Annotated in this window: 52 protein-coding genes (1 of these 52 running past the window's edge); 17 read left to right on the forward strand and 35 right to left on the reverse strand. The window is 41.7% G+C overall.

Going from position 1 to position 57,671, the window contains the following annotated elements; all coding sequences use genetic code 11:
• The first annotated feature begins 425 nt into the window (after nucleotides 1–425).
• Nucleotides 426–1,907 (forward strand): 4-hydroxy-3-polyprenylbenzoate decarboxylase, encoded by a 1,482-nt coding sequence (ubiD, locus tag Q4591_RS08060; RefSeq protein ID WP_102440093.1) that lies wholly within the window; start codon nucleotides 426–428, stop codon nucleotides 1,905–1,907.
• An 80-nt stretch (nucleotides 1,908–1,987) separates the two neighbouring features.
• Nucleotides 1,988–2,686, forward strand: a complete 699-nt coding sequence (gene fre / locus Q4591_RS08065) for an NAD(P)H-flavin reductase (RefSeq protein WP_303460416.1) — start codon at nucleotides 1,988–1,990, stop codon at nucleotides 2,684–2,686.
• A 107-nt stretch (nucleotides 2,687–2,793) separates the two neighbouring features.
• Here fre and Q4591_RS08070 read toward each other — a convergent pair whose 3' ends face one another.
• The 11 genes from Q4591_RS08070 to Q4591_RS08120 all read right to left on the reverse strand — a co-directional run bounded on the left by Q4591_RS08070 (nucleotide 2,794) and on the right by Q4591_RS08120 (nucleotide 14,064).
• Nucleotides 2,794–4,071, reverse strand: a complete 1,278-nt coding sequence (locus Q4591_RS08070) for a winged helix-turn-helix domain-containing protein (RefSeq protein ID WP_303460419.1) — start codon at nucleotides 4,069–4,071, stop codon at nucleotides 2,794–2,796.
• A 220-nt stretch (nucleotides 4,072–4,291) separates the two neighbouring features.
• Nucleotides 4,292–5,116, reverse strand: a complete 825-nt coding sequence (locus tag Q4591_RS08075) for an ABC transporter permease (protein ID WP_102440250.1) — start codon at nucleotides 5,114–5,116, stop codon at nucleotides 4,292–4,294.
• 6 nt (nucleotides 5,117–5,122) lie between these two features.
• Entirely contained in the window at nucleotides 5,123–6,025 is a 903-nt protein-coding gene (locus tag Q4591_RS08080; protein ID WP_102440249.1) for an ABC transporter ATP-binding protein, read from the reverse strand.
• Between the two features lie 6 nt (nucleotides 6,026–6,031).
• Nucleotides 6,032–7,414: a nitrous oxide reductase family maturation protein NosD gene (gene nosD, locus Q4591_RS08085; RefSeq protein ID WP_102440248.1), complete on the reverse strand. Its 1,383-nt coding sequence runs from the start codon at nucleotides 7,412–7,414 to the stop codon at nucleotides 6,032–6,034.
• 110 nt (nucleotides 7,415–7,524) lie between these two features.
• Complete coding sequence (locus Q4591_RS08090; RefSeq protein WP_303460423.1) at nucleotides 7,525–8,025, reverse strand: nitrous oxide reductase accessory protein NosL; 501 nt, start codon at nucleotides 8,023–8,025, stop codon at nucleotides 7,525–7,527.
• 105 nt (nucleotides 8,026–8,130) lie between these two features.
• Nucleotides 8,131–9,078, reverse strand: coding sequence for an NrfD/PsrC family molybdoenzyme membrane anchor subunit (gene nrfD / locus Q4591_RS08095; protein ID WP_303460426.1), 948 nt, complete (start codon nucleotides 9,076–9,078; stop codon nucleotides 8,131–8,133).
• Between the two features lies 1 nt (nucleotide 9,079).
• A complete protein-coding gene (locus Q4591_RS08100) occupies nucleotides 9,080–9,787 on the reverse strand; it encodes a 4Fe-4S dicluster domain-containing protein (RefSeq protein WP_102475886.1) in 708 nt (235 codons plus the stop codon).
• Nucleotides 9,788–9,854: 67 nt separating this feature from the next.
• Nucleotides 9,855–10,595 (reverse strand): nitrite reductase, encoded by a 741-nt coding sequence (locus Q4591_RS08105; RefSeq protein WP_133149782.1) that lies wholly within the window; start codon nucleotides 10,593–10,595, stop codon nucleotides 9,855–9,857.
• A 76-nt stretch (nucleotides 10,596–10,671) separates the two neighbouring features.
• A complete protein-coding gene (locus Q4591_RS08110; protein ID WP_102475885.1) occupies nucleotides 10,672–11,445 on the reverse strand; it encodes an FKBP-type peptidyl-prolyl cis-trans isomerase in 774 nt (257 codons plus the stop codon).
• 74 nt (nucleotides 11,446–11,519) lie between these two features.
• Nucleotides 11,520–11,951, reverse strand: coding sequence for a rhodanese-like domain-containing protein (locus Q4591_RS08115; protein ID WP_102440243.1), 432 nt, complete (start codon nucleotides 11,949–11,951; stop codon nucleotides 11,520–11,522).
• Nucleotides 11,952–12,036: 85 nt separating this feature from the next.
• Nucleotides 12,037–14,064: a cytochrome C gene (locus Q4591_RS08120; RefSeq protein ID WP_303460435.1), complete on the reverse strand. Its 2,028-nt coding sequence runs from the start codon at nucleotides 14,062–14,064 to the stop codon at nucleotides 12,037–12,039.
• Nucleotides 14,065–14,572: 508 nt separating this feature from the next.
• Here Q4591_RS08120 and Q4591_RS08125 point away from each other — a divergent pair.
• From Q4591_RS08125 to Q4591_RS08140, 4 genes are all read left to right on the forward strand, one after another.
• Entirely contained in the window at nucleotides 14,573–16,552 is a 1,980-nt protein-coding gene (locus tag Q4591_RS08125) for a heme lyase CcmF/NrfE family subunit (RefSeq protein ID WP_303460438.1), read from the forward strand.
• On the forward strand, nucleotides 16,549–17,025 hold the full coding sequence (locus tag Q4591_RS08130) for a cytochrome c-type biogenesis protein CcmH (RefSeq protein ID WP_241903470.1): 477 nt from the start codon (nucleotides 16,549–16,551) through the stop codon (nucleotides 17,023–17,025). The genes Q4591_RS08125 and Q4591_RS08130 overlap by 4 nt, the downstream gene beginning before the upstream one ends.
• Nucleotides 17,018–17,602 (forward strand): TlpA disulfide reductase family protein, encoded by a 585-nt coding sequence (locus Q4591_RS08135; protein WP_102436891.1) that lies wholly within the window; start codon nucleotides 17,018–17,020, stop codon nucleotides 17,600–17,602. The genes Q4591_RS08130 and Q4591_RS08135 overlap by 8 nt, the downstream gene beginning before the upstream one ends.
• A gap of 190 nt (nucleotides 17,603–17,792) precedes the next feature.
• A complete protein-coding gene (locus Q4591_RS08140; RefSeq protein ID WP_303460441.1) occupies nucleotides 17,793–18,371 on the forward strand; it encodes a nucleoside triphosphate pyrophosphohydrolase family protein in 579 nt (192 codons plus the stop codon).
• An 87-nt stretch (nucleotides 18,372–18,458) separates the two neighbouring features.
• Here Q4591_RS08140 and Q4591_RS08145 read toward each other — a convergent pair whose 3' ends face one another.
• The 7 genes from Q4591_RS08145 to Q4591_RS08175 all read right to left on the reverse strand — a co-directional run bounded on the left by Q4591_RS08145 (nucleotide 18,459) and on the right by Q4591_RS08175 (nucleotide 27,367).
• Nucleotides 18,459–19,475, reverse strand: a complete 1,017-nt coding sequence (locus tag Q4591_RS08145; RefSeq protein WP_303460443.1) for a hypothetical protein — start codon at nucleotides 19,473–19,475, stop codon at nucleotides 18,459–18,461.
• Between the two features lie 153 nt (nucleotides 19,476–19,628).
• On the reverse strand, nucleotides 19,629–20,525 hold the full coding sequence (locus tag Q4591_RS08150) for an alpha/beta hydrolase (protein WP_102436897.1): 897 nt from the start codon (nucleotides 20,523–20,525) through the stop codon (nucleotides 19,629–19,631).
• A 35-nt stretch (nucleotides 20,526–20,560) separates the two neighbouring features.
• Entirely contained in the window at nucleotides 20,561–21,451 is an 891-nt protein-coding gene (gene ubiA, locus Q4591_RS08155; protein WP_102476510.1) for a 4-hydroxybenzoate octaprenyltransferase, read from the reverse strand.
• A gap of 116 nt (nucleotides 21,452–21,567) precedes the next feature.
• Complete coding sequence (gene uvrD, locus Q4591_RS08160; protein WP_102476511.1) at nucleotides 21,568–23,736, reverse strand: DNA helicase II; 2,169 nt, start codon at nucleotides 23,734–23,736, stop codon at nucleotides 21,568–21,570.
• Between the two features lie 142 nt (nucleotides 23,737–23,878).
• Nucleotides 23,879–24,232, reverse strand: coding sequence for a RidA family protein (locus Q4591_RS08165; RefSeq protein ID WP_102436903.1), 354 nt, complete (start codon nucleotides 24,230–24,232; stop codon nucleotides 23,879–23,881).
• Between the two features lie 186 nt (nucleotides 24,233–24,418).
• Nucleotides 24,419–25,093 (reverse strand): hypothetical protein, encoded by a 675-nt coding sequence (locus tag Q4591_RS08170; protein WP_241904105.1) that lies wholly within the window; start codon nucleotides 25,091–25,093, stop codon nucleotides 24,419–24,421.
• Nucleotides 25,094–25,162: 69 nt separating this feature from the next.
• Nucleotides 25,163–27,367 (reverse strand): LruC domain-containing protein, encoded by a 2,205-nt coding sequence (locus tag Q4591_RS08175; protein WP_303460445.1) that lies wholly within the window; start codon nucleotides 27,365–27,367, stop codon nucleotides 25,163–25,165.
• Between the two features lie 1,269 nt (nucleotides 27,368–28,636).
• On the opposite strand from Q4591_RS08175, the gene Q4591_RS08180 reads away from it, so the two are divergent.
• A complete protein-coding gene (locus tag Q4591_RS08180; protein WP_102531982.1) occupies nucleotides 28,637–29,059 on the forward strand; it encodes an N-acetyltransferase in 423 nt (140 codons plus the stop codon).
• Between the two features lie 31 nt (nucleotides 29,060–29,090).
• Here Q4591_RS08180 and Q4591_RS08185 read toward each other — a convergent pair whose 3' ends face one another.
• The 5 genes from Q4591_RS08185 to udp form a co-directional block, all read right to left on the reverse strand.
• A complete protein-coding gene (locus Q4591_RS08185) occupies nucleotides 29,091–30,209 on the reverse strand; it encodes a glycosyltransferase (protein ID WP_303460448.1) in 1,119 nt (372 codons plus the stop codon).
• Nucleotides 30,210–30,411: 202 nt separating this feature from the next.
• Nucleotides 30,412–31,353 carry an SPFH domain-containing protein gene (locus Q4591_RS08190; protein WP_102436912.1) on the reverse strand — a complete coding sequence of 314 codons (942 nt, stop codon included), beginning with the start codon at nucleotides 31,351–31,353 and terminating at the stop codon, nucleotides 30,412–30,414.
• Entirely contained in the window at nucleotides 31,353–32,282 is a 930-nt protein-coding gene (locus tag Q4591_RS08195; RefSeq protein ID WP_102436914.1) for a slipin family protein, read from the reverse strand. Before Q4591_RS08195 ends, Q4591_RS08190 begins: the two co-directional genes overlap by 1 nt.
• A gap of 126 nt (nucleotides 32,283–32,408) precedes the next feature.
• Nucleotides 32,409–32,903: an NfeD family protein gene (locus Q4591_RS08200; RefSeq protein ID WP_102436916.1), complete on the reverse strand. Its 495-nt coding sequence runs from the start codon at nucleotides 32,901–32,903 to the stop codon at nucleotides 32,409–32,411.
• 333 nt (nucleotides 32,904–33,236) lie between these two features.
• Nucleotides 33,237–33,995 (reverse strand): uridine phosphorylase, encoded by a 759-nt coding sequence (gene udp, locus Q4591_RS08205; RefSeq protein WP_303460450.1) that lies wholly within the window; start codon nucleotides 33,993–33,995, stop codon nucleotides 33,237–33,239.
• 304 nt (nucleotides 33,996–34,299) lie between these two features.
• Here udp and Q4591_RS08210 point away from each other — a divergent pair, with 304 nt between their 5' ends.
• The gene (locus tag Q4591_RS08210; RefSeq protein WP_076539247.1) at nucleotides 34,300–34,509 is read left to right on the forward strand and encodes a YdcH family protein; all 210 of its coding nucleotides are present in this window, start codon (nucleotides 34,300–34,302) and stop codon (nucleotides 34,507–34,509) included.
• Between the two features lie 99 nt (nucleotides 34,510–34,608).
• Here the strand turns inward: Q4591_RS08210 and Q4591_RS08215 are convergent, their stop codons facing one another.
• Nucleotides 34,609–35,076, reverse strand: a complete 468-nt coding sequence (locus tag Q4591_RS08215; protein ID WP_102436919.1) for a hypothetical protein — start codon at nucleotides 35,074–35,076, stop codon at nucleotides 34,609–34,611.
• A gap of 311 nt (nucleotides 35,077–35,387) precedes the next feature.
• Between Q4591_RS08215 and Q4591_RS08220 the strand changes: the two genes are divergently transcribed.
• The 3 genes from Q4591_RS08220 (at nucleotide 35,388) to Q4591_RS08230 (ending at nucleotide 37,098) form a co-directional block, all read left to right on the forward strand.
• The gene (locus Q4591_RS08220) at nucleotides 35,388–36,221 is read left to right on the forward strand and encodes a mechanosensitive ion channel family protein (RefSeq protein WP_102436921.1); all 834 of its coding nucleotides are present in this window, start codon (nucleotides 35,388–35,390) and stop codon (nucleotides 36,219–36,221) included.
• Between the two features lie 263 nt (nucleotides 36,222–36,484).
• Nucleotides 36,485–36,907 carry a hypothetical protein gene (locus Q4591_RS08225; protein ID WP_102436923.1) on the forward strand — a complete coding sequence of 141 codons (423 nt, stop codon included), beginning with the start codon at nucleotides 36,485–36,487 and terminating at the stop codon, nucleotides 36,905–36,907.
• On the forward strand, nucleotides 36,904–37,098 hold the full coding sequence (locus tag Q4591_RS08230; protein ID WP_102436925.1) for a helix-turn-helix transcriptional regulator: 195 nt from the start codon (nucleotides 36,904–36,906) through the stop codon (nucleotides 37,096–37,098). Before Q4591_RS08225 ends, Q4591_RS08230 begins: the two co-directional genes overlap by 4 nt.
• Nucleotides 37,099–37,125: 27 nt before the next feature.
• Here the strand turns inward: Q4591_RS08230 and Q4591_RS08235 are convergent, their stop codons facing one another.
• Nucleotides 37,126–37,599: a GNAT family N-acetyltransferase gene (locus Q4591_RS08235; protein WP_241901083.1), complete on the reverse strand. Its 474-nt coding sequence runs from the start codon at nucleotides 37,597–37,599 to the stop codon at nucleotides 37,126–37,128.
• 140 nt (nucleotides 37,600–37,739) lie between these two features.
• Between Q4591_RS08235 and Q4591_RS08240 the strand changes: the two genes are divergently transcribed.
• Nucleotides 37,740–38,447, forward strand: a complete 708-nt coding sequence (locus tag Q4591_RS08240) for a DUF3313 family protein (RefSeq protein WP_102436927.1) — start codon at nucleotides 37,740–37,742, stop codon at nucleotides 38,445–38,447.
• Nucleotides 38,448–38,523: 76 nt separating this feature from the next.
• Here the strand turns inward: Q4591_RS08240 and Q4591_RS08245 are convergent, their stop codons facing one another.
• Nucleotides 38,524–39,402: a radical SAM protein gene (locus Q4591_RS08245; protein WP_102477130.1), complete on the reverse strand. Its 879-nt coding sequence runs from the start codon at nucleotides 39,400–39,402 to the stop codon at nucleotides 38,524–38,526.
• Nucleotides 39,403–39,559: 157 nt separating this feature from the next.
• Between Q4591_RS08245 and Q4591_RS08250 the strand changes: the two genes are divergently transcribed.
• Nucleotides 39,560–39,823 (forward strand): hypothetical protein, encoded by a 264-nt coding sequence (locus tag Q4591_RS08250; RefSeq protein ID WP_102436930.1) that lies wholly within the window; start codon nucleotides 39,560–39,562, stop codon nucleotides 39,821–39,823.
• 93 nt (nucleotides 39,824–39,916) lie between these two features.
• On the opposite strand, the gene Q4591_RS08255 is transcribed toward Q4591_RS08250, so the two are convergent.
• The 3 genes from Q4591_RS08255 to Q4591_RS08265 form a co-directional block, all read right to left on the reverse strand.
• On the reverse strand, nucleotides 39,917–40,234 hold the full coding sequence (locus tag Q4591_RS08255) for a putative quinol monooxygenase (RefSeq protein WP_102436932.1): 318 nt from the start codon (nucleotides 40,232–40,234) through the stop codon (nucleotides 39,917–39,919).
• A gap of 76 nt (nucleotides 40,235–40,310) precedes the next feature.
• On the reverse strand, nucleotides 40,311–40,790 hold the full coding sequence (locus tag Q4591_RS08260; protein WP_303460457.1) for a GNAT family N-acetyltransferase: 480 nt from the start codon (nucleotides 40,788–40,790) through the stop codon (nucleotides 40,311–40,313).
• 128 nt (nucleotides 40,791–40,918) lie between these two features.
• Entirely contained in the window at nucleotides 40,919–44,146 is a 3,228-nt protein-coding gene (locus Q4591_RS08265) for a TonB-dependent receptor (RefSeq protein ID WP_303460459.1), read from the reverse strand.
• A 326-nt stretch (nucleotides 44,147–44,472) separates the two neighbouring features.
• Between Q4591_RS08265 and Q4591_RS08270 the strand changes: the two genes are divergently transcribed.
• Nucleotides 44,473–45,267: a S1/P1 nuclease gene (locus Q4591_RS08270; RefSeq protein WP_303460461.1), complete on the forward strand. Its 795-nt coding sequence runs from the start codon at nucleotides 44,473–44,475 to the stop codon at nucleotides 45,265–45,267.
• Between the two features lie 174 nt (nucleotides 45,268–45,441).
• On the opposite strand, the gene Q4591_RS08275 is transcribed toward Q4591_RS08270, so the two are convergent.
• The 3 genes from Q4591_RS08275 to zntR all read right to left on the reverse strand — a co-directional run bounded on the left by Q4591_RS08275 (nucleotide 45,442) and on the right by zntR (nucleotide 49,682).
• On the reverse strand, nucleotides 45,442–47,397 hold the full coding sequence (locus Q4591_RS08275; RefSeq protein WP_303460464.1) for a hypothetical protein: 1,956 nt from the start codon (nucleotides 47,395–47,397) through the stop codon (nucleotides 45,442–45,444).
• 323 nt (nucleotides 47,398–47,720) lie between these two features.
• Nucleotides 47,721–49,211 carry an SO_0444 family Cu/Zn efflux transporter gene (locus tag Q4591_RS08280; protein WP_303460466.1) on the reverse strand — a complete coding sequence of 497 codons (1,491 nt, stop codon included), beginning with the start codon at nucleotides 49,209–49,211 and terminating at the stop codon, nucleotides 47,721–47,723.
• A gap of 9 nt (nucleotides 49,212–49,220) precedes the next feature.
• Complete coding sequence (zntR, locus tag Q4591_RS08285) at nucleotides 49,221–49,682, reverse strand: Zn(2+)-responsive transcriptional regulator (protein ID WP_102436938.1); 462 nt, start codon at nucleotides 49,680–49,682, stop codon at nucleotides 49,221–49,223.
• Between the two features lie 333 nt (nucleotides 49,683–50,015).
• Between zntR and purH the strand changes: the two genes are divergently transcribed.
• Together purH and purD are read left to right on the forward strand one after the other, a co-directional pair.
• Nucleotides 50,016–51,605 (forward strand): bifunctional phosphoribosylaminoimidazolecarboxamide formyltransferase/IMP cyclohydrolase, encoded by a 1,590-nt coding sequence (gene purH / locus Q4591_RS08290; RefSeq protein WP_102477125.1) that lies wholly within the window; start codon nucleotides 50,016–50,018, stop codon nucleotides 51,603–51,605.
• Nucleotides 51,606–51,779: 174 nt separating this feature from the next.
• Nucleotides 51,780–53,081, forward strand: a complete 1,302-nt coding sequence (gene purD, locus Q4591_RS08295; RefSeq protein WP_102436942.1) for a phosphoribosylamine--glycine ligase — start codon at nucleotides 51,780–51,782, stop codon at nucleotides 53,079–53,081.
• Nucleotides 53,082–53,203: 122 nt separating this feature from the next.
• Here purD and Q4591_RS08300 read toward each other — a convergent pair whose 3' ends face one another.
• Both Q4591_RS08300 and Q4591_RS08305 read right to left on the reverse strand, forming a co-directional pair.
• Complete coding sequence (locus tag Q4591_RS08300) at nucleotides 53,204–54,211, reverse strand: DUF2955 domain-containing protein (protein WP_102476017.1); 1,008 nt, start codon at nucleotides 54,209–54,211, stop codon at nucleotides 53,204–53,206.
• Entirely contained in the window at nucleotides 54,201–55,265 is a 1,065-nt protein-coding gene (locus tag Q4591_RS08305) for an HlyD family secretion protein (protein ID WP_303460474.1), read from the reverse strand. Before Q4591_RS08305 ends, Q4591_RS08300 begins: the two co-directional genes overlap by 11 nt.
• 461 nt (nucleotides 55,266–55,726) lie before the next feature.
• On the opposite strand from Q4591_RS08305, the gene nhaC reads away from it, so the two are divergent.
• Nucleotides 55,727–57,208 carry a Na+/H+ antiporter NhaC gene (gene nhaC, locus Q4591_RS08310; protein WP_303460475.1) on the forward strand — a complete coding sequence of 494 codons (1,482 nt, stop codon included), beginning with the start codon at nucleotides 55,727–55,729 and terminating at the stop codon, nucleotides 57,206–57,208.
• 64 nt (nucleotides 57,209–57,272) lie between these two features.
• On the opposite strand, the gene Q4591_RS08315 is transcribed toward nhaC, so the two are convergent.
• Nucleotides 57,273–57,671, reverse strand: partial view of an FAD-binding oxidoreductase gene (locus Q4591_RS08315; protein WP_303460476.1) — the 3' portion only. 993 nt of this gene lie beyond the right edge of the window; the window shows 399 of its 1,392 coding nt (coding positions 994–1,392); its start codon lies beyond the right edge, outside the window; its stop codon occupies nucleotides 57,273–57,275.

Raw genomic sequence — 57,671 nt, forward strand, 5'->3', positions numbered from 1 at the left:
TCATCGCTTAACCCAGTTTTATAAAAATGCTGATAGATACGCGGGCAATAGCTATGAGCAGGTTAATTAAAATCAACGACCAACAAATAACCATCGCTTAACCCTATTTTAGAAAAATGCTCATAGATACCGGCGCTATCTGGTTAATTCAAATCAACATCTAACCCATAATCATCGCTTAACCCAGTTTTATAAAAATGCTGATAGATACGCGGGCAATAGCTATGAGCAGGTTAATTAAAATCAACATCTAACCCATAATCATCGCTTAACCCAGTTTGATAAAAATGCTGATAGATACGCGGGCAATAGCTATGAGCAGGTTAATTAAAATCAACGACCAACAAATAAACATCGCTTAACCCTATTTTAGAAAAATGCTATAGTGCGCCCCAAAGAGCGATTAACAATAGAGTGAATAAGCCATGAGTTTTAAGGATTTACGTAGCTTCATTGATCACCTTGAAGCTAATGGTGAACTAAAGCGGATTAGTTATGCTGTTGATCCCAATCTAGAAATGACTGAAATTGCCGATCGCGTCTTGCGCTCTGGCGGCCCTGCGTTGTTATTTGAAAACCCAACCAATAACGACATGCCAGTTTTAGTGAATTTATTTGGCACTCCAAAACGTGTTGCTATGGCGTTAGGTAAAGACGACCCACTGGCTTTGCGTGAAGTGGGTGAATTGCTAGCTTTTTTAAAAGAACCTGAGCCGCCAAGTGGCTTTAAAGACGCTATTGCCAAAATACCTAAGTTCAAACAAGCGTTAAACATGCCGCCAAAAACAGTACGTAACCCACCTTGTCAGGAAGTGGTATTAACTGGTGACGAGGTGGATTTAACCAAATTACCGGTACAACATTGCTGGCCTGGCGATGTGGCGCCTCTAGTGACTTGGGGATTAACCATTACTAAAGGTCCGCGCCAAAAAAGACAAAACTTAGGCATTTATCGCCAGCAGTTATTAGGTAAAAACAAACTGATTATGCGCTGGCTTGATCACCGCGGCGGCGCATTAGACTTTAAAGATTTCAAAGAAAAACACCCAGGTGAGCGCTACCCTGTGGTGGTGGCATTAGGCGCCGATCCGGTGACTATTTTAGGCGCGGTAACCCCTGTGCCAGACTCAATGAGCGAATATGCTTTTGCGGGTTTACTGCGTGGTGAACGCACCGAAGTGTGCAAAGCCATCAGTTGCGACTTAGAAGTCCCAGCCACCAGCGAAATCATTTTAGAAGGCTATATTGACCCTGAAGAGATGGCTGAAGAAGGCCCTTATGGCGATCACACTGGTTACTATAACGAAACAGACAAGTTTCCAGTTTTCACCGTCACCCATATGACCCAGCGTAAAGATGCGATTTATCACAGCACCTACACAGGTCGTCCACCGGATGAGCCTGCCATGTTAGGTGTGGCGTTAAACGAAGTCTTTGTGCCGATTTTACGTAAGCAATATCCTGAAATTATCGACTTTTACTTGCCGCCTGAAGGTTGCTCGTATCGCATGGCAGTAATTTCAATTCGGAAGCAATATGCCGGTCATGCCAAACGGGTAATGATGGGCGCTTGGTCGTTCTTGCGACAGTTTATGTACACCAAATTCATCATCATCGTTGATGAAGACGTCAATTGCCGCGATTGGCAAGATGTGATTTGGGCGATTACCACCCGTATGGACCCAACAAGAGATACCGTAATGGTGGATAATACGCCGATTGATTACCTTGATTTTGCCTCGCCTATTGCCGGTTTAGGTTCAAAAATGGGCTTAGATGCGACCAATAAGTGGCCAGGCGAAACTGACAGAGAATGGGGCACGCCAATTGTGATGGATCCAGCAGTAAAAGATAAAGTGGATCAAATCTGGGACGAATTAGGTATTGATGATAGCCCAACGCTATAATGCCCAGCTAAAGAGTTAACCCTCTACCCTACAAATAAAATAAAAACACCCTTCAAAGAAAGGGCTACCAAGGATGTTAGATGAACACCATTCGCTGTAAAGTTGAAAAGATCACCCCATTTAATGATGCTGTTTTTCAGGTCATACTTAAACCAGAAGTCCCTTTTGACTTCAAAGCAGGGCAATACTTATCCATCGTTATGGGAGAAAAAGACAAACGTCCTTTTTCTATCGCCTCTGCACCTAACGCTGATTTAATTGAGCTGCACATTGGCGCCGCGGTATCAGAAAGCTACCCAATGCAAGTGGTTGAGCGCCTAAAAAACAACGAGTTTATTGATATTGAAGCCCCTGCTGGTGAGGCTTTTTTTCGTCAAGACAGCCAACGCCCTCGCATCATGATTGCTGGCGGCACGGGGTTTTCATACATTAAGAGTATTATTGAGCAGCAAATTGCTAGCGGCCATACAATAAAAACACAGTTTTACTGGGGTTGTCGTAACGAGCAAGCCATGTACTACCAAGACATTGCCCGCCAATGGCATGCAAACCATGAATGGTTAGAGTTTATTCCCGTTGTTGAAGAAGCGACAGCTAACTGGAATGGTAAACAAGCCAACTTGCTTGAGCAAATAAACCAAGATCATATCAGCTTAGTGGGTTACGACATTTATATTGCTGGCCGTTTCGATATGGTTGGCGCCGCCCGTGAAGTCTTTCGTGAAATGGGCGTTGATGAAGCTCACCTTTATGGTGATGCCTTCGCATTTATCAAATAAGCCTAATTGATTTACCCATTAAAAAGCCGACTATTTTAGTCGGCTTTTTTTTACCCCCATTATTTCTTCGCACTAAAACTCAATTATTCAGTACGCTAAACTAATGGCTAGAATTGTACTTTCTCATATTTAGACCAAGCTACAAGTCCATCCATAAAAGGGAATATCCATACAGCGGTATTCTCAGTGGAATGCACTCTAAAGAAAATCAATTCGGTTTCTTGAATATCCATTCGACGAATTTCACGGTAAAAGCGCATTGCCGACGGGGTAACGAAGTCTGGCTTTATAAACTCTTTTTGAGCTATTTTGCTATAGAAAACGTCAACCTCATAATTGCCAATGGTTTGTTCATATTGATTAAACGTACCACGGGTTTTCCATTTAATTGGCGTCGTACTGCAATCTTCGTCAGTGATGCAGATCGTGGTATAGATTTGGCCACTCTTTTCACCGTCATAGACAAGTGAGAGACTAAAATCACCACGGATAAGCTTCTCACCTGCTGCGGGAAAATACACGTCAGCATGGTAATGATGCTCGATAATATTGCCAACGCTATCTTTTGGGATCAGCACTCGATTAAATCGAATACGTTCTTCCATTTTTTTAGTTAACGGTACAAATTCACGCATATTTAAGCCTGCAGGCTCTGGAGATAACGCATTAATATTGATAATCCCAACACCATCACAATCATCTAATGAATAACCAGGACAAGCAGCAAATGAATAATTGTTGCCATTGGTCAATGCAAAAGCACTAAAGCCCTTTAATCCTTGGACAAAGTTACTTTCAGGCGCAATATGTTTCTGCCACTTAGATTTATGCAGTTGATCAGTATCGTTTTTGTATAATAAAGTTGCGCTTTCTTCTAAGCCACCAATATTAATCTCAACTTGCTTGTCACTGCTCCAAAATGCGGTATTTTTAAGGACTTTATGGTACTCACATTGATACCAAGCAAGAATGATTAATCCAATAACAAATAACGCACCAGCAATTTTCACCATCACACTGACATCTAAAAAAGCAGCTCTAATCGTACCGGAGTCAGTTAAAGAAACCATTTTCACATGGCTGCGTTCATCAATATGAAGCTGGTAGCCACGTCTTGCGACAGCTTTTAAATGAATCTCAGAGAAAGGTTCTAATTTACGGCGTAATGTACTAATACACTGCGTTAATGAAGTAGGCGCAACCACCCTATCAGGCCATCCTTCCGCCAATAGGTGCTCTTTTGTCCAGATTTCTTCGCTATTATCTAATAATTTAATTAATACTGCATTTTCAGAAAAAGTCAGACTGGTTTTCTCATCATTAAGATGATTAATCAGCTGCTTGGCTGAAGTATCGAGTGTTAAATATGAAGTAATTTTTAGCACTGCCTGCACCTAAAGTTTTACTATTGAGTCAATTGAAATCACATGAATCATAATTCATATCTTATCAAAAATATGTGATTACCGACTCAGTCTTAAAATATTTTAAAATCAGATAATACAAACACTTATATAGATATACCTCAAAATATATTTTTGTTAATTACTGCTATTAACATTGTGAATGAATAACCATTTCATTCTCTAAAATTAAGCATTGCAGTTAAAATATTTTCCGATGAAATAAACTTTGTGAAATCAACATCATTACCCCAACCCATATTGTTAATGCGATATACAAGTTAGACAGAGGAAATTGAACTAACGACGATAAACTACTGCTAGTATCCTGTTGAGGGGCAGCAACTAACATCAGAGCGCGGAAAATGTCACTTGGATTAAGCAATATCATTACCTGTAAAAGTTGACTAGAAAGCTCCACAGTTTCCGCTACCATAAGTGTGAGTAAAATAAGGTCGTAAACCAATACAACCGCTACCCAAATAAACAATAAAATAGCAATGGCTTTAGCTTTTTCAGCCACCTGCAAACTCACCACATAACCCACTAATACAAAGCACATACTCAGTAAAATACTGCTAAACACTAAATGACAGAACAACGGCAACAATAATGACAATTCAGTGCCAGTAAACACATGAATAAGTGCAGCTGTTAATCCAAAAGAAAATACAATAGTGCAAGCTAACACAGTGATATGGCCAACAAACTTACCTAATAATATCTGACTGCGGCTTAAAGGGTATGACAATAGCAACAGCAAGGTACCAGACTCTTCTTCACCAATAAAACTGTCATAACTCAACAAAATAGCCGTTAATGGTAAAATAAATACTCCAATGGAACTTAGACTGGCCATTAACATTGGCAGCTCTGGAACAGCTAACTCACCCGTGACAACTGAACCTGAAAATGAAATTATTAAGGATAAACTAGTTAATATCAGACCGATAAACACAACCCAACGATTACGAAAGTTGTCTTTAATTTCTTTACTGGCGATGGTTAAAATAGGTGTAAACATCATAATTCCTCAAGCAACGTTTTGCTGACGGTTATTCATGCAGTGATGATAAATATCACTTAAACCAGGTTCTTCAATAGAGAAGTTATAAACGCCACAATGCTGCGTGAGATACTGCATGACTCTTGGCTTATCTACCTGATGAATCAATAATTGATTATTCACAGCCAATGTATTTAAAAACTCATCCTCTGCTATCGCTTGATTAATTTCCTCTCCTTTAAACAACACTTTTAAGTCTGTTAATTGGCGCAACGTCTCTACACAGCCAGAGGCTAATTCCATGCCGTTAGCCATAATAAAAGCACGATCAATATTATCTTCAACAACTGCCAACTCATGGGTACACACTACAATGGCGCAACCTTGGCGTTTGAGTTCATCAATCTTTTGATACATAAACAGTGAGGCCTGTGGATCAAGTCCAACTGTAGGTTCATCAAGTAATAAAATATCAGGAGATGACAATATTGCTTGGGCAAAACCTAGACGCTGCTTCATGCCTTTTGAATAGCTTTTAACCGGATTATCTTGCGCATGCTCAAGGCCAAACTCTTCGAGTACTTGTAGAACTTTTGATTTATCAATCCGCTTTAACGCGGCAAAATAATTCAACACCTCTTTGCCGGTGAGCTTTTCATATAAACTGATATTTTCAGGTAGGTAACCTAGATTGATCTGACGGCGATCTTTCTCATGAGTCACCGTTTTACCCATCATGGTAATTTGGCCCGATGTGGGTTTTACTATGCCTAACAGCATTTTTATCAGGCTAGATTTACCTGCACCATTATGCCCCAGCAATGCTAACGTTTCCCCCGCATGTACCTGTAAACTGATATTGCCTACGGCAGTAAATTCACCGTACTGTTTAATGAGGTTCTGAACCTGAATAACTGAATTTCTTGGCATAAAAACCTACTTATTTAACGAATGCTCAGAAGGCTGAGTTGTTGAAACTATGTTTGAATTTACATATGAATAATCTGCTAGTTCAGCGGCATAACCAATATTGGAATTTGCAGTCGGACTCATCATTGGAAAACTATCCATCACACCTGCTTCCGGCATAATTTGAAATTGCTGCTGAGTCCAGCGCAGCAAAGAAGCCACAGGACTTTTCAATAAAAAATGCGCTTCAGGATAAAGCCAATACAAACGATCTAAATGATCGCTTGGCTGATAAGCTTGCTCGCTAAACCCATCACCTGTTCGATCCCAACCGATAAAACCGCTCCAATAATTCCCTTGTTCTTTATGACTCCATTCAACAATCGTATCGCCGACATACTTCACATGAGCTTGATTATTAATAAACTGGTTACGATATATTTGATTGCCTTCGCCGCCCATCGCCATATAAATACCAATTTCGCTATTAGCAAATTCATTGTTATAAACACGGTTATCACGGGCGCCATAAATGAACATGCTTTTACCTTCATCGCCCGTTGGCATTTTAGGGTTTGCATTAACGATATTATTCACATGATTGGCTTGAACGTCTGAGTCATTGGTCATGTTTAGCAACACACCAAATATCGCAGCACCATTAACTTGATTATGATGTAGATTAATCCGCTTAGAGTTCATTAATGCGTAACCACCATCGACTTTTGTGGCTGCATTATTAAAGGCTTCGTCATCTTCGGTATACATGTAATGAATACCGTATTGCTGCTTAGAAAATTGATTATTGGTGACTAAACTGTGTTTACCTGATTCTAGATACACGCCATCTCTTACATCTTTAATTACATTGCCATTGATAACAGCATGATCCACACGTTTTAGATAAATACCATCGCCTCTATCCAATACAAAGCGTTCAGCATCGCCGCTAATCAGGTTGTGAGAAATTTCAATATGATGGCTATTATCGGCGCGAATGCCAAAGCCATCGCCAGTGAGTACATTGTCAGCGATCACAATGTTTGTCATGCCATCATTAATCAATATGCCTGCATTCAGTTCATATTGATCGTCTCCCCAATTGAGAATGTTTAATTGCTTAATATTGACGTCATTACTGGCAATCGTGATGGCGCTACCTTGACCTTGAGCATCAATAATTGACCTGGGATGACCGATTAATGTGAGGGGCTTATTAATAATCGCATTACCAAGATAGGTTTGATTACTCAAAGCAATGCGGTCATGAGCACTCGCGTCGTCAATAATCTCTTGCAATAAAACAGATTTGACTAGTGGATTAACATTTATTTCCATTGAATCAGCAAGCGTAATAGGTGCAGTAAATACACCAATAATCCACCACCAAATCAATACAAATTTACCCATGGAGTTTCTCACTTTCATCTAACCAATTATCTGAATTTGCTTAGCTAATGACTTTTAGTAAATTAAAAACATTAATACTTTACCAAGCTAACACCTTTGTTTTTATAGGCTTAATGATGGCTCATATTCTCGCCTAATAATTCAATGGTAATGTCGTCAAACTTCAATACAGCCCCACCAAACTCACGGGCAAAATCTTGCGCTGCTTGTTCAGTACTAAATGAGGCTACAGCTGGGCCCATCACCGCTTGTCGACTGGTGCCATAAACATATGTCGCTGTTTTACCGTCAATAAAGAATTCATCTTTGGGATTATCCCAGTCTGTTTTGGCCATATCATGCACCCAAACTTGGTTCACCTGACGGGTATTTTCTGGTTGTAATAAAAAGCTGAACATATCGCGTGTCGAACAAAAAGAAGGGGTTGCTTCAACGTTTTTTAAGCTCAATTGCCCCTTAGGACCAGGGTACTTTGTGATCATCATGCCGCACATATGACAACGATCATGCTCATGTATGGCATGGCTGTGACCACTCGCCTCTGCGCCAACCTTGTCTGGAGTACAGGCAAATAACAATGGCACCAATAATAAAGATAGTATTTTTTTCATATCAATTTCCAACTGAAACACTGGGTAAATCATTCATATTAAAAAGAATCACCCTCAAAAATAACTAAGGGAAGTCATGTGGCTTGAGGGTGATTCAGGCAAACGTTAAATAGCGTAGGTCTGTCCTGCATATAGGATAAACAAACGTAAGCACATCATGCCGCTAATGGCACAAAATCCTGATAAGTAAAATGCTTTAGCGGAATGGCTAAAAGTTTTACCTGTGGCAAAGTTAAGTAAAATAGGCCCTAAGAACCCAATACCTACAACACCAATCCAGAATAGATTTGCCCATAAGCCAGCTGTAAATGCTTCAAAGGCTAATTGTGCACCAGCATTACCTGTCGCTAAAGACATCGCAATCATGCAAATAAACAAAATTTCGGCAATCATGATTGGCCATTCAGCCCCATGAAGGATTTTAAGTTCACTGCTATGCATGTCTTCTTTAAACAAGAATACTGACACCATTTTTGATGCTGCCGCGCCCGCTGAAACACCCGAAGCAATAAATAAAGCAGGTAATACTGCTGTATTAATCAGTGGGAAACGGATTAACGCTGAAATCAAGAAACCAGTATAAGCACACACTGCTGCCGCTAGAATTAACACTGCAACTTCGCAAGGTTTGCGAATTGGTTTTAGCATGTTAATGATTGGCAACAAGATACTTAATGCTGGAATCGATTTGATTTCATCTTCAAAGGCATAAAGACACAACACTGCCGTAAGTGGGATGTACACACATAAAGCGATAACCCCTACTGACATCACAGATGTGAAGTTGTAGAACACCAAGATACGCCAGAAGAACAATGGGTTGGTTAAGTCTAAAACCAGACATAACATACCCAGTGCAATCGTCACAAACGAGATTAAGCTGGCAGCTTTATACAGTGGGGTAGTTTCAGTTTGGCCTTTAAAAAAGCGAATTGCTAAAGCAACCACTAAAGAACCGCCTGAAATACCGGCTAAGAAAAGGTAAACAGCAATTGGCCAAGGCCATGCAACCCCTTCAGATAGCCCCATGGTAAACTCCATTGAACCGTCCATCTTATACCCCCAACTTAACAACTGGAATGTAACGAAGGCTTGGTTCAGTACCAAATTGAGGCTTCATACGCACAGAGTCTTTCACCGCTAATAATTTATTAACGTATGAGGTTGGATCGTTAGCATCACCAAAGATCAACGCATCATATTTACACTGTTGTACACAAGCTGGTAACTCACCTTTTGATAATTTGCTGTTTAAACAGAAATCGCAATTATCAGCCACATCAGTTTCTTCATTAATAAAACGTGCATTGTATGGGCAGGCGCCAATACAGTATTTACAACCTGCACATTTACTTGCGTCCATGGTGACGATCCCTGTTTTAGGATCTTTATGTGCCGCACCTGTAGGACATACACTGACACATGGCGCGTTTTTACATTGCTGACAAGAAACACGAACAAACTTACGTTCGCAGTTACACTCTTCTTTGCCACAATGTGGACATGCTTGCCCTTCAACACCGCCAGATTGATGTTCCATCAACATTCTTGATTTGCCGTCAGGTAAGTTATTTGCGACATTACATGCCTCTTTACACTCACCACAACCGACACATTTATTTTGATCAAACACCATAACGTAATGAGGTTTGTTAGCATCTTCGTTGTCATCTTTAACTGAAGTACAGCCCATAGGGCCCAGAATTAAAGAAGCAGCTCCAATACCTTTTAGAAACCTCCGTCTTTCTATATTTTCACTCACAACATCCTCCCTAGTGCAGCTATCGCTGACTGGTATTTATTGGTTCGCTGCAAATTCAAATGACGAATCATCGACTCAATTCATCTAATTTAAATTCGGCTTTCATAATTGCGTTATTAATAGATTGTCTATTAAAAGATTGAGTTTGATTGGTCAGTAAGATGCGCCAGTGATCTATCGCGTCAACATATTCACCCTTAAGGTAAGCATCTGTTGCGAGTAGCAATCTGGTATTAAGCTCATCACGTTGAAAACTCAACGCTGTATCAATGACCATTTTGGTCTCAGGTAAAAACTGACGACTATCTCGGTAATACATTGATGTCGCTTTTATGCCTAATAACTCAGCATCAGCACCCACTAGCTCAATTAACTGATCTAGCGTCGTCACAGAGTCAGCATATAAACCGCCTTCTGCATATGATTGTGCTAACGAAATAAGCGCTAATTCATTTTGTGGTTGTTGCTGAACTTGATCTCGCCCTTTAGTAATACTGGCTGCAATCAAGTAATCCACCGATTCATCTGCCTGACCTTTATCCCAACCTTGGAAATGTCCTCCACTGGCATATATAGATAACGAAAAAATCAATACAGCGACTGACATCCATAATGGACTTTGATAAGAACCAGCAAGCTTAAATTCATCATATTTAAGGCAATGCTCGCCATTGTTACCGTCAGCCACTTTATTGGCTTGTTTCATCACAGTGCTGCTCAAATTACGGTTATATACACTGTGATGAAACCAGAAGAGTCCGATAAATATACTCAGACATACTGCTATACCTAAGGCCAGAATATTCATAAGTGTCTCTTCTTTCTTGAATTTAATTAATGAGTTATCACCAAAATTTCAATGACAACTTGTTGTTAGTAAAAGCTTAGTGAGAGCCCATCATGCCGTTCATGCCCATACCTGTTAGGCCCATACCTTTTGCGTTTTCACTCGGTGCTTCAGACTTAACTAATTCCACTTCAAAAATTAATGCGGTATCACCAGGAATATCACCAGCACCGTCTTTGCCATACGCTAGCTCAGATGGAATGGCAAAACGAAAGGTTGAGCCTTCAGGCATCAAGCGTAAACCTTCTTCCCAACCAGCAATGGCTGTCAGTAATGCAAAACGAACTGGATCTGTCGTTTCATCAAATACAGTCCCATCAACTAATGTGCCTTTGTACTTCACAGTGACCACATCTTCAGGGTTAGGTTTTCTGCCTTCACCCATTTTTATCACTTCATACTGCAAGCCAGAACCCGTCACCTTAACGCCATCTTTCGCTTTGTTTTCAACTAAGAAAGCATCACTGGCTTTTTTACTTTCAAGGGCAATTTGTTGCATTTTTTGGCTACTCAATAAATTAAGTAGTTCACTTCGATCGTTTAAGTAAGTCAGCACATCTTCATCAGACATTTTTTGTTCATTCTTAAGCGCATCAATCACACCATCAATCACCAATTGAACATTAATTTGAGCGCCAAGCTCCGTTTGGTTATAAATTTGGCTTGATAGGTAATTACCAATAGAAGCGCCCATGCTGTAAGACTGTTTTTCAACATCGCTTTCTACGTTTTGAGCAGCAAAACTGCCTGCTGATAAAACCAATGTCATACACGTTGCAATGGCTAAGGTACTTTTCTTTAATAATTTCATTTGGCACTCTCTCTTGGAAAATAGATTGACCCAGCGACAACACATCATCAGGTCTTAAATAGGTAATAAAATGGTTAAGGTAATTCTGTTACTCTTCCTGACAATCGCCAGCCGTAAATTCCATCGGCCATATGTCTAACCCCTGTGTAACCTAGTTTTACTGTTTCTCGTGCAGCCATCGCACTTGAAGTACATAAAGTGTTAGCACAGTAGAACACCATCACCGCATCCTTATTTTTTGGAAGTAACTTTTTCCAGTTCTTAACGTTGAAGTACACCGCACCAGGGATAAACCCTTCAGCCCATAACTCCAATGTGTTTACATCAAAAAAATAAACATCTTCATTGCCCACTAACGACTCAGCTTCACGCATTGAAATCGGATTAAGCTGAATGTCATTAATAGGAATTGGAATGAGATCCCCACCCGCACCAGCAAACACTTGTGCTTGCACTGCGACGAACAACGATACTGAAATCAAAATCTTGCTAAGTAGTTTTTTCATGGTTTTCTCTCAAAATATCTCGGCATCGGCTGACGCCGAGTTATTAAAAAATGGCTACTCACATACGTGAGTAGCCATTAGGGTTTTACATTTTTTTACCATTAATAATGGCTTGAGCTTGAGTCACGTAAGTGAGTGCTGCATCAATACGTTTATGGGTATAACGCGCACCATGGACACCCCAAGAACCATCTTTTTCAAGCAGCGTCACTGCATCTTGTGCTTTATCAGCCAATAGAAGAACTTGTGATTTATCTTCAACAGATAACTTAGTCACTTCTAATAATTGGTCGATAGTGTCAAGAGCGCCGACAACTTGAGCGTAAGTTTCTTTGATAGGCGTTTGGAACTTCATCACTTCGCCGTAGATCTCTTGTTGATCTTCGTAGTGTAGGCTTGGATCAAGTTCTGATTGGAACTGACTGTGACAACCTTTACCATTAACGACATTATCATCAGAGATAGCAGTACGAGCACAAGACCACATTAAATCTAAGTAGTTATTACCATTAGCATTCTTCGCAACAGTCCAACCTTTCACAGTAGATTCACGAGGTTTGCCTTCTGGTGGGTTCAATGTCTTCTGAGTTGGGTCGATTTCAATCTTCCACATGTGCGACTTACGAACCGCGTCGAAACCAGCTTGATCAGGGAACTGCATTGCGGTGAAGTTTTCACAACTGCCCATGTTAGGCATGTGACAACTTGTACAGCTTTGGTCGCTATGAGTCTTAGTGTTTGCTGCGATTTCAGCTTGCGCTGCGTGACAGTCAGAACACTCTTTCTTCATTTTCGGTTTGGTATAACCAGACTTCCAATCGTTGCTTGTAACTTCATGTGGATCATGACAAGTCGCACAACGCATGCCTTTTTCATAATGCATAGAAGCGAACATTTGCGAACCTTCAGTACCACATGATGGACATGCAGACTTCATTTTCACACCAAAAGCATACTCAAGTTTATCTTGGCCTTCTTCAGTATCAGCTAGCTCATCAACGAAGTTAAAACGTTGGTGACAACGTTCACAATTCGAAGGCATTCCGCCGCCATTACCACCATCGAGATGACCACCTGCTCCGTGACATTCTTCACAAGCAATACCTTTAGAAATGGTATGTTCTTGTAGTTTTTTAGGGTCACCTAAAGCAGCTAAGTATTCATCTTTAGTTTCGAAGTCGAACTTGAAGCTATGACACACTTCACAGTAAGAGCTTGCAGGTTGGAACAACATTTCTTTTTCATACTTCGCACCGTATGAGCTCATGCCCACTTGGTGAGAACCACTTGGACCAAATGCTTTACCATCGTTAGTTTCAGGAAATTCTGGGATAACTGCGTTAATTTTGGCAGCCATTTCAGGCGTTAACCATTCAGCCCAACCACGTGAGAATTGGTTACCACCAGCGACCATTTTACCGCTGCCATCTCTCAATAAGCCGTCACGAATATGGTAAGTACCACGGACTAACCATGCATCAATGAAGCCGTATTTAGTACGTGGTGTACCCACAGTTGCGTAGATCATGTCAGGCGTAATACCATCAGCCAAAATAGAGGTATCTTTGGTGTTGTACATGGTCTTGTTCAAATCGTTATCCACTTCTGGATGTTCACCAGGGAAACGAATTGTTTTAGAGTGACGAGAACGATTCCATGCTTCGTATTGAACAGCATGACATTCACCACATTTTTCAGGTCCAACAAACTTGTTTGGATAATCAAGAATTGATTTAGCACCTAAACGATATTGAACAGCGCTTGGACGACCCACACGTTTGCTATATTTAGGGCTATTACCTGTATCTAAATACTCTTCACCACGATCACTAATGTGGTAATCACCCACTAAGTTACCTTCTTCATGGTATTTAAATACTGGATGGTTCTGGAATAAATAATCAAAAAGTTCTTTTTCTTGAACAATATAATCTTGTAGCGTTTTAACGCCTTTTGATTCTTCATCTCCATTTGGATTTGAAATAACTTTCTGTGCTGTCTTACCCATTTCTGGCAAACTATTATACTTGCCACCAGCAGCTGTTGCATTGCCAACAATGCCAAGACAAACTAGCACACTTAGTGCTGCTATCTTGTATTTAGCCTGTTTCATTGTCCCACTCCTAATCATCATTATTTTATATGTTGCAGTCGAACCTGGCAGTTCAGCTAGCGATATAATTAATTTGAGCAAGACTAAGTTTAAAGATAAAAACCAATGATTTGTTGATCTAGATCACATCATAAAACGCCTCAGACCTAACAAAACCTAAAAACAATATTAACCAATAAAAACAACAATATAATTGTATTTTTATTTTATTTTTTATATAAAAATGCCATTTTTTTTATCTATGAAAAATCATAAATATGTTTTTTACAAAATAAAAATATCTCAATATTAAAATTAGCAAAATTATTAAGATCAACCTCACAGAAAAATATCCTCAACATAGATAACCTTCAGTTGCTTCTTATTTAATTGATGATATAAGTCGATAGAAACAAGTCGTTTAAAGACAACAAAACGTCTAATTAATATTGATATAACTTTCTCATTAACAAAATAGGTTTATTTGATATTAATTATCAACCCCTCCACACAATATATAGGTAATAATATGATTCCAGAGATTGGACATTTACTGTTAATAATAGCCGCTGCGTTATCATTATTATTAGCCGTTATTCCTATGGTGGGTTTATATAAGCGTAATGCTTATTTAATTAGCTATTATCGCCCTATCAGTAATATGATGATTAGTGCTTTTTTAGGTGCGATTATTTGTTTAGCTATTAGCTTTATTAGCAATGATTTTTCAGTAGCCTATGTCGCTGATCACTCTAATACTCAGTTAGCCACTTTCTATAAAGTCGCTGCTATCTGGGGCAGCCACGAAGGCTCAATGTTATTTTGGGTGAGTGCTATCGCGTTATGGACGGTTATTATTGCCAATACTCATAACAATGAAGCTGATCATGCTTTCTTTATCCGAACAATTTCAGTGCTAGCAGCTGTGATCTGTGGCTTTAGTTTATTCATCATTTTCACCTCAAACCCATTTGTTAGGTTATTACCCAACTTCCCTATCGAAGGTCGAGACCTCAACCCTATCTTGCAAAACATCGGCTTAATTATTCATCCACCGTTATTATTTCTAGGTTACGTTGGTCTCACGGTGTGCTTCGCTGCGGCAGTTGCTGCACTCATGGGAAAACAGTTCACACAACAGCATGCGCGCTATTTACGTCCTTGGGCTATTTGGGCGTGGGTTTTCTTAACAGGGGGTAATGCGTTTGGTTCTTGGTGGGCATATAACGAACTAGGCTGGGGTGGTTGGTGGTTTTGGGACCCGGTTGAAAATGCCTCTTTTATTCCTTGGCTAGTTGCCACTGCATTAGTCCACTCAGTGGTGATGACTGGACGCTTCGGACAATGTAAAAAGCTCACCTTGTTTCTGGCTATTTTAGCATTCTCATTAAGCTTACTGGGCACTTTTATCGTACGCTCAGGTGTGGTGCAATCCGTTCATGCATTTGCTGCGGATCCAACTCGTGGTATGTCAATACTGCTATTGTTGGTACTGTTTTCTGGTAGCGCCTTAGCACTTTTTGCCACTCGGGCTCAATATATACAATCTACCGATAAGTTTGCCTTAATTTCACGCAATAGCTTGATATTAATCGGCAACTTGTTACTGGTTATTGCAGCTTTATCGGTACTACTAGGTAGTTACTATCCGATTATTTACCGAGTTATTACTGGCGTCACCATCTCTGTAGGCGCTCCTTATTTCAACAGTATTTTTGTCCCTATCCTGGTACTACTCAGCTTATTAATGGGGCTAGCCCCTCTACTGCGTTGGCAACAAGATAGCGCTAAGAATCTGAAAGTGCCTGCGTTTTTGCTAGGTATCTCAATCGTATTAGCAGCAATCATCAACAACTCATTTGAACAAGCAAATGCTTGGTTCTTCATCGGTTTAATGTCTGTGACTTGGTTAGTGCTCACATTGATCATTGCCATGATCCAGCATCAACTTCATACCAGTTCAATAACACAGACTCGTCGATTTTATGCTATGTGTGTCGCTCATCTTGGCGTCGCAGTGGCTATTTTTGCAGGCTCTGTTGTATCAAACCTTGAGCAAGAAGAAGTGTTGAGCATGGGCCCTAATCAAGGGCGAACACTAGCAGGTTATACCTTCGTATTTGAAAACACCCAGCAAGTTTCAACCAACAGTTACGATGCGCTACAAGCCAACATTCGTATTATGGATGAGGAAGAAACGACGGTAGGTTATGCCTACCCGCAACGTCAAACCTTTAAAACTAACGGCATGCAGATGTCTGCAGCAGGAGTCTATTCAACCTTAGGTAAAGATTTATATGTCTCAATGGGCAACCAGCTCAACGACACAGAGTATTTAGTGCGTATCAGTTACAAACCTATGGTGAATTGGTTATGGATTGGCGCAATCTTGATGATGTTAGCAGGCGTATGGGTTGTCATAGCTTGCCGTGACAGCACTGCATCAAAACACTCACCATGTCGCACTAATGATCAGAAAACATCTCGACTAGAGGAGGCAACCTCATGACCCCATTCTATCGAATGCTCCACCGCATGTTCAGCCCTATTTCAGTGGCCATATTAACCGTGTTATTGATATTTAGCGTGCAAAATGTCACGGCTTCTGAGGCATTATCCCACCGAAATTATTCTGCTGATGAAAAACGTCAACTTGGTTTTGAAATTGCCCAAGAACTGCGCTGCCCAGCATCTGATAATCGCAGTTTATTTGATTCGGAAACCCAAATAGCAAACGAGCTTAAAGGGCACATATTTCAAAAACTCGATCAGGGTCAATCCAAACAAGAAATCATTGATTTTATGGTAGCCCGTTTCGGCGAACGAATCCGCTATCAACCTAGCCTGCACTCAGGCACGTTAGCTTTATGGCTCATCCCAATTGGGTTGTTTTTTTTCACAATAATCGGTGGTATCGCTTGGATTATTAAACAACCCCAAACGCCAATTAAACTCCATTTAAACGAGAATGAATATGAATAAATTAATGCCAATCACGTTACTGCTTTTAACTGGCTGCGTTACTTTTAATGCTGCTGCAAAGCCTGTGGATGTGAAAGTCTATGAAACGGGTGAACAAATAGAGAAACCTATGGTGATGTCGCGTTTTGTTGAGCTGCGAAATGCGCGCAAAATTCAAGACATTGACTTTAGCGATCAGCAACAAAACAAGGTCAACCTAGCACAACACCACGGCAAGCTAGTCATGGTGAACTTATGGGCAACTTGGTGTGCACCGTGTATCAAAGAAATCCCAGCGATGCAGGCAATTAAAGAGCGAAATCAAGATAAAGACTTTGCACTTGTGCCAATTTCTATTGATGAAAATCCAGATGATATAAAACCCTTTTTCGAACAACATGGTTTTGATAATTACGCGACTTGGATTGATCCTGACAAGAATGTTGATTACATCATGCCTGCAGATTTACTGCCTGCTAGCTTTATTTTAGACGGCAAAGGAAACCTAGTCGGCTTTGTTCGTGGATACATTGATTGGACAGATGAAGGTATCCAACCTTATTTAGATGGTCTGATTGAAAAATACGCCCATCGATAATTAATTTGAAAGTTTCATCATCACAAAAGGTTGTCTATTAACCTCCGCCTAACATCCCTGATTCATCCTAGGCGGTTTTTTTTATTCACAAACGGTGTCCCTGTGCAATTGGGCCGCCGTTTATCTTGAACAAGCCCTGTCAATTCATTACCATATTCGCCTATTTACTACTTTCTAGGCTTAATAAATAATGAAGTTATCTGTATTAGACCAACCCATTTATGACCATTTATATCGTGATATCAGAGAGTTTCGTAGCACCTTTGATTTACCTATCGAAAATGCATCAAGTCTAGATGACAAAGCCGATACCCTGCACACTTCACTTATCATTGAAGAGCTCACAGAGCTTGCTGAAGCGGATTGCCGCGTTGAACAAGCTGATGCCATCGTTGACTCTGTTTACGTATTAATGGGCCGTCTAGTCCACTTAGGTGCAGCAAAAGTCAGCGACCGTCTAGAAATTAGTTATTTAATTGATTTATTACTGTCTGTTGCTAAAAACCGTGAAGTTAACTTCATTGAATGCTGGGATGAAGTTCACTCTAGCAACATGAGTAAAGTGTGTCGCAATGAGCAAGAGCTGAATGAAACCATTGCTCACTATGCTAAACAAGGTGTTGAAATCGTGGGCAGCACTAAGGGTGAATTCATCATCGCTAAATGCGCTAAAGATGTTGAAATGGCCGGTAAAGTGGTTCGCCAAGGTAAGGTATTAAAATCCGTTTATTACCGCCCAGCTGATCTCGAAAAATTAGTAAAAAACTAAACAACCACTAAATCAGTTGTTAACCAAAAAATGCGTCCACAGTGGACGCATTTTTTTATGGGTTACGTTTAGTGTAAATATGAATTTTTAAGCCGCTTCAGACTGCTCAATATCAGTTAGTGCCGCGACCACCTTTTCAGGTTCAGCCACATTAATATGCACCACAGTCAGCTTTTCAACTAACTGCCCTAATCCACCAAAATACCATTGTGGCGTTTTAAAACGGATAGTGAGATTAGTCTGCTCACCTCGCCCTATTGATAGTTCGTCATCGACAACCTTTTTGGTTGCTTGATTCACTGCAACCGTTTCAATCTCGTTAATATCGATCGCCATAAAACCCCAAATAGCATTATTAACCACTAATCTATCGCGGATTATATAAAGTGAATAGTGGCGTGATATACGGTAATTAGCCACCAGCATTACCAAGGTTAAACTGATGATTGAAGGAACAATAATCGCCGCTAACTCACTCCAGTTAACCAAAATCATATAGCTGGCAACACAGCTAGTTAAACAACCGATAAGCATTAATAACAAATGCCAAGGCTTGGCACTCAATAACTTAATGTGGCTAATGGCAGTGGGGTGATTGCGTGAAAACCATGGGATAGCGTAATACCAGTTAGTCGGCTCTCCAGCGACGATGAAGGCGATAGACAAAGCCTTTTCATCTTCATCTGCGTACACCTCAACCGCACTCACTCGGGGGTCGCCCTTGACCTTTCTGACCTTCAACAAACCGCGAATGATAGTGAAAACCAGAAATGATTCAATGATCAACAACACCCCAATAATGGGGTACTTTAACCAAGCTACAAACTCAAAATAGTCGGCGATATCTGCCGGAAAGCTCAGCCTCGCCACCAAGCTGCTGGTACTTAAAATAATAATCAGCTTCCACCATTTCTGGCTGCCTTTTTTGATAATGCAGTACCAATATGCCAACGGTATTAAGCCAAAGTAGCCGATAGCGATAAGGCTTAGTCTTAACTCGTCATTAGCAGTCGCTAGGGATTCTGGGGTTAACTGCACGCCAATAGTAAACAGTACTATCGCAAAGGCTAAAAACAGCAGTCGGTACTTAACTATGAGTCTCATATAACAATCCTTGTTATTGTTCTATAACTTAAAATTATGTTTATAACTTATGTTTATGGCTTATGTTTATGGCTTATGTTTATGGCTTATGTTTATGACATAGGTTTATTGCTTAAATGTCTTATTTTTTGATAGAACCATTATTGCGCCTAATCAGTGACCACTAACCCCCGTTTTAGCATCAAACAGCCAGTCTAAGCCATAGATCGCCGACATCGGAAACGCCATACTGTGATTGGCTACAGGCATTAGCATTAACTTGGCATTGATACCTGAACCATTAGCTGCAGTTAAGCGATTTTTTTGTTGTAGCAGCTGATAAAATGACTTGGCATCTGCCACCATATCTTGCCCAAACTCGCTGTTTTCTGCCGTTTCTAACTCTCCGACACCAATAAATACATTGGCATTTATTGATTTAGTGATAAATTCCGGCTCGCGAAATTGCTTTAGTAACTGCTGGTTATCAAACCAAAATGGCGGACTCGCCAGTACATAGTTATTAAATAATGCGGGCTTATTACGTAAGATATAGGCGCCAAACAAGCCCCCTAACGCATGGCCAACATAGGTGTTTTGCCATGGCTGAGTGCGATAATGCTGATTCATATAAGGGATAATTTTATTGGCAAACAACTGCATGTGGCGCTGGGCCTCACCGGTGGCTTGGGTTCTGTTAGTATCAACTGACGGGGTGTAATCACGCATACGACTTGCTGCGGGACTGCGGCCTTGCTGTCCTGATACTGCCACTAAAATAGCCTGCTGCATATCAGTACGGTCCATAGACAAACGAGTCACACCCGAGACCACTTGCAAGCTGTACACAGCATCAGTCATATAAATAACCGGATAGCTTTTTAGCTTATCAATTTGGTTATAGCTATTGGGCAGTTTGATATAAAGATTATAGGTGCGATCGCTATCCTCTACCTCAACCACTGTGGTATTCGGTATGGTAAAGCTTGCAAACGCGGCGGGCACCGCGCTTAAAAAGAGGCTACAGCATACGATACTGCGAAAAAGTATCATAAAGCGAGAAATGGTCATCAGCTATCCTTGTTGATGTAATTTTTCGCCCTATTCTACGCACTTATTGAAGAAAATAAATAATCTGCGCTCAATGCCATAAATAAAGCAAATCCGGCCCAGTTATTATTTAGAAAAGCCTTAAAACATGGCGCGCGTTCGCGACCATAAATAAGCCATTGCTGATAACTGCTAAAAGCAATAAAGGTGCTAATGCCAATGCCATACAATAACCCACGTTCCGCTGACCAACCGGCCATAATAAAACACCCTAGGGCCGCTAACTGAAACGCGGCAATCCATTGGCGGTCGTATCGGCCAAATAAAATGGCTGTGGATTTAATGCCGACTTTTAAGTCATCATCTCTATCAACCATGGCATACATGGTGTCGTAAGCTACCGTCCAACACCAATTGGCAACAAATAACCACCAAGCTTCCATGGGCACATAACCTAGCTGCGCAGCGTAGGCCATAGGAATTGACCAGCTCCACACTATGCCTAAAAACATTTGCGGCATATTGGTTACCCGTTTCATAAACGGGTACATGATGGTTAAGATAATGCCGACAACCGATAGTTTTACCACTAGCGGATTTAAAAATAATACTAAGCTAAACGCGATTAATGCCATCACCACAAATAATATCAGCGCTTCCTTACTGCTGATTTCACCTGAGGCTAAAGGCCGCATCTTAGTGCGCTCAACATGGGCATCAAGTTTTCGATCTGCAAAGTCGTTAATCACGCAACCACAAGCACGCATAACGACCACCCCTAGCATAAAGATGATCAACACCTTCACATCAGGCATGCCACCCGCTGCAAGCAATAACGCCATTAAACACGGCCACATTAGCAACAAGGTACCAATGGGCCTATCAAGGCGCGTTAAGCGTTTATAAACCGATATTTTTTGTTGTAACGTCCATGAGACTGCTGACATGGTTTACTTCACTCCTGCAGTTGAAGTTGTATCACTTCTTATTTGTCATCTCGCATAACCCACGAGTGACTTTATTATTTCGCTTAGAATTATGTCCGCTCTAGTAAAAAATTACCCTAACACGCTTCAAGTTTTGCCAATGAAACCAGTAACCATTTGCTACCAAAGTCTGTAAAACTGACTTGAACACGCGCTTTATCTGCTGTGCCTTCAAAATCTGTCACTATGCCTTGGCCAAATTTAAAGTGTTTTACTTTTTGACCCACTTTAAAGCCACTGTCATTGGCAATAGATTGTCTTGGCACATTAAAACGGCTGCTCATTTTAGGCGCTGACACTGACGCTTTCATGCGAATTTCTTCAACATACTGGCTGGGGATTTCACCAATAAAACGCGATGGACTGGCATAGTCCTCACGGCCATAAATGCGGCGTGACTCAGCATAACTGATATACAATTTTTGCATCGCACGAGTCATGCCTACATAACAAAGACGGCGTTCTTCATCTAAACGATCACCTTCATCTAATGCCATTTTACTTGGAAAAATACCTTCCTCAACCCCAGCCATAAACACCACTGGGAACTCCAAGCCTTTAGCTGAATGCAAGGTCATTAGCTGCACGGCATCGGTAAACTTGTCTGCTTGGCCTTCGCCCGCTTCTAATGCTGCGTGAGATAAAAAGGCATTTAGCTCGCCCATATCTTCAAGTTCTTCTGGCATTTCAAAACTGCGGGCAGCGGTGACCAGCTCATTTAAGTTTTCGACTCGTGATTGGGCTTTTTCGCCTTTTTCGGCTTCGTACATAGCCCGTAGCCCTGAACGGTCAATGACCTTGTCGGCCATACCATATAGACTCATATCGGCAGTATCAGTGCGCATGCCAATCACTAAATCCATAAAGCCATTCACGGCATTGGCAGCGCGGCCAGTAAGGACTTTTTCTTCAATTAAGCGCAAGCTTGCCTGCCACATAGTCATTTCTTGCTGACGTGCGGTTGAGCGAATGATATCAAGGGTACGATTACCAATACCGCGAGTTGGGGTGTTAACCACCCGTTCAAAAGCAGCATCATCATTTTGATTATTGATAAGACGCATATAACCCATGGCATCTTTAATCTCTTGGCGCTCGAAGAAACGCAGGCCACCGTAAATTCGGTAAGCTAGCCCTTTATGGAGTAAGGCTTCTTCTAATACTCGCGACTGGGCATTGGAGCGGTATAAAATGGCACACTCTTCTAACTTGCCGCCGTTATTTTGCCACTCAGCCATTTTGCCAACAATAAAGCGCGCTTCATCCATTTCATTAAAGGCGCAATAAACCGCAATAGGCTCACCCGCATCGTCTTCAGTCCACAGTTTTTTACCTAAACGCTCAGGGTTGTTGGCAATTAGATCATTGGACGCATTAAGGATATTGGCTGTGGAGCGATAGTTTTGCTCCAGCTTAACCGTGGTGGAACCTGGGAAATCGGTTAAGAATTTATGTAGATTCTCAACTTGGGCACCGCGCCAGCCGTAAATAGATTGATCGTCATCGCCAACAATCATCACATTGGCTTCTTTGCCTGCCAGCACTCGGATCCACGCATATTGAATGGCGTTGGTATCTTGGAATTCGTCCACCAAGATATGCTTAAAGCGTTCTTGATAATGGGCTAATACATGGGGTTTATTGAGCCATAATTCATGGGCGCGCAATAAAATTTCAGCAAAATCAACAAGGCCAGCTCGGTCGCAAGATTCTTGATAAATTTTATAGATGTTTAATAAGTTTTGCTCAATAGGAAAGCCACCCGCATCGATATGCTTTGGGCGTAAGCCTTGGTCTTTTTTGCCATTAATGTAACCTTGGCACTGACGCGGCGGATATTGCTTGTCATCTAAATTGAGACTTTTAAGAATACGTTTTAATAAACGTAACTGATCGTCAGAATCAATAATTTGGAAGCTTTGGGGTAAATTGGCATCTTTAAAGTGAGTGCGCAGCAAACGATGGGCTAAACCGTGGAAAGTACCAATCCACATACGGCCCATGTTACTGCCAACCACTTTCTCAACCCGCTCACGCATTTCTGCCGCGGCTTTATTGGTAAAGGTTACCGCAAGGATAGAGTATGGACTTTGTTGTTCGACCTGCATAAGCCAAGCAATACGATGGGTTAATACCCGAGTTTTACCACTGCCTGCTCCAGCTAAAACTAACATGCTTGAAAGCGGTGCGCCCACTGCTTCACGCTGCTTTGCGTTTAGGCCGTCTAATAATGATGATACGTCCATTGGTCCTCCCAAAAATCAAGCTGGAAGTATACCAGTTCCTAGGCGGCTGCGACTAGGAACTGTAACGGATTCTTTATGGGGATTTTATTGTGATGACTTGCGAGCTAAGTAGCGGGCTGAACTAAAACCACTGCGTAGCAATTTAAGCAATCTCAGCGGCCACTACCGAGATTTCAACCAATAATGCCTCACGGGCCATTTTAGCGGCAACACAAGCTCGAGCAGGGGCGTAACCTTCAATAACCCATGCATCCCACACCGCGTTCATTTCAGCAAAGTAAGCCATATCTTTTACGTAAATGGTTGCCGATAACATATGCTTTTTATCACTGCCTGCTTGCAGTAATAGTGCTTCGACTTTATCCAACATTGTTTGAGTTTGTTCAGTGATATCTTTGGTAGCATCTTGGCAAACTTGACCACATAAATAGATGGTGCCGTTATGTTTGACAATCCGGCTCATACGGGTTTTAGTTTCAATTCTTTCAATGCTCATGGTGCGCTCTTTTAATCTGTTAATGGCGCTATTATCAGTTAAGTCAGCTCACAATGACAACTGAGAAAATATCGCTATCCAATAACTCGCGCATTTAAGCAGGCTGTTAATCAAAAATAAAAATGCCTTGTCAGCAGTATCTGGCTAACAAGGCATAAGATTGAAATACGATTGATTATTTGAATATTAGTTAATCACTAAGACTTGTGGGTCATTGGTTAAGCTATGACTCCACTGCTGATAGATAGGCTCACTGCCATCATAAAACCATACCACTGCCATTAATGCTCGTTGATGGTTGGCCACCAATAACTCTTCAGATAATGCGCCTTCATCAAGGGCGCCACGTAATAAGCAAGATTCAAAGTTCACGCTCACTTGGGTGCCATTTTGCTGATAATCGTCACACAATGAAAAGTAACCACGCTTACTTGATGCTAGCTGCACATCAATGCTTAAAGTAAACGCCGCTTGTAGATCAAAATCGGCATCAACCACCAAGTCATCAATTGAGGTTGCTGGCGGCGTTTCTGGCTCTGTAGGTGTTTCAGGTTCCGTTGGCGTCTCAGGTGTCGTTGTCTCTGGTGTTGTATCTGTCGTGGTATCTGGTGTTGATGTCGCAGGTGTTGTCACCGCAGGCGTCGTTGCTGGTGCAGGCGAGCTATCATCGCCACCACCGCCGCCACAGGCTGTTAAAAAGCTTAATGATAGAGCCATGGCTAGGCTAGTGGCTCTTTTAGTCCCTATTTTAGTGCCTGTGTTACAAGCCGTGTTAATGCCTGTTTTCATGCCTGTGTTAATGGCATTCTTCGCTGTTAATAACGTATTTGCTGCCACTTGAGTTTGAGTTAATGTATTCATAATATTCACCTTAAAATTCCATTTCTTGCTTAAATTGATTGATTAAATTCACACTAATTACTGTCAGGGTTAATCCTTAAACAGTAGCGAGTCAGTGGCGGTCAAATACCAATAAGGTTTGGTCTCACCGCTGGCATCTGCAGCAAACTCAATAAACTCAACATAAGCGGCATCAACACGTTGTAGCTCTGCAGGGTGCTGCCATGTATCAGGCACCTCAATTGCCCAACTCATACCATTTTGGTCTTGGAAATAGTGCCCTTGTGATGCCGTTGAAGCATCGTCATGCATCCCTAAAAATCGCGTATCAAATTTATCGGTTGGTGCTTTGTTTTTCAGATGGATCTCTAATTTACGTCCTGGGTTTTTACCATCAGTAATATTCTTAGCCGCTAGGCTATGATCCGTACCTGGAGTGGCAAAAATGAATGGGTCATAGGGGAACTCAGGCATATCATCAACATGTACCGCATCAACAAACGGCACTGTCATTTGCCATGTTGCGCGGTATTGGGTGCCGCAACCCGGTTCAGTTCTGAAATATTGACAGCCATTACCCGCACTGACGTGTTGCCATAAGTCTTCAGTAAATAACAGCACCGCATTGGTTTGCCCGTCTTCAAGTGGTGAGTGGGTTTGCTTAACCCCTTGGGCGCTCCACTCAATGGCTGACTCTTGCACATTGCCGCGGCCAATATCATGTAATTGCACCGCAAAGCCATTGTGATACCAAGCGCCCATTGCCACTAATTGCGCATCAAAGCCCACGCGGCGAACCATGTCATTTTTACTGTATTGGCTAATACGTAACTGCATAACCACATCGTTCATATCAAAGTCACCTTGATAAGGGTATAAATCCTCATAAGCTAACGTGGTGTATTCTGACGATGAGGGGTAATAGCTGATAGTGATGCCGGTTTCAGTGACAGTGATTGGATAATCTTCCACTTCACCATCACTGACACCACCGGTTGGTAATAAGCTGGCCTCTGAGCTCAAACGAAAACGTGACCAGGTTGCGCCAGTTTTAGCCCAATTAGGTACGTTAATCGTCACAGTTGATGTGCCGCTACTCACTGAGCGGGCAATAATCACTTGGTCTTCACTATCAAACTGACCATCTTGGCCCCAATCAATCCAGCCGTTAATATAAGCACCATCCCCTTCTACTGTGATTAATAACACCGCCTCTTCACCCACTTCAAAACCGGTTGGCATGCTGATACCATCGTCATCATCAATACCATCACTTTCATCATCTGATAACGGCGCAGGATAACCGTCGGACTCATTATCAATAACACTGCCTAATGACATGCCGGCAACCATATTATGGCGGGCACCATTTGAATCAATTAGGGTACCGTAACTGTCTGGCGCATCACCAAAATCAACATTGTCTCCCACTGGCACTTCTGCTAATGCACAACGAGCACCATCATTTGAAGAAGATGACGGCCCGTATGAAAACAACTCTGCGGTAGGGTTATCACTTTCAACGTTGACCTTATACACATTGCCATCGCCGTTGTTACTTAAATAAAGGTTGCCATCGGGGTCAAAAAACTGCGCCCCAAAGGTAAAGCTACCACTGCTTTTAGTAATAACGGTTGCTAAGGTTTCAGCGGCACCTGTTGTGGGGTCAATCTTGAGTAAGTTACCTGTACTGCCGTTAGTCACTGCGTATAAAAAGCCGTTGCTTGGATGAAAGGCAAAATCTGTTACGTTGTAAGTGGCATTGGTTTTACTGCCTGGGACAATGTTCATTGGGTGATTATTGCCATCTAACGGCACAGTAAATAAGCCTTGGTTTTTACGGTAGCCGTACCAAACGTTTTCATTGATGGCGACATCACCTACGTAGAAGTTACCCGCTGCAGCAGCTGAGCTGTCTTTTACGATCGTTAGTGGCTCAACTTGGTAATCTTCACCCACCTTACCGACAGTGCCATGCTGATAATCCCAGCCATAAAGGTAATTATCTGTGTAGCTGAAACCAACACCATTAAATCCTTTGGTCAGTCCCATATCAGGCGACAATACCGAATAACTACCGGTACCAAGTTCAACTCCAAAGGTTTTTGGAATGCCTGCTGGCGTTTGAATAATAAATGCTTCGGTAGGACAGGCATTGAATGGCTCAGCGGCATTGGTATTAGCACTGAACAAAGCCATGCTAGTACCAATAGCAATACTGCTTAAACCAAGAATATTGATGATTTGAGAGTGAAGTGGTTTCACGTTAACTATTGTTGTGTTTAATGTTTGCATATTGGCATCTCGCTATTTCGTTATCAGGATGTATTGGGGATACTGCATAGTGGATGCCAACTTTTATTATCCTTTAAATACAATGCTTTATGATTAAGGCAAGATTGTAACTCAATGCTAAAATGCATTCTGCAACGCATTCTGAATTTGAGACTTTGTGATTTTTTGGGGTTGAGAATGGTTTGATCTGTATTGTTCCAAACTCCGTTTGGATTAACGTCGTGGGTTGTCCACCCACACCCGACCAAAAGGGTATCAACAGCAATACCCTCTTGGATCACCCTGCCGCCCCGACGAAAAATGCTGAAAAGCGCATGTTTTCGATGGGGATTGATCCAGCTTTGGACTTCGTTTGTTGCTAACTTCGGACCCTGTTTATTATAAAGAGTGAAAATGCTAACGCTTCCGATGGTGCATCCCTGCACCGCGAAAGCTATGCTCACATCCATGTGAGCATCACGCTATTTTCTTCAACATCCTCAATTCAAATTGAGCCTTTTAGCAGATTAGATTCTTGATCTTTTAGCTTTTTAATTACCACGAATACAATCAAATCGAAGAGATAATAAACCCAGTGTAGATGCAGCAGCGAGCTTCCAAAACAGGGATGTTTTGGCAGAGCTTACATGGACCTTTTGATTTATATAAAGAGTGCAGCGTCTCGCAGTTGTATCTACACATAAGGTCGCTCTTTCACATCCATGTGATCGCGACATTCCGTTCATCCTGAACATCCCAGCGGCAGGCAATGGATTAGATTGAAGTAATGGACTTAGATAAGCTAGCCAACAAAAACTAAGTAAAACATTGAACTAGGCTCATAAGTTATATTAAGGTAGAACCACTTAAGGACAGAGTAAGCTAACCTCGAACGCAATCTTCGAGCACGCCATTTAGGGAAGAAAAAGCCATTAAATAATGATGTGCCTATCAACTCCCTTATAAAGTTTACTCTGACCACACTAGTTAAGGAGTTTTCATGGGTAGCATACATAATTACTATTTAGTTGGGTTCATGCTCTTATCCGCAATTTTAAATGCATTCATAGAAAATGAGAGTATCGGAATAAAGTTACTTTGCTTACTTTTATTATTCACAACTTTCATCTTTGCCTCTCTCTTTCATTCTTTAAAGGTTAAAGTTGCAAAAGAGAAAACGACGAACAAAGCACACATAATAAGCTGATTAATAGGAAAATTTAACTATTCACCCCTCAAAATTTTAGCCAACTATTTTTTGCCAATTAGTAGGGCTTTAGGAGATTTGCGATGATTTCATATCAACCAACAGCCGATCTTTATGCATCGGCAGATATTACATTTAAAAACATGCGCTCATATTATGAACACTATTCTGTAAATTGGGAACAGTCTAAGATACATGAGCAAATTGTTGACCTAGAAAACTGGGACATTCTTTACAACGCTTCGGTCGTGGGTGCAATTCGTTTAGCCTTTGATAATGATGGGTGTTATATCCGAGATTTACAGGTTAGTGAAAAATTTCAAAATAATGGTATTGGTGCAGCAGCCCTAACAGAGTGTGAACGGTTAGCAATTAAAGCTGGTGTAAATAAACTTAGGCTACGAGTTCTCAAAATTAGTCCTGCATATCATCTATACATTAAGAATGGCTTTGAGGTAGATAAAGAAGAAGATAGGTTCTTTTATATGTCGAGAAAAATCTCCTAACAAGAAATCAATCACATTAACCATTTAACACTCAACCACGCTTATCTTCCAATAGCTGCACAAATAAGCTTTTCCATGCTTGTTGAAGCTGCAGCCATTGTTGAGTGCGCCAATCCTCGATTTTGGCATGCTGCTGTTTTTGAACATGATTGTCGACTTGCTCATGAACGTAAGCAGGCTCATGGCTTGATAATAGAGCGCTTGATGAGTTAACACTCGATAAGTAACGCTCAATAGCATCGGCCAGTGAGTTAACAAATTGCTTATCATCTTGGCCGCCAACCTTAGCCTCAACGATATTACCCATGTTTTGCAGTTGATGCTGACGAATTTGATCCCCCAAACCATCCACATCGGTTGAGATAATGGCTTTACTCATTGCCATAGATTCAATAAATACTAAACCAAAAGGCTCCCAGCGTGATGGAATAATTACCCCGTCACATTGGTCTAAAAAGCGAGGCACATCGTCAACCTTGCCCACCAGCTTTATATTATCAAGCTGAGAAACTAACTGTTGTAGCAAAGGTAATTGCTCACCTTCACCGGCTAACAATAATCGACACGGTGACTTAACCTGATGCATGGCTTTGAGTAATAAATCAAAGCCTTTTTGTGGATGAAATCGGCCATAGGCGGCTAACACAGGAACCCTATGATTAGCGTTTTTTGGGGAGTGGCTTTTGTTGGCGATAAAATAGCTTAAGTCTCGCCCCTGCCCTAACTGAGCGATTTTGTCTGCAGGTAATAGCTTATTAGCTAGCATCCATCGCTGCTGTGAGGGTGAAATGGACACCACTTTATTCATTAACCGATAGCTTAATTTCAGCATGAAATAGAAACGTTGCGGATGTGCAATTTGCTGATTAACAAACTGTTCGCTGTAGTGATGTTCTTGCAGGATAAATATGATCTTAGGATGACGCAATCTGAGCCATGCAATATTTAGCAGTTTGCGCCAGTTTGAGGCGCCATGAAAACAGACAATATCAGCGTCCAATGTCGTATTCTGCCAACGGCTAAAATCCAGCTGACGAATGTCAAATTCAAATGCCAAAGTGAGGATGTCAGAGCCACACAAACTGTGCAACGCAAAATTAACGCCGCCCATATTAGGGTCATCGACACAATGCAAAATTCTCGCTTTCACTCTGACTCCTTGAGCTATCAATAACCGGCTTATTAAATTAAAGCACTGTTAAAACAATATACTTGTCTCAGTTAAATCGCAAAATTTACTACGCGTTCAGCTTCAGTCCGTCGTTAAATACTTTTGCTAAATACATAATGTTAAATACATAAAAAAAGAGGCTAAACTTAGCCTCTTTTAATTAAATTTTACCACTAAACAATTATTTGGCTTTCTTATTATCTTCCAGACCCATGCTATCCATCCAATAATCAAAATTAATCATATTGCCGGGTAACACCACACGGTTATCTTTATCTTTTAAGCCATCAAGCTGCTTGAGGTATTGTTCACCTAACTGCAGTCTTAAGGCACTCTGACCGCCGGGTTTAGAAATCACTACCGCCAAGCGCTCAATGGATTCTGCAGTGGCTTTAGCAAGCGTTAAAATCTCCTCGCCTTTACCTTCAGCCTCATTGATACGGCGCTGCATTTCACCCTCTGAGCGGTTAATGGTTTCAGCCATCACACCTTCTGAGCGGTTAATTTTACTCTGCTTGTCACCTTCACTTTGGGCTAATAATGCACGGCGCTCACGCTCAGCATTAACCTGCATTTCCATGGCATTTTTAACGGTTTCTGGTGGGGTAATGTTTTTAATTTCATAACGATGCACTCGAATCCCCCAAATCGCGCCAGCTTCGTCCAGCACTTGTACGACCTTGGCCGAGATAATGTCGCGCTCTTCAAACGTGCGGTCTAAATCTAAGGTACCAATGACTGAACGTGTGGTAGTTTGCGCTAATTGAATCGCCGCATAACGATAATCCGTTATGCCGTAACTGGCTTTAACGGGATCGGTAATCGAGATATAAATGACGCCGTCTACTTCAACGTTAACTTCATCGCTAGAAAAACACTCTTGCGGTGGCACATCGATAGTTTCTTCTTTTAGGTCATGGATATAGGCCACTTTATCAACAAAAGGCACTAAAGCATGAAAACCGGCATCTAAGGTGCTGTGATATTTACCTAGTCGCTCAACAATGTAAGCTGACTTAGTGGGTACTAAGCGGATAGATTGGAATAATTTCAGCACAAAAATAACAAAAATCACCCCCCAAATACCCATAACAATTAAATCGGTATCAATTCCATTCAACATTAGCGTGCTCCTTTTACTGGGCTGTTAGTTACGGCATGGGTCACTTGCTCCATCCCTTCAAAGAAGCCTTCTAACTTGGCCATTTCAGCAGGCACCACTGAGACTTGTGTTTCAGTTAAAATGTCACCCACTTGGCTAATAAACTGCTCTTTCAGCATCATATTCATCGCATCGTTACCACCTTGGTTAGCCAGTGCGGTGCAAATCATATCCATGCCTTCAGCTTTCGCTTTGGCAATAATGGTAATTTCTTGGCCAGAGCCAATCGCTTCATTAATGCGTTTTCGTTTTTGCCCTTCTGAGAGGTTAATGGCCTCTTGGCGCTCACCTTGAGAGATATTAATCATGGCGTCTTTTTCAGCATTGGCTAAAGTGATTTCAGCCCGTTTTCTACGCTCAGCTTCCATCTGTTTTTCAAGGGTGTGGATCACGTGTATTGATGGGGAGATATTTTTAATCTCATAGCGAAGCACTTTAATGCCCCAAGGATCTGACGCTTTGTCAATTTCACGAACAATAGACTCGTTCAAACTGTCACGCTCTGAAAAGGTTTGCGATAGGGTCAATTTACCAATTTCTGAACGCATGGTGGTTTGCGCGAGGTTAACCGCAGCTTTACGGTAATTTTCGATACCGTAACTGGCTAACTTGCCATCCATCACTTTAAGGTAGACCAAACCATCAACTTCCAGCTGGGTGTTATCTTTTGAAATACAACTTTGTGGTGGTACATCTAGTACTTCTTCACGAGTATCGTGGCGATAAGCTACCCGATCAACAAATGGCACTAAAAAGTGAAACCCTGGTTGTAATACGGTTCTAAATTTACCTAAGCGCTCAATCACATTGACCTCTCGCATCGGTACAATCAACATCAATTTATATAAGATAAAAAATATAAATAAAATGGCTATAGTTAGTTCAAACATATGTCCCCTTCCTTTTGCAAAACATGTTCAGGTAGCGTAGCCCCCTATACATGACTTAATTCCTTTACTCAGTTGGCACTCTGTGTGGTGACCAAATCAATAAAACCTAATTCTGCTATTTTGTGACTAATCTTGTTTATCAGTGAAGCTTTCGCCCATTAACTCAGTTTCTGCATATGGCTCAACCACTAAGGCAATATTATCTCGGCAAATAATTCGCACTTTAGTGCCTGCTTTTATTTCAGTGCCATCCCCTAGTGCTGACCACTCAGTACCAGAAAACAACACCCGACCGGTTTTTTCACCCGGGCCAATATCAGCTTTAACTGTGACAACTTGATTATATAAATCCATTTCCTCATCGGTATTATCCACATGCTTGTCACCACCAATCATTTTTTGGGTGATATGGCGAAAACTAAGCAATAGAACCATTGAGGTGATAAACCATAAAGTGAAGCTTTGCGCGGTGCCATCGACGATACCGGTAAATAAGGCTGCGGCCACAATGACACAGGCTGCACCTAATAAAATGACGATGCCACCGGGAACAATAATTTCCGACAACATCAGCCCTATACCGACGATTAACCAGATACTGGTTGGATTAGAAAATTCCATATACCCCCCTGTAAAAACGTTATCATATGTTCCTTTAAGCTATAAAACCCGAACTTGGATAAGGTTTTATAGAGCTGATAACTTTAAATTGATAACTACTACACAGTGGTAATAGTGGTGCTACCTCAAGCACAGGATATGGGCACTCTTTAACCCATATATTGGTCGTCAATATCACGACATATTATGTCAACAATACAGGATATTGATGATATTGCAATCATATTTCATTGCTAAAGCTTAGCAGTAACTGTATAAAAATCGGATAAATCAATAAAAAGAAGGTAATAAAAAAGGTGCCTAAGCACCTTTATATTCAATTAGTTAAATATATTAAGCTAATAGTTTTTTCGCAGCTGCAACCACAATTGCAACCGCGCTGCCTTCGGTTTTCTTCATCATGGCTTCATCAGGAATTTCTTGCTGGGTACGATTAACGATAACCCCAGCAACACACGCTGCGCGCCAGCCTTGTGTTGCACACATAGTAAATAGCGTTGCTGACTCCATTTCGTAGTTCAATACGCCCATGGCTTGCCACTCTTGCATTGAGCCCACAAAGCGGCTGGTTACACGTCCTGAGACCGTATCGTAACGTTCTTGGCCTGGGTAGAATGTATCTGATGATGCTGTAATACCAACATGAGGTTCTTGGCCTGCGTCACGACATGCTGCCACCATAGCGGTAGTACAGTCAAAGTTAGCAGCCGCTGGAAACTCAAGTGGGGCAAAGTGTAAACTGGCGCCATCTAAGCGCACTGAAGCTTGCGTGACAATAACATCACCGACATTTACATGTGGTTGAATCGCGCCAGTGGTACCAACGCGTAAGAAAGTCGTCACACCTAGTTGTGCTAACTCTTCTACTGCGATAGATGTTGATGGTCCGCCAATACCTGTTGAACATACGACAACCGCTTTGCCATCAATATAAGCAAGATAGCTGGTGTATTCACGGTGACTTGCTAAAAAAGTCGCATTTTCCATTAATTCGGCGATGCGCTTAACGCGCTCAGGATCCCCTGGAACAATCGCTAAGGTTGCGCCATCAAGCATTTGCTTGGTTAATCCTAGGTGAAATACGTCGGCCATATTGAAAACCCCTTTCATATTTGAAGATATCATTCTAATTGTGACGACTGTAACCCACAAGCCACGCTATGAAGGTTAACTGGGTCACATAAATTCTGTTATTAAACATTCGAGTGATGATTAAAAATTACAAATGTAACTAACATCACTAATTTACAGCACCATAAATCAGCAAAGGCTAAATAGCCAATTTTAGTTGATTAAAAAGTTTTTGGGGCAATCAATTAATTATTGATCCCGGTCACATTACCTACAGCCAAGTAGCGCTAATTTGTAGTTAACATTAGATAAAAGGAGTAAGTCGATGTTTCCAGAGTACCGTGAGCTAATCAGTAAACTTAAAACCTCAAATGCCCATTTTTCAAAGATTTTTGATGAACATAATCAGCTAGATGAGCAGATAAAACATCATGAGCAGCATTACAGTAGCGATAGCACCCCAGAGCTGAAAATACTAAAATCAAAGAAGCTGCATTTAAAAGAAGAAATTTTTACCATGCTGCAAAAGCAGTAATGGCTATTGCGTATTAATCGCCAATATTGGCGATCAAAAAAGGACGCTTGAAGCGTCCTTTTTGTTGGCTCATGTAAACCATCTGTTTAGCGAGAGCAGTTATTTTACGGCGCTAAGTGCTTTGATTAAGGTTTCGTTTGAATCAAAGTTCTCGATGCTAACAACGGTTAGCTTATCTAGGGTCACCATAGTGGCCATATCTTCTTCAGTAGGCCAGTTTGCAGTTGCATCGCCTTCACGATCGAGTCCCATCGCAAACGGTAAATCCTTCATTTGGGGGATAGCCACAAAGCGAGCAATCAATGATGGCATACCGCTGATATCAGCAATATACACCAAGTTTGCAGGTTGCTGCTCAGTCGTTGTAGCTTCTAATGCCGCTTGAATGAATTCGCCACCTTTCATGCCGCGACTAAACAAAACCACTTGAGTTTGTTCATTAACCACTAGCGGTTGTTCAAATTGATCTTCTAAGGTAATTGGCTCAATTTTATCATTCACGACAAACACATTCGCCTGTGCTGAAGCCATAAAAAGTACACTAACTGCAAATAAAAGCGCTTTCATGTTATTTTCCTGAATTAAGTGATAAGCCCTTATTTGAAATGACAAATTGTTTGGGCATTTTTGCTAATAAGGTCTTAAATTAAAAATAGCCAACTCACTATACTCGAATCTGTGATTCGACTTTATTACATTGGATTAGAATCATGATGCACCTCACGGATTAATACAGACTTAATTATTCGCAATAACAGAGGCTTCAACAATAAAGTAGCGACAGCAATAAGTGTTAATTAATTGCAAAAATGACTTTATTACCATTGTAATATCACGCATTATTTCTCTGTTAATTCGTCAAAAATAAGAACATCATCATGAATGAAACAAGCTTAGATCAAGAACTGCAGCAAATACAGAATGTCTACGACCTTCTTACTGAATTTATTGTGCAATACAGCTTTCAAATTGTTGGCGCTGTCATCATCTTACTTATCGGTATCTGGATAGCGAATAAAGTATCGAACTTCGTTGTTAGCCAATTCGAAAAGCACGATATTGATGTCACCTTGGGCAATTTTGTCTCCAATCTGGTGAGGATTTGCATCATTGCGATGGTGGCGATCATTTCGCTAGGGAAACTCGGTATTAGCGTCACCCCAATGGTGGCCGCAATTGGTGCCGCATCATTAGGTGCAGGTTTAGCACTTCAGGGGATGCTGGCCAACTATGCTGCTGGGGTCACCATTATTGTTACCCGACCTTTTGTTATTGGTAACACCATTGAAATTAAAGGTGTGGCTGGAGTGGTAAAACAAATTCAGCTCGGCTTAACCATATTAACCAATGAAGAAGGCGAGTTAATCAGTATCCCTAATAAACATATTGTCGGTGAAATACTGCATAACTCTCATGAATATAAGTTAGTCGACACTCAATTTAATATTGATTATCAAACCGATCCCCAGCAAGTGATTAAATTGATTTCAGATGCTGTCATGAGCCATGGAGGCGTCAGCCAAACGCGCACTCCACAAGTGGGCATTAATGATTTCAACAGTATCGGGATGGAAATCGGTGTGCGTTATTGGGTGCCAACCAATAGCTATTTTGAAGACAAGTACCAAGCGAATTTAGCCATAATCAAAGCGCTTAAATCAGCTGATATAACCATTCCATGTCCTGTAAGAGAAATACATTTGCAGCAGTAGCTTAGCCCGTAAAATATGTCTTCAGGCGAATGCTAAAAGCTAAGTAAACAATCGTTATTTCAACGTAAAATATCTAAGTATTCTCAGCCAGTTTATATAATAACTGGCTGAATTCAGCTTTATATTGTCACCGTTATAGTCATCAGTAAAAGTCACCATTTGCTTACTAAATGTCATCAAAACTTGACATTAGTAATTTTTAGTTACATAGTTAGGTCAAGTTTACTTTACTTAAAGACAAGCTAACTTGAAAGGAATGATTTATGAATACACCTAACTCAACAGAAAATGATTGGAAAAAGTGCAATAACGTTAACAGCAATCGTTTAGCCAAATGGACCGCTGCATGGGTCATCACACTCGCGATATCGACTTTTGGTCCAATGTTTATTTGGTCGCAACATGACATCATTACCGCCGCTGCGATTGGATTTAATTTTTTGGTCGGTATCGGGATGATTTTCGCTAATAAAAAACACCTAGCTTCCCTTGATGAACTACAACAAAAAATTCAGCTTAACGCCATGGGGCTGAGTTTAGGCGTCGGATTAATTGTGGGCATCAGTTATTCAACGCTCGACACCACAGGGCTGATTAATGCTCATGCAGAGATATCTCACTTAGTCATCATCATGAGTTTGACCTACATGGTGGGGATAATTTTAGGCAATAGGAAGTACCGATGAAAAACAGATTAAAAGTACTTCGCGCAGAACGGGACTTAACCCAAGCACAACTGGCAGAGTTACTGAGCGTTTCCAGACAGACTATTAATGCTATTGAGAAAGGAAAGTTTGATCCAAGTTTGCCATTGGCATTTAAAGCGGCGCGCCTTTTTGGGCTAACCATTGAAGATATCTTTCAAGATGAGGCATAACCTGCCTCTTCGTCAGCTCAATACCACTCAGGCCGTTAAGGTTTTATGCATAAATAGGCTGCTAGGGTCATTATCATAATCAGCAAACTTATCGCCAATGTCAAAACCAAAGCTTTGATACAATTGCCTTGCGGGTTTAAAAAAATCCATTGAGCCGGTTTCTAGGCTTAACTTCTCATAACCCTGACATTTAGCAAACGCTAGCATATGTTGCAGTAAGTGCTTAGCAACACCTTTACCGCGATGTGCATTAGCAACCCGCATCGACTTTATTTCACCGTGGCTGGCAGTTAATTGTTTAATTGCGCCGCAGCCAAGTAGCTGCTGATTTTCCCACACAGTCCAAAAGGTAATATCATCTTGGCGCAGTTTGGTTAAATCTAGCGCATGGACACTTTCTGCTGGCGACGTGGCGTACATGTCCTGCAAGTGTTCATTTAATAGTGCCGCCACCTCAACGCCAGACAAATCATCGACTCGAATATCCATGTTTGAACTCATGCTCATAAACCTTCTATTTTTAGTCTTGTTTAACCAAAAGCCATAATTCAAACACTGACTCTGAGCGCTAAATCTATTATTGACTCTGCAGTGATAGCTGCCATATTTATTAGCACAATATACATTAATGGATTGATTATATGCGCAAGACTTATTTAACTGCTAGCCCCTTAATTTGCTTGATAGCATTCACTCTCATGGGCTGTGCATCGGGGCCTGCCAGCCTGCAACAAGGACCGGACGCTGAAATAACCAAAGAAGGTTTAGTTAAAGTCGATAACTCCAGACTGGCCTTATCGTACGCAAGACCCGATGTAAATTGGCGCCAATATACCAAACTGTACTTTGAACCGACCCAAGTCACCAATGATCATCCTGAAGGTTATCGAGCGCCTCGAATTAATAAACAAACTGAAGGGCCTAATGCCACCTACGACTTACCCCAAGAGTCCCTTGATAAAATGGCGCTGCAATTTAGTAAAACCGTTAGCGATGTGTTCAATAGTGAGCAGCCCTTTGAGTTAGTCACAGAAAAAGGTCCTAACACCTTAGTGATTGAAACCGCTGTAACCGATATCCGCTTAAGCGCGCCAATTGAAAAATCCCGCCGAAGCTATAATTCCATGGGAAAAACTTATACGCAGAACTCAGGCTCAATGGTGTTATTGGCGGTACTTAAAGATGGACAAAGCGGTGAAGTGTTAGCCAAAGCGGCTGATCGCGGTGTGGGCTTTGATCAATGGCGTCAAAACACCCAAGTATTCAATTGGGGTGATGTTAAAACGGTTTATCGTCACTGGGTCAATGATTTCAAAAATGCCTTAATGACGGCGGTAGCCGAAGAATAGAGTCAATAGCAATAAGCCTTAAAAACATACTCGATAAGCTCTGTGCCAATTGTGATACCACAATTGGCACTGTTAATTACAAGCCCCGCTGCCATTCTTGGCGTAACGGAATACTGCCTTTAATCGCTTGTTCTACTTGAGCCAGTAATTGCGGCTTATCTTTGCCTAAAACGCCTTTCAGCACTAAATAGTTTGAGGCATGATCAGAACGAAAAATAGTTTTCTCCAGTGCAAGGCCCGATAACAAAGTTTGCATTTCGGTCAACAGCCCCAGTTGATCGGGCAACACAAAATCACCATCAAATGCCTGATCCATTCTCTCGGTCCCCAATGGCAATGTCACCACCAAGGTAGATAAATACTCAGGCTGAGCTTGATTCATCAACTCTGCAGATGCCTTAGCGTGCTGAATAGAAAGCGCCTTGCCCCCTAGCCCCATTAAAATCATCACTGATGACTTGATCCCGGCTTGCTTTATTTTGCTTAAAGCAGCTAAAGAGGATTCAAAGGTTTCGCCTTTTTGGATACGGGTTAACACTTCATCGTCACCACTTTCACAGCCGATATAAAGTAAAGACAAGCCTAAGGCTTTAAGCTCCGCCAACTGTTCAACGGTTTTGTTAGTTAAATTACGCGGTAAGCAATAACTACTAATGCGAGTGACACTGGGTAAATGTTTATTAATCAGCTGGCAGATTTCTTTTAAGCGCTTAAACGGCAACGTCATTGCATCACCATCAGCTAGAAACACTCTAGAGATTGGTACCCCTGAAGCGGCAGCGCTGAGAATATCTTGCTCAATAGCATCGACTTTGTGGGCGCGAAATTTTTTTTGCTCTTGGGTATACATATCGCAAAAGGAACATTGGTTCCAGCTACAACCATTGGTCACCTGCAATATCAGCGACTTCCACTCTGATGGTGGTCGATAAACCGGTTCAATATAGTGAATCATCTAAATAACCTCTAAATCCCTATCAATGACAGTTTTTGTATTAAAAATACTCGTTAAGATTGTTTTTCATTCTATTTTTTGCAATAAAACGTTTGAATTGATCATTTTGCTTGTTTATAGTCGATTAATAAAAATAATTATTCAGGCCAATTGATTTATGAATCAAGTCGCATATCAGCTCAGTGAAAGACGTGAAAACCCTCGTTCTCATGAAGAGCATTGGGAGTTGCTGACTGCAGATCAAAAAGTTGCCCTATACGATTTAAACCGCTTTGGTTACAGATTGCTTTTTGTGAGAAGCATGCCAGAAGGCCCTCTGGCTGTAATTTCTCAGCAAGATGACATCGCCATTATTGACCATGAAGGTGAGTTAAATTTACACCCTAATTTAACCTTAAGGGAATTACCTAAGCCCCATTAAACTTAGCGATTAACAAAGCTATCATCGTATAATCGAAATAATTTAAAGAGTGCACTCGCACTCTTTTTTTCATTTTTCTCATCAGTTTAATGCTTAAGCAATCACTTCATTGAACACTTCAACCTTATGTGACTCAACAAGCTCAGGCATAACATTGTGGAAATAATTTTGAATGTAATCAGTCGCATTATGTTTATCAAATACTGCTCTGTCGGCAAATTTTTCCACAAAGGCCACTTTGCTATCATCATCTAAACTGATATTTAACTCGTAGCGAATACAGCCTAATTCTCGGCGAGTCGCTGGGATCAGCTTAGCAAGAGCTTCAACCAGTAAATCACGTTTACCTTCTTTAGCAACAAACTGAGCAACACAGACGATACGGGTATTATTGATGATAAAATCTGACATTATTTTTCCTTAATACTGATAATATAAATACGCTAATACAAACTAAATAAACTGTTCCTATAGCAGTCTTAAATGACTAGTTATTTTGTAAATTAAGTAGCATATCGATATGCGGTATGCCGTCTTCAAGATACATTTCTGAATTTAAGATAAAGCCCTGCTGCTGATAAAAATCGCTGAGATGTTGTTGCGCGCCTATTTGGATGCTGGTTTGCGGCCACTGAGTTTTAACAACATTAATTGAGCGCTGCATTAACGCATGTGCAATACCATGACCACGGCCCTTTTCTGCCACTATCACTCGGCCAATACTGGCTTCATCATAACTGACACCTGCCGCTAAAATTCGCGTATACGCAATGATTTCACCTTGCTCATTAATCCCTAACAAATGCTTGGTTTGCGGTAATCGGTCTTTATCATCAAGCTCGGGATAAGGGCAATTTTGCTCTACCACAAACACATCGACCCTGAGTTTTAATAGCTCATACAACTCATCAAGGCTGAGTTCATTAAAGCTCAATAGCTTCCAGTGCATTGAATTTAGTAACGACATAACTACCCACCAAAAATTGATCTCTATGGCCGCAGTCTAGCATGATTAAATAAGTGGATTAACTGGTGAATTTCAGCCAAAAAAATACCGAGCATAAGCTCGGTATTTTCAGGTTGAATTAGCTCAATTTAGAACTTGTATTTAACGCCAACTTTTAACTGCCAAGCAGACTTGTTTACGTCATAGCGATTGTAATTGTCAGTCTCTAACCCATCTTGCCCGTAAGGCACTGAGTAAGTGTAAACACCCGTTTCTGGGTTATAATTATGGTCTACCAACTTCTTACTACCATAGCTTTGTGTTTCTACACGGCCCCAATCATCATTCATCAGGTTAAGTACGTTTTTCACGTCAAAGTATAAAATACCTTTATGCCCATCCATAAATCCTGGTAATTCCTGAGTGAAACGGAAATCTAACTGATGTACCCATGGTTGGTTGTCAGTCCCTTTAGGTGCTATACCGCCGGCATATTTACCTAAACCAATTTCATCAATCGCTGCTTTAAATTCCTCATATCCAAACTCTGCGTCGTATTCCGGATTGTAGTAATACTCCACATTTGGATCATCCGCGCCCGTTGGAATATAAGGTAGATAGTATGAAGAACCATAAAACGCACTTTGATCACCAAAGCCGCGGTCTTTAAATGAACCAAGCACCCAAGTTAACGGGTTACCTTCACGGGCTTCGTAGAACATATTGAAGCTAGATGCATAACCAGCAACAAACTCAGTTTCATAACCTAGGCTAACAGTGAAACGGTGTGGCGTTTCATAGTAACCAGGACCCATTGTCGTGCCATTTCGGTCAGAACCAACCGGCGTAAACTGGTAATTAGACGTCGCTGTTGAACTAGAGCCCTGGTTACCTTCGTCTAATGAGTTATATGCATAACTTGCACGCATATTAAGACCCATATCCCAATTCTTAGCTAATGAAAAGGTTAGTGTTTTACTAGTTCCATCTTCTTCAGCATTGGTTAGCATCAAGTCGTAACGTTCATAATCTTCATTTGTCGGATCTAAAGGATCGAAAGGCTCATAAATCACACGGCCTGTTGCATCTGTTTTAACTTCGCGACGAGCCAAATCAACCCAAGCAACATCATTTTCTTTTTGAATGTATAAGAACTCACCACCGAAGAACCAATCTTGACCTAGGGCACCAAAGTCCCAAGTACTGTCAAACCCGATGCTCGCACGCCAATCTGAAGGAAGCTCAAAGTTCGGGTCTAATGAGTTAGTGTTACCATCGCCGCCCACTAAGCCATCTTGTGCGCCGTTTGGCACATTGCCAAAATCAGGCGTTCCCCAAGAAGTATCCCAACCATCGTTGAAACTTAATAAGCTATTACCATCATTTGAGAAACTGTTTGACATCCAAACTGTTGGCTGACCACCACTGTAACGGCCTACGCCACCACGAAGAGATACATCATCAGTTAGCAGGTATTTAAAGCCAATACGTGGTAACCAGATATCTTTACCATCGAAAGTACTGTTATTGGCAAAATTATAACGGTCTACAAAGTTTTGATTAAGAGAAGGCGCCTCTGTCATGCTGATGGTTTCGTAGCGTAAGCCAAAGGTCATTTCTAAGTCGTCATTAATATTCCAAGTATCCTCAGCAAACAACGCTAAAGTACTCATATTAAATTCTGCAGCTACGTCTGTTGGATTGCCTGACTTTGCATTTGAATAAAAGAAGTCATCAACAATGGCCTGCTCAAAGTCTTCAATTGATTTGAAACTCCAGTTACCCAATACGTTTTGTGCGAACAAATTGAATACTTCAATTTTATTGTATTGCACACCAAAGCCTATTTCATGATCACCTAAGTAGTAATCACCCACAAAACGTATTTCTAAATTTTGGTTATTTAGCTCATTAGCTTGGCGTGATTTATCTGTACCAAAGGTAACTTTGTCGCCTGAACCAAAGCTTTTCCATGGTTCATCAGCATTTGGGAACCAGTAAGTTTGTACTTCAACTTGGCCAATACCTAGGTCATCAATGGTGTTTGAGTTTGAAGTGGTATCTTTGTATGCCACTTTAATTTCAGTACTGAAATCTTCAGTCCAGTCGCTGTATAAATTAGCAGCGTACGTCTCTAAGATTTCTTCTTTGTTATACCAAGTGCTTGATAACTTAATGCTGCTTGAGTTGTTTGCTAAGTTGTTAGTTAAGTTACCTTTGGTATTTTGATAAGTAAAACTGGCACGGTGATCGTCGTTAATATTCCAGTCAATTTTAGCCAGAATTTTCTTATCTTCTTCTTGAGGGGTTTTATCGTAAGCACCAATATTTTCTAGACCGTAAACGCTTGCTGCTGCATCTCTCACACGCTGCAATTCGGCTTCTGTTATGTCAGAGTTGTTGCCAAAACCAGCTCCTTCAGGTCCCCATTCAGCAGATTTTGGCGCATCAAAGCTTTCATAAGAACCAAAGAAAAACAGTTTATCTTTGATGATTGGGAAGCCAATGGTGCCTCCAAAGGTTTTTTCTTCGAATTTTTGTTCTACCTTTTCACGAACACCATCTTCATCTGCGCGAGTAAGACCTTCACCAGCCATGCTGTCATTGGTCATTTCGTAAAAAACGGTACCTGAAACTTCGTTAGTACCAGACTTAGTTACCGCATTAATCTGCGCGCCAGTAAAGCCACCTAATCGTGCTGTATAAGGAGATACATTTAACGCAACACTCTCAACCGCATCGATTGAAATTGGAGAGCGCTGAGTTGGATAACCGTTTGAGTTAAGGCCGAAATCATCATTTTGAGAAATACCATCGACAACGAAGGTGTTAAAGCGAGGGTTCATCCCCGCTACACTCATTGAGATACCATCAGTGCCGACAACAGCCATTGGATTTTGACGCAGAACATCTTTCAAGTCACGGCTAATGCCTGGTGCGTTAGCAATTTCTTTTGCGCCAAATTCACTATTAGCGCCTGCGCTGCGATAGTAACTCGCAGTTCCGACAACACCGATACGTTCAATATCAGCTGCAGTTTTCAACGTACGGTTAAAACGTAATGTTTCACCGACGTTTAAATATAAATTTTGTTCGACATCATCAGCAAATTTTTCAGAATCAACTTTGATGATATATGGACCACCAACACGCAGACCGCGCGCAGTGAAGTTACCATCAGCACCTACTGCCACTTCAGTGACGGTGCCTGTTGGTTCATGGATGATGGTAATTGTTGCATCTGTAACAGCATTTCCTTGAGGACCAACAATCTGACCGCGGATGTTTGATGCAGTATCTGCGGCCATGGCTGGTAGAGAAACGCCCATAGCAAAGCATGTCGCTAGCGCTAAGCGACTGATTTTATTGTTTAACATTTTCAGACCCCTGAAATATTTTTATATTTATTTATGTACTAGTTAATCTAGCTTTATAAAGAAGTTTGTAGAGTAAAAACTTCAGGCGCTAGTTTATAACCAATTTGTTTCAAAATCATGTCATTGTTGAACTATTTAGCAACAAAACTTAAACTGCAACCGTCAACTTCGCGCAACATCCACAACAAAGCATGAACAACAGCCGCAAAGTAGGCTCTTTAGTCACAAAAAATTAATCTAAAAAGTGACTTTCATCATTCGCTGTCTAACCTCATTTAAGTGGTTTACTAGGTCCAAGCTACTTAAATGCCAATGGAATAATAATAATGAAACCTGCTGTATTGTTAATCAGTGCCACACTGGCTGTATCCGTTTTTACTAGTCAGCCAGCACAGGCATTTGGCCAATTAGGTCACCGTATTATTGGTGAAATTGCCCAAAATAATTTATCCAAAACCGCTCAAAAAAAGATTAATCAACTAACTCAAGGTGAATCACTGGCCCAGATGTCGACTTGGGCAGATGAGATCCGTTCAGACAAAAATTGGTATCACTCATCGCCTTGGCATTATGTGTCAATTGACGATGGCAAAACCTGGGACACAGTCACCAGAAACCCGAAAGGCGATATTATTGAGCGTCTTGAAAAATATGAACAAGTACTAAAAAGCACCACCACACCTGAACAAGAAAAATGGCAAGCATTGGCTTTTTATGTGCACTTTGTCGGCGATATTCATCAGCCATTACACGTAGGTCATAGCCATGACCGTGGCGGCAATGCTGTAAAATTGAAGTGGTTTGGTGACGACACTAACTTGCATTCAGTGTGGGATAGCAAGCTTATTGAGCATCAAAAATTAAGCTATACCGAATACACAAAATTTATTAGTCGTATTTCAGCAAAAGATATCAGCGACTGGCAAGGCCAAAGCTATTATGTGTGGGCGGATGAATCCAAAGCCTTGCGTGATGCCGCGTATGAGTTAGAAAAAAATCGTGATGATCAACCTGATTTGCGCTTCCAATATATTTTTGATCACACCCCAACTGTGGAGCTAAGAATGCAGCAAGCAGGTATTCGTTTAGCCGAAAAGTTGAATATTATTTTTAGTCAATAATATTAAAAGCGTCTTTAAAATGACTTATTTGTTGCGCTAAATTGCATTAATTTTGCAACACAAACGTAAAAAAAGAGCCACTAGTAATAGTGGCTCTTTTTGTTTCTAACATTTCAATATTAAGTCATTGTTATCAACATAACCTTGCAGGGCATTTATGTCGATAATGAATCATTAACGTTCGAAGTTATGGAACTTCTCGATACCGAATGATTTACCTTCAGCATGACACATTGCACAAGATTCTTTAGTTGGTGCTAAGAACCATTCATCACCGCCAAGCTCAGCTTCTGGCTTGTTGATTTCGCCGCCATTGCTTTGCATGTGACTACGTGCAATATCAGTTGTATGACAACCAGCACAGTTAGCTGTGATTTGACTAGTGTAAACACCTGATGTACCACCATTCATTGACTTAGAAGGCATGAACTGAGCAGGTACTTTATTCAAATCAACAACTGTTGCATGGCAAGACACACAGCTTTCAGCACTTAATTTTAAAGCTGAATTAGCAACCAAGACTTCATTACCTCTACTATCAAGTTCAGAACCTTGATATGGCTGTTGACCCCAATGTCGTGCATGGATCATAGGACCAAAGCCCGGTGCACTAATCGCTTTCCAACCTATTTGAAGTTCTTTATCATAGAAATCCATTGCAGGGATAGTGTAGCCGGCATCAATTCTGAATTTATCAGTCAGGAAAGCATCCATAGCAACAGTTCTTGCTGACGCAAAATCGTTACCAGCGGAGTGACAACGTAAACAGCTTGCGCCGCCATCGGCAAAACCACCACCCATGTGGAATTCACCCGCGACGTTGTGACAAGTTGTACAGCTTTCTTGTGTCACATTTAAACGACGACCATTTTCAGATAGTGCAGCCAGAATGACTTTATCATCTTCATTGGTTTGGAAGGTGGTTCTAGCAAGCATTGATAACGCTTCGCCTTCTGGCGCCACATATTCAATACAGTACTCACGGCTACCGTCTTCATTATCAGTAAATGTAGTTGTATCTGACACAGTATCTATCACGTTACTGATTAAGCGTTGGTAAGTAATACTAATGCTGATATCGCCAGCAGCTAACATTTCAGCAGTGTTTAACAGTGTTGCTGTCTCACCTTCAGTGTTGAAAAGTGAGTAAGTTGAACAAGAAGATAAGCCATCTTCAGCTGCAACAACTTCTGACATTACTGAGTAATGCACTTCATTGACTTCAACTTGTGTCGGGAACTTTGTGTGTAAACGACGGAAATCAGTGTCTGCAGCGAATGCATTCATGTCTACATATTCGTTCATACCAGCTGCTTGGTGACAATCAGAACACGTTGTTTCTGAGTAAGTCATTGTCACAGGTTCAGCATGACAAGTGTAACAGTTACTACCTTCGAAACCTTTTTCAAAGTTCATGTGATTGATATGACCAATCTTTTGCATGGTGTTGGTAGCATACCCGCCATCATCTTTAGTCACGTTTCCGTGGCAAGTCATACAACCGCCAAGGAAGTCAGCTTCGCCATCTGTGTTGATCGCCGTATAGTGAGGGTGCTTAGTACCAAACTCAGCGTAATCTACGTGACACTCATAACATGCAGCAGTACTAGTCGTGTGAATACCTGCAGTCTTATCAACCACAATGTAACTAGACTTAGCAATGTTTTCACCGCCACCAACAGCTAAACGAATAATACCTTCTGAAGCAGCATTGATGTTTTCGATTGGAGCCACGAACTCATAATGCCCATCAGCAACTTCAGTTAAGCTAGCGCCTTCAGTTTCATCGCTAGCACTACCACCAAGAATTGTGCCTTCAAAATCATCACGGCTGCGAGCAATACCTTTGTCGGTCAATTCAGCAAACTCAACGCTTGCCTTCTCAAGACCAGAAATTAACACACCTTCTTCATCGGTAATTTCAAAATCAAATTTAACCATACCTTCTTCTAAAGTGTGGTTAAATATTTCAACATTGGTGACTGTTGAGGTTTCTACAACAGGTGGGGTAGGTCCTGGACCTGGTTCACCTGGTGCACCGTCTTTGCCATCACTACCACAACCCGCAATCCCCATTGCTGCTGCGATAACAAATGCTAATTTGCTTTTCGTTAAATGTTTCATCATCATCACTCCGATTGTTAGTACCACTTAATGGGTACGGAGCGCATACTAAGTAGGTAGCATGCAGGAATGAGTGATTAAGTTCACGAATAAACAGTAACCTAACAATAACGATGTTATTTAAAGTTAAAGTTTGAACCCGATCTCATTAAGCATTTACTTATATTAATAATTAAAACCTAAGCGCTAACTTAACAAACAAAAAGCAACAAACTAGGTTACAGGGTGTATCAGTAATTTAGACAAGCCTACTATTGATAACTAAATGACACAGAAGCATAAAAAAGGCCCTTCAAGGGCCTTTGTGGTTTATAAGGGACAATCAAAGCTTATGAACAGCAATCTCGTTTTATGTTCATTTTAGGCAGTTTATCCCAAACGACTTTTGCCATTAGTACCGCTAACACAATGCCAGAACTTAGCACTAACCAGTGAGGGAGTAATTCATGGTGTTCACCAATTTGCGGCATCACTACAAAGCCAAACTCAGCCACAAGATAGTTAACCAATATCCCTGCAACCAAAGCCACACCTAATACGCCGCCTAAGTAGCCAAACAAGGCGCGTTTACCTAACTCTTTTGCAACCACACCTAATGTGGCGATATTAGTCGCAGGCCCTGCCATCATGAATACTAAGACCGCACCCGGTGATACCCCTGCTAATAACAAACCAGCAGCAATAGGTGTTGATGCGGTGGCGCAGATATACATAGGCACTGAAATTAACACCATGACTAGCATAGCGAGAATGCCATCACCCCATTTTGCTAAAAAGTCAGTCGGCACATAGGTTTGTACTAACGCAGCAAAGAATAATCCGACTAATAACCACAACGTCGTATCTCGCACTAAATCGGTTGCGGCATACTTAAGTCCAGTGAAGATACGAGACAGAATAGTTTCTTGTTTAAGCTCTGTCGCCATGTCTTGGGTTGATGCACAGCAGCTTTCTTCACTGGCAGCAGACGTTGTCTCACTTGAACAACAACTACTTGTCTGTTCTTTAGCGGCCTCTGACTTGCTTGAACAGCAACTTATAGCCTCAGCCTTAACGGATTCAGATTTACTCGCACAACAACTCGACGCCTCAGCCTTAACGGATTCAGACTTGCTCGCACAACAACTCGACGCCTCAGCCTTAACGGATTCAGATTTGCTCGCACAACAACTCGCTGCCTCAGCCTTAACGGATTCAGACTTGCTCGAGCAACAACTCGCTGCCTCAGCCTTAACGGATTCAGATTTACTCGCACAACAACTACTGGCTTTAGCGACTGGCACTGATTTTACAACAGCGGCACTCATTGGCTGCATCACTGATGCATTAGCAGCAGGCTTCATCGTCATCGCTGTTGTAGTTGCGGTATTAGTTGCTGTATTAGTAGCAGCATCGTCTTTAACTTCGCTGACGACCTTACCATCGTCATCATCACGACCGACTAATAAACCCGCCACAATGGCGCTGGTGATCGCCGCTATCGGACGCACAATGGCCATAAATGGCCCTAACAACACATAAGATACCGTAACCGAATCCACCCCAGTTTCAGGCGTTGATACTAAAAATGAGGTTGTAGCCGCTTTTGATGCGCCAGAGCGACGCAAACCCACTGCAGCAGGAATAACCCCGCAAGAACATAAAGGTAACGGCGCGCCAATCACAGCTGCTTTAACTACTGTTTTTAAGCCGTGACCACCAAGTTGTTTTTGCATCCATGCCATGGGCACAAAGACTTTCAACAAACCGGCCAACACTAAGCCTAATAATAGCCACGGAGCGGACTCTAAAAATAACTCTAAAAAATTGCTTAATAACATAATGCGCTCCTAACCTTGAGGCTGCTTTGCTGTATGACGTTGCTGTTCAGCTTTTGGATTTAATTCTTTATCTGTTGACTCTAATGCTTCTAAAATTGAGCAATGTTCAGCGCTTTCAGGGCCGCCGCAACAGGCCGCTGATAATTTGCCCAATGAGTTAGCAAAATTGGCGAGCTCGGCCATCTTGTCTTGTACTTGTTTAAGCTTTGAGTCCACCAGCCCTTTTACATCGGCACATGCCCAGTTGGATTTATCTAATTCAATGGATAACAACTCGGCAATGTCATTCAAACTAAAGCCCACCGCTTTGGCGCGAATAATAAAACCTAACTTGGCAGTATCATCCTCATTATAAAGTCGATAGCCCGCATCAGAGCGGCTAGAGGGCGCTAATAAACCGTGTTTTTCATAAAACCGCAGCGTGTCAGCTTTAACATTAAACAGCGCCGCGACTTCACCTATTCGATACATAAATTCACCATGAGTAAGATAAACATTCTGATGCAAAACACAGATAATCATTACGAGTATAAGTATTACTATAAACCTTAGAGTTAAATCCAAGGTCAAGGCTTTTATAGAATAAAATTTTGTGAGTAACTTTGTTCTTATTTCAATATTGTGAAATCGCGCAGAAAAAACACCCTATATGGTGCTTTTGCGATAAAATGCGCGCGCCCTGTCTATAGGCAGCAACCCCCTAACAAGTAAAAACATTAAGGGAATTTTGCAAAGCAGAGCCATGTCGATGTCTGCTCTGTTTTGCCAAACTTCCTTAAAATAAATAGTGGACACTGTACCTACATGAATACTGTCAGACCTATTCGTCGCGCACTGCTAAGTGTATCTGATAAAACTGGAATGCTTGAGTTTGCTAAAGCACTTCACGAGCAAGGCGTAGAACTACTTTCTACAGGCGGAACAGCCAAATTACTTGCTGACAATAATATTCCTGTCACTGAAGTATCTGACTATACCGGTCACCCTGAAATCATGGATGGTCGTGTTAAAACATTGCATCCAAAAGTACACGGCGGCATCTTAGCCCGTCGCGGTATTGATGAAATCGTAATGGAACAAAATGCCATTAAACCCATCGATTTAGTTGCGGTTAACCTTTACCCATTTGCTTCTACTGTGGCAAAAGAAGGTTGTACGTTAGCTGACGCCGTTGAGAACATCGATATCGGTGGCCCGACCATGGTACGTTCTACTGCGAAAAACCATAAAGACACCACTATTGTTGTTAACGCCAGTGACTACGATCGCGTGATTACAGAGATGCAAGCAAACAACGGCAGCACCACCTTAGAAACACGTTTTGATTTAGCCATTGCCGCATTCGAACACACTGCCGCTTACGACGGTATGATTGCTAACTACTTCGGCACTATGGTGCCTGCACACAGTAAAGATGAGTGCCACGAAGATTCTAGCTTCCCACGCACGTTCAATACTCAGCTGATCAAAAAACAAGATTTACGCTACGGCGAAAACAGCCATCAAAAAGCGGCTTTCTATGTTGATAGCAACATTGATGAAGCATCGGTTGCAAGTGCAACACAATTGCAAGGTAAAGCCCTGTCATACAACAACATTGCAGATACTGATGCTGCGCTAGAGTGTGTGAAAGAATTTGAAGGCCCAGCTTGTGTCATCGTAAAACATGCTAACCCTTGTGGTGTGGCCTTAGGTAACACGATCCTTGAAGCTTACGATCGCGCATTCAAAACTGACCCAACATCAGCTTTTGGTGGCATCATCGCCTTTAACCAAGAATTAGATGCTGACACCGCGAAAGCCATTGTTGATCGTCAATTTGTTGAAGTGATCATTGCCCCTAAAGTTAGTGCGGCAGCACGCGACATCGTTGCCGCTAAAGCCAACGTGCGATTACTCGAATGTGGTCAGTGGAATACTAAAACCACTACTCAAGATTTCAAACGTGTTAACGGCGGCTTATTAGTTCAAGACCGCGACCAAGGCATGGTTGATGTGGCTGACGTTAAAGTGGTATCAAAAGTGCAACCAACCGCCGAGCAGCTAACTGACTTAATGTTCTGCTGGAAAGTGGCTAAGTTCGTTAAATCTAACGCGATTGTTTACGCAAAAGATGGCATGACTATCGGCGTCGGCGCAGGCCAAATGAGCCGCGTTTACTCAGCAAAAGTTGCAGGCATTAAAGCGGCAGACGAAGGTTTAGTGGTTGAAGGGTCAGTGATGGCATCAGATGCCTTCTTCCCATTCCGTGACGGTATCGATGCAGCAGCTGCGGCTGGTATCAGCTGCATCATTCAGCCAGGCGGTTCAATCCGTGATGAAGAAATCATTGCAGCGGCAGATGAGCACGGCATTGCCATGGTATTTACTGGCATGCGTCACTTCCGTCACTAAAACGCCAACACCAATGACTTAACTTAAGTCATTGGTGTTTTATAATTTAGTTTTTATCATATTAGAGCAAGCCATTGTTTCAAGTTCAATGAAAACACGCGGAGCTTATAAGCATAAGTGAGCATGTTTGAAGCAGAAATTGAGACCATGGCGCAGCTATAAGAGGATTAAAAGATGCAAGTATTTGTTATTGGTGGCGGCGGACGCGAACATGCGTTAGCTTGGAAAGCAGCACAATCACCACAAGTTGACACAGTATTTGTTGCACCAGGTAATGCTGGTACAGCCTTAGAGCCAAAACTAGAAAACATCGACATTAAGGTTGAAGCAATTTCAGAGCTGGTTAAATTTGCTCAAGATAATAAAATTGAACTCACCATTGTTGGCCCAGAAGTACCATTAGCACTTGGCGTAGTGGATGCCTTTAACGAAGCAGGTTTGCCTATCTTTGGTCCAACTCAAGGCGCTGCACAGCTTGAGTCTTCAAAAGCCTTCACTAAAGACTTTTTAGCACGTCATAACATCCCAACAGCTGACTACTCAAACTTCACTGAAATTGAAGCAGCAAAAGCTTACTCAGTTGAGTTAACCAACAAAACAGGTTTCCCTGTGGTGATTAAAGCTGACGGCTTAGCAGCGGGTAAAGGCGTGATTATCGCGGCAGACCAAACTGAAGCTGACGCCGCAATCGAAGACATGCTAGCAGGTAACAAGTTTGGTGAAGCAGGTTCACGGGTTGTTATCGAAGAATTTTTAAAAGGTGAAGAAGCCAGCTTTATCGTAATGGTAGATGGTAAAAACATTTTAGCAATGGCCACCAGCCAAGACCATAAAGCCCGTGATAACGGCGATAACGGCCCTAACACTGGCGGCATGGGTGCATATTCACCTGCACCAGTAGTGACCCAAGTTGTTCACGACTGGACCATTGCTAATGTTATCCGCCCAACGGTCGACGGCATGGCAGCAGAAGGCAATGTTTACACCGGCTTCTTATACGCAGGCTTAATGATTTCTCCAGATGGCAGCGCAAAAGTACTTGAGTACAACTGCCGCTTTGGCGACCCAGAAACGCAGCCAATCATGATGCGTCTGCAATCAGACTTAGTTGAGCTTTGTCTAGCCGCTACCCGGGGTGAGTTAGATAAAGTGACTGCTGAATTTGATTCACGCGCAGCAGTCGGTGTTGTACTTGCAGCAGGCGGTTACCCAGATGCTTACCGTAAAGCTGACGTGATTGACGGTTTATCATTAGGTGATAACAACGCCAAAGTATTCCACGCTGGCACCGCCATGAAAGACGGCCATGTTGTCACTGCAGGCGGCCGCGTATTATGTGCCACAGCACTAGGTAACACTGTGACAGAAGCACAAGCTAGCGCATACAAGCTAGTCGATGCTATCCACTGGGATGACGTCTACTTCCGCACTGATATTGCCTACCGCGCTATCGCACGTGAGCAAGATAAAGGTTAATTTTTTTAGCCTAATGCTGAATTAAAAAAATCCCTGTGATGGCAACTAATGCCAAAAGTCACAGGGATTTTTGTTTTAGCGTTCAAAATTCAATTCCATTAAAGTATTAGGAGCTTATTAAACTATTTATCTTCCTTTACTAAAGGCACCGCCGAGTGTTTGCTTAAATTCAAAATCAACACCCCAACCAGTATGGCAATAACAATCGAGATTAAACGGGTAAATTCAGACGACAGTGAATCTGCCGCTTGGTGCTTAATGATTTGATACGTTAATACGATAAAATTAGTAAACAATAACTGGTAAATACTAAAGCGACATTGTCGACGAATGCCAAAGCAAGCTAACTGCAGCCCGCAAAATAACGTCACCCCAATTAACATCCAAGTTGAAACCCCAAAGGCAAACAGTAGCATCACAGGTAAGGTAAATAAGATCCCAGTGGCGGTGGTGACAATTTTATTCTGGCTATAAATACGATGATCATTCGCGATAGGAATTTTAATCAAACTGCCAATGGTGATGGCAATCAGCATGGTTTGCGTACTGCCAATACTGATAAGTACCACCAGCGTAATACACATGGCGGTGGCTTTAAACATGATAAGCCCAATGTTAGTTTGCGCCCCTTCTTTAACGGTTTCATCCATTAAAATATCTTGCTCATCACCTGGGAATAATAAAAAACTGATGTAGGTGATAACGATGGCAATTAAAAAGGCTTCAAACATCAACCAAGGTAACACGTCCACTGGCGCACCCATTTGGAAATTCATCACTGTCATGATAATCACCACCATTAAGGCTAAGGTGGCAAGCATATCTTTAGGATCGTGATGACTGCGGTAAAAGCACCAAAAAAATAATCCCCAGCAAAATAGCGCATAACCTGTGGGAGTGTCTTTTAACACCCCAGCAAGAAACACCAATATAAAGCTAAGAAAGAATAATATGATAAGCAGTTTAAGTAACATACTCATAGGCGGCTTTGATGGCATGATGGTTAAAAATATCACCACAAACATCGGCGCTAAAATAGGCATAGCCGCCCCAGAGTATTGCAAATAAAACAGCAAAAAGACCGGGAAAAATACCAGCCTGATGATCGGATTCACCGCATTACGAAACATAGGTCCACACGCTCACAACTCGGATCCAAATTTTAGCTAACCATTCGCCAAAGCTGCTTTGCTCTGTAAAAAAGGCAACGGTAGCTTGGGAGCCATAACGAATGTTTTGCGGTATATCATCGTTTTCAAAAACAATGTTAACCGGATAACGCTGGGCATTTAACGAAGTGGTATCTGCGGTTAAAAAGCCTGTTGCTTGGTCAATATTATTACTGCCACCAGTCCCCCAACCTATGCTATCGACTTTGCCATTCAACACCCTCCCTGGCAGTGCATCGAGCACAATTTCAACTCGTTGCCCCTCACGAATATGCTCTAGAGAGTTTTCTCTAACCAGTGCTGAAATCCAAATACCGCGGGGATCAATAAAGGTCAGCATCGGCGTGCCAACCGTGGCTCTTTGCCCTAGAGTAAGTTGTAAATTGGTCACGACACCTTGTGAAGGCGCAATCACTTCGGTGCGCTGTAAGTCTAGCTGCGCTTGCTCAAGGTTGGCCATGGCCGCCAATAACTGCGGGTTATTTTCACCCTGTGGGCCTAAATTTTGTTTGGCTTGTACTAATGAGGCTTCTGCGGCGCTATAACTGGCTTGGGTTCGATCTCGAGACTCAATGGCATTGTCTAAATCAGATTGGCTTAATACCCCCTGCGCTGCTAACTCGGTGATCCTTACCGCTTGCTCTTTGGCGTTATTGCGGGCTGCTAACGCATCAATCACATTCGCTTGAGCAACTTCAACTGCTGCAGTATTGGCGCCAATACTTTGCCCTGTGATAGCAAGGTTAGCTTGGGCTGACTGTAAGGCAATTTGATAGTTGCGTGGGTCGATTTTAAACAGCACCTCACCCGCTTCTACCACTTGGTTATTTTTGACATTAACATCAACGATATTACCAGCCACTTGGCTGGCAACTCTCACCAAATAGGAATGGACTCTCGCATCGCCTGTCATAGGGGTGACTCTATCGGCCCATAGGCTATACAACCACACAAACAGGATCACGCCGATAATATAAAAACTTAACTTACGAGATGATTTTTCCGCTGCGGACATGGCATTAACTCTCTTACTGATGATGAAATAGTGCTGAAATAGTGCTGAAACTGAACTCTAAGCTCTCAATAATACAGTCTAGGATATAAGCAAAAATACACATACAAGTATTTGTAAGAATGATAAAAATTTATTCATACAAAGACTATTTATTCAAACAAAGGCTAAGGTTTCGATAATAACTACATTATAAATTTTACATAGTTATTCACTTTTATTAGCCTAAGCGAATAGCTATTTTACTGAGTTAACTTAATAGTCACAATCGCCTCATCAGCTCCAAAGAGCCACATTTTTTATCACTGCTGGTCATTGCCATAAAACATCGACTTACCCCTTAGACCTATGGCAGGATGTCACCCTGTCACAAGTTAATAACAAATAATACTGACAGCGCAACAGCCAGCATAAATATAAAAAATCTCATCACACCCCAAAAAAATAATAATAGAGATCACTCAATGTCTGATAAGCAAAAGCTAAACAAACACAAACAGCCCAGTTTGCTCGATGCCCTTGCACCCGTCTTTGCCCTCATCGCAATGCTAGGCACTGCGGTGTATCTTTTCTCTTCAGATAGTTCTTCTGGTGCAAATCAAATTGCCCTCATCCTAGCGGCCTGTATTGCCATTCTTATCGGTTATAAAAATGGTTATAGCTGGAATGAAATGGAGCGCGGCATCATTAAAAGTATTGGTGTTGCCACTGGCGCCTTGTTAATTCTATTTACCGTGGGCTCGCTTATCGGTACTTGGATACTTGCGGGTACTGTGCCGACAATGATTTATTACGGTATGCAGATCCTGCATCCACAATACTTTTATGCCGCTAGTTGTATTTTATGTGCTGTGGTGGCTATCAGTATTGGTAGCTCTTGGACTGTAGCGGGCACGCTCGGTATTGCCTTAATTGGTATTGCATCCGCTATGGGATTAGATATTAATATCACCGCAGGTGCGATTATTAGTGGCGCCTATTTTGGCGATAAAATGTCACCGCTTTCAGATACTACTAATCTCGCCCCCGCTGTTGCTGGCGCTGATATTTTTAGCCACATCAAATATATGACTTGGACTACCGTCCCCAGCATTATCATTGCGCTAATAGTCTTCACCGTTTTAGGGCTATCAGCCGATGTTGCTAGCTTCAATTCAGATCTTGATAGCACCCTGTTGCTCCTCGAAGCAACTTATCAACCTGGCCTGCATCTGCTTATTCCTTTATTAGTGGTGTTATTTTTTGCTAACAAAAAAATGCCAGCCTTTCCTACCGTAATTCTAGGGACGATTGCTGGGGCTATTTGTGCGGCGATTTTCCAATTTGATAATGTGGTCAGCTACGTTAATGAGGACAACTTATTACCGATAGTAGCACTCATTAAAGGTATTTGGATTGCGATGTTTGATGGTTATGTGGCCACCACAGGTGACACGGTTTTAGATAACTTATTAAGCCGCGGCGGCATGAGCAGCATGGTCACCACGGTTTGGTTAATCCTCTGCGCCATGACATTTGGCGGCGTGATGGAAGTGACAGGATCATTATCGCGCTTACTGGAAAGTATCTTAAGTTTAGTGACGGGGACTAGCAGCTTAATTATCACCACTTTGGGAGTTTGTATCGGCGCAAATATTATTACTGCCGATCAATATATTGCCATTGTACTGCCCGGTAGAATGCTAAAAATTGAATATCAAAAACGCAAGTTGGCGCCAGTTAATCTAAGCCGTACTCTAGAAGATTCAGCTACAGTAACTAGCCCACTTATCCCGTGGAATACCTGCGGCGCTTTCATGGCCAGTACCTTAGGCGTAGCAACCATTGCTTATTTGCCTTATGCAATCTTTAACCTAGTTTGCCCATTCATCAGTGCATCCTATGCGTATTTCAATATCAAAATACAACCGCTAGATGAATCACTGCAACTCACAGAAGGTTTATAAATTTCAAAAATACGGACTTAGCCTGCTGCTATATAAGTGACTATATAAATGACTATATAAGCTGTTATCCAAAACGGTCTTTCAACCAGCCATAATGATAGTAACCCCATTGCCCTATTCGCCTTGCTTTAGCAAAGGGCAAACGGGGTAATGGGTTTTGATAAAGTGGTAAATTAGCAATTTCAGTTGGTGTTTCACCGGCAATACTTTGGGCTAATCGAAAAGCCGCTTGTGCACTAAAAGACACCCCAGCGCCGCAATAACCTAAGCTGTAACCCACGCCGTTTTTCTCAACTACATGGGGCATATCATCCATTGATGCCGCTATCCAGCCCGTCCAGTTATAGGCCACTTTTTTAGTCGCTAATGCAGGAAAGCATTTATTCATGGCCAGCTTGAGTCGCTGACCATAAATCGGATCTGCAGCGTCTTTCCCCCACACAGCGCCGCGGCCGCCAAACAG

Source organism: Shewanella sp. 3_MG-2023 (genome assembly GCF_030548765.1).
Classification (GTDB): Bacteria; Pseudomonadota; Gammaproteobacteria; order Enterobacterales; family Shewanellaceae; genus Shewanella.

Excerpts from the sequence above, each read along its gene's own strand:
- nhaC (WP_303460475.1), top strand. The coding sequence starts at position 55,727 with ATGTCTGATAAGCAAAAGCTAAACAAACACAAACAGCCCAGTTTGCTC.
- Q4591_RS08225 (WP_102436923.1), top strand. The coding sequence starts at position 36,485 with ATGAATACACCTAACTCAACAGAAAATGATTGGAAAAAGTGCAATAAC.
- Q4591_RS08150 (WP_102436897.1), bottom strand. The coding sequence starts at position 20,525 with ATGACCATTTCTCGCTTTATGATACTTTTTCGCAGTATCGTATGCTGT.
- Q4591_RS08305 (WP_303460474.1), bottom strand. The coding sequence starts at position 55,265 with ATGTCCGCAGCGGAAAAATCATCTCGTAAGTTAAGTTTTTATATTATC.
- Q4591_RS08275 (WP_303460464.1), bottom strand. The coding sequence starts at position 47,397 with ATGATGATGAAACATTTAACGAAAAGCAAATTAGCATTTGTTATCGCA.
- ubiD (WP_102440093.1), top strand. The coding sequence starts at position 426 with ATGAGTTTTAAGGATTTACGTAGCTTCATTGATCACCTTGAAGCTAAT.
- Q4591_RS08175 (WP_303460445.1), bottom strand. The coding sequence starts at position 27,367 with ATGCAAACATTAAACACAACAATAGTTAACGTGAAACCACTTCACTCT.
- purD (WP_102436942.1), top strand. The coding sequence starts at position 51,780 with ATGCAAGTATTTGTTATTGGTGGCGGCGGACGCGAACATGCGTTAGCT.
- Q4591_RS08145 (WP_303460443.1), bottom strand. The coding sequence starts at position 19,475 with ATGAGACTCATAGTTAAGTACCGACTGCTGTTTTTAGCCTTTGCGATA.
- purH (WP_102477125.1), top strand. The coding sequence starts at position 50,016 with ATGAATACTGTCAGACCTATTCGTCGCGCACTGCTAAGTGTATCTGAT.
- Q4591_RS08220 (WP_102436921.1), top strand. The coding sequence starts at position 35,388 with ATGAATGAAACAAGCTTAGATCAAGAACTGCAGCAAATACAGAATGTC.
- Q4591_RS08105 (WP_133149782.1), bottom strand. The coding sequence starts at position 10,595 with ATGAATATTCTGGCCTTAGGTATAGCAGTATGTCTGAGTATATTTATC.
- uvrD (WP_102476511.1), bottom strand. The coding sequence starts at position 23,736 with ATGGACGTATCATCATTATTAGACGGCCTAAACGCAAAGCAGCGTGAA.
- ubiA (WP_102476510.1), bottom strand. The coding sequence starts at position 21,451 with ATGTCAGCAGTCTCATGGACGTTACAACAAAAAATATCGGTTTATAAA.
- Q4591_RS08235 (WP_241901083.1), bottom strand. The coding sequence starts at position 37,599 with ATGAGTTCAAACATGGATATTCGAGTCGATGATTTGTCTGGCGTTGAG.
- Q4591_RS08215 (WP_102436919.1), bottom strand. The coding sequence starts at position 35,076 with ATGAAAGCGCTTTTATTTGCAGTTAGTGTACTTTTTATGGCTTCAGCA.
- Q4591_RS08230 (WP_102436925.1), top strand. The coding sequence starts at position 36,904 with ATGAAAAACAGATTAAAAGTACTTCGCGCAGAACGGGACTTAACCCAA.
- Q4591_RS08240 (WP_102436927.1), top strand. The coding sequence starts at position 37,740 with ATGCGCAAGACTTATTTAACTGCTAGCCCCTTAATTTGCTTGATAGCA.
- Q4591_RS08300 (WP_102476017.1), bottom strand. The coding sequence starts at position 54,211 with ATGTTTCGTAATGCGGTGAATCCGATCATCAGGCTGGTATTTTTCCCG.
- Q4591_RS08270 (WP_303460461.1), top strand. The coding sequence starts at position 44,473 with ATGAAACCTGCTGTATTGTTAATCAGTGCCACACTGGCTGTATCCGTT.
- fre (WP_303460416.1), top strand. The coding sequence starts at position 1,988 with ATGAACACCATTCGCTGTAAAGTTGAAAAGATCACCCCATTTAATGAT.
- Q4591_RS08135 (WP_102436891.1), top strand. The coding sequence starts at position 17,018 with ATGAATAAATTAATGCCAATCACGTTACTGCTTTTAACTGGCTGCGTT.
- Q4591_RS08265 (WP_303460459.1), bottom strand. The coding sequence starts at position 44,146 with ATGTTAAACAATAAAATCAGTCGCTTAGCGCTAGCGACATGCTTTGCT.
- Q4591_RS08190 (WP_102436912.1), bottom strand. The coding sequence starts at position 31,353 with ATGTTGAATGGAATTGATACCGATTTAATTGTTATGGGTATTTGGGGG.
- Q4591_RS08090 (WP_303460423.1), bottom strand. The coding sequence starts at position 8,025 with ATGAAAAAAATACTATCTTTATTATTGGTGCCATTGTTATTTGCCTGT.
- nrfD (WP_303460426.1), bottom strand. The coding sequence starts at position 9,078 with ATGGACGGTTCAATGGAGTTTACCATGGGGCTATCTGAAGGGGTTGCA.
- Q4591_RS08260 (WP_303460457.1), bottom strand. The coding sequence starts at position 40,790 with ATGTCGTTACTAAATTCAATGCACTGGAAGCTATTGAGCTTTAATGAA.
- Q4591_RS08250 (WP_102436930.1), top strand. The coding sequence starts at position 39,560 with ATGAATCAAGTCGCATATCAGCTCAGTGAAAGACGTGAAAACCCTCGT.
- Q4591_RS08165 (WP_102436903.1), bottom strand. The coding sequence starts at position 24,232 with ATGAGCATTGAAAGAATTGAAACTAAAACCCGTATGAGCCGGATTGTC.
- zntR (WP_102436938.1), bottom strand. The coding sequence starts at position 49,682 with ATGTATCGAATAGGTGAAGTCGCGGCGCTGTTTAATGTTAAAGCTGAC.
- Q4591_RS08080 (WP_102440249.1), bottom strand. The coding sequence starts at position 6,025 with ATGCCAAGAAATTCAGTTATTCAGGTTCAGAACCTCATTAAACAGTAC.
- Q4591_RS08140 (WP_303460441.1), top strand. The coding sequence starts at position 17,793 with ATGAAGTTATCTGTATTAGACCAACCCATTTATGACCATTTATATCGT.
- Q4591_RS08110 (WP_102475885.1), bottom strand. The coding sequence starts at position 11,445 with ATGAAATTATTAAAGAAAAGTACCTTAGCCATTGCAACGTGTATGACA.
- Q4591_RS08130 (WP_241903470.1), top strand. The coding sequence starts at position 16,549 with ATGACCCCATTCTATCGAATGCTCCACCGCATGTTCAGCCCTATTTCA.
- Q4591_RS08245 (WP_102477130.1), bottom strand. The coding sequence starts at position 39,402 with ATGATTCACTATATTGAACCGGTTTATCGACCACCATCAGAGTGGAAG.
- Q4591_RS08075 (WP_102440250.1), bottom strand. The coding sequence starts at position 5,116 with ATGATGTTTACACCTATTTTAACCATCGCCAGTAAAGAAATTAAAGAC.
- Q4591_RS08170 (WP_241904105.1), bottom strand. The coding sequence starts at position 25,093 with ATGAATACATTAACTCAAACTCAAGTGGCAGCAAATACGTTATTAACA.
- Q4591_RS08180 (WP_102531982.1), top strand. The coding sequence starts at position 28,637 with ATGATTTCATATCAACCAACAGCCGATCTTTATGCATCGGCAGATATT.
- Q4591_RS08210 (WP_076539247.1), top strand. The coding sequence starts at position 34,300 with ATGTTTCCAGAGTACCGTGAGCTAATCAGTAAACTTAAAACCTCAAAT.
- Q4591_RS08195 (WP_102436914.1), bottom strand. The coding sequence starts at position 32,282 with ATGTTTGAACTAACTATAGCCATTTTATTTATATTTTTTATCTTATAT.
- udp (WP_303460450.1), bottom strand. The coding sequence starts at position 33,995 with ATGGCCGACGTATTTCACCTAGGATTAACCAAGCAAATGCTTGATGGC.
- Q4591_RS08115 (WP_102440243.1), bottom strand. The coding sequence starts at position 11,951 with ATGAAAAAACTACTTAGCAAGATTTTGATTTCAGTATCGTTGTTCGTC.
- Q4591_RS08255 (WP_102436932.1), bottom strand. The coding sequence starts at position 40,234 with ATGTCAGATTTTATCATCAATAATACCCGTATCGTCTGTGTTGCTCAG.
- Q4591_RS08120 (WP_303460435.1), bottom strand. The coding sequence starts at position 14,064 with ATGAAACAGGCTAAATACAAGATAGCAGCACTAAGTGTGCTAGTTTGT.
- nosD (WP_102440248.1), bottom strand. The coding sequence starts at position 7,414 with ATGGGTAAATTTGTATTGATTTGGTGGTGGATTATTGGTGTATTTACT.
- Q4591_RS08200 (WP_102436916.1), bottom strand. The coding sequence starts at position 32,903 with ATGGAATTTTCTAATCCAACCAGTATCTGGTTAATCGTCGGTATAGGG.
- Q4591_RS08280 (WP_303460466.1), bottom strand. The coding sequence starts at position 49,211 with ATGTTATTAAGCAATTTTTTAGAGTTATTTTTAGAGTCCGCTCCGTGG.
- Q4591_RS08125 (WP_303460438.1), top strand. The coding sequence starts at position 14,573 with ATGATTCCAGAGATTGGACATTTACTGTTAATAATAGCCGCTGCGTTA.